The sequence below is a fragment of the Candidatus Sodalis sp. SoCistrobi genome, assembly GCF_900143145.1.
GTDB lineage: Bacteria > Pseudomonadota > Gammaproteobacteria > Enterobacterales > Enterobacteriaceae > SoCistrobi.
On the sequence record NZ_FRDB01000003.1, the window covers coordinates 1 to 46,029 of the forward strand.

34 protein-coding genes and 5 pseudogenes are annotated in these 46,029 nt (G+C 59.2%); 22 read left to right on the plus strand and 17 right to left on the minus strand.

Going from position 1 to position 46,029, the window contains the following annotated elements:
* The 3 genes and pseudogenes from CINSTRO3249_RS00475 to malQ form a co-directional block, all read left to right on the plus strand.
* Positions 1–256, plus strand: a 256-nt coding sequence (locus tag CINSTRO3249_RS00475) for an integrase core domain-containing protein (RefSeq protein ID WP_143146880.1), incomplete at its 5' end; no start/stop codon positions are given.
* A gap of 38 nt (positions 257–294) precedes the next feature.
* Positions 295–1,869: pseudogene (gene glgP / locus CINSTRO3249_RS16140) on the plus strand (glycogen/starch/alpha-glucan family phosphorylase); the annotation flags it as partial.
* Positions 1,870–1,922: 53 nt separating this feature from the next.
* Positions 1,923–4,173 (plus strand): annotated as a pseudogene (gene malQ, locus CINSTRO3249_RS00485) (4-alpha-glucanotransferase).
* 255 nt (positions 4,174–4,428) lie between these two features.
* Here the strand turns inward: malQ and nfuA are convergent.
* The gene (nfuA, locus tag CINSTRO3249_RS00490) at positions 4,429–5,004 is read right to left on the minus strand and encodes a Fe-S biogenesis protein NfuA (RefSeq protein ID WP_074011715.1); all 576 of its coding nucleotides are present in this window, start codon (positions 5,002–5,004) and stop codon (positions 4,429–4,431) included.
* A gap of 59 nt (positions 5,005–5,063) precedes the next feature.
* Entirely contained in the window at positions 5,064–5,747 is a 684-nt protein-coding gene (locus CINSTRO3249_RS00495) for a phosphoribosyltransferase family protein (RefSeq protein ID WP_074011716.1), read from the minus strand.
* A gap of 41 nt (positions 5,748–5,788) precedes the next feature.
* Here CINSTRO3249_RS00495 and bioH point away from each other — a divergent pair, with 41 nt between their 5' ends.
* Entirely contained in the window at positions 5,789–6,562 is a 774-nt protein-coding gene (bioH, locus tag CINSTRO3249_RS00500) for a pimeloyl-ACP methyl ester esterase BioH (RefSeq protein WP_074011717.1), read from the plus strand.
* Between the two features lie 19 nt (positions 6,563–6,581).
* On the opposite strand, the pseudogene CINSTRO3249_RS00505 reads toward bioH, so the two are convergent.
* The 5 genes and pseudogenes from CINSTRO3249_RS00505 to CINSTRO3249_RS00525 form a co-directional block, all read right to left on the minus strand.
* Positions 6,582–8,256 (minus strand): annotated as a pseudogene (locus CINSTRO3249_RS00505) (alpha-amylase family glycosyl hydrolase).
* Between the two features lie 538 nt (positions 8,257–8,794).
* Positions 8,795–9,055: a FeoC-like transcriptional regulator gene (locus CINSTRO3249_RS00510; protein ID WP_074011718.1), complete on the minus strand. Its 261-nt coding sequence runs from the start codon at positions 9,053–9,055 to the stop codon at positions 8,795–8,797.
* Between the two features lie 9 nt (positions 9,056–9,064).
* A pseudogene (gene feoB / locus CINSTRO3249_RS17940) lies at positions 9,065–11,369 on the minus strand (Fe(2+) transporter permease subunit FeoB).
* Positions 11,370–11,445: 76 nt separating this feature from the next.
* Positions 11,446–11,673 (minus strand): ferrous iron transporter A, encoded by a 228-nt coding sequence (gene feoA, locus CINSTRO3249_RS00520; RefSeq protein WP_074011742.1) that lies wholly within the window; start codon positions 11,671–11,673, stop codon positions 11,446–11,448.
* Positions 11,674–12,465: 792 nt separating this feature from the next.
* The gene (locus CINSTRO3249_RS00525) at positions 12,466–14,808 is read right to left on the minus strand and encodes a Tex family protein (RefSeq protein WP_074011719.1); all 2,343 of its coding nucleotides are present in this window, start codon (positions 14,806–14,808) and stop codon (positions 12,466–12,468) included.
* A 151-nt stretch (positions 14,809–14,959) separates the two neighbouring features.
* Here CINSTRO3249_RS00525 and greB point away from each other — a divergent pair, with 151 nt between their 5' ends.
* The 3 genes from greB to envZ all read left to right on the plus strand — a co-directional run bounded on the left by greB (position 14,960) and on the right by envZ (position 17,756).
* A complete protein-coding gene (gene greB / locus CINSTRO3249_RS00530; RefSeq protein WP_074011720.1) occupies positions 14,960–15,433 on the plus strand; it encodes a transcription elongation factor GreB in 474 nt (157 codons plus the stop codon).
* 224 nt (positions 15,434–15,657) lie between these two features.
* Positions 15,658–16,377 carry an osmolarity response regulator transcription factor OmpR gene (gene ompR / locus CINSTRO3249_RS00535; RefSeq protein ID WP_003853014.1) on the plus strand — a complete coding sequence of 240 codons (720 nt, stop codon included), beginning with the start codon at positions 15,658–15,660 and terminating at the stop codon, positions 16,375–16,377.
* The gene (gene envZ / locus CINSTRO3249_RS00540) at positions 16,374–17,756 is read left to right on the plus strand and encodes a two-component system sensor histidine kinase EnvZ (RefSeq protein WP_084790078.1); all 1,383 of its coding nucleotides are present in this window, start codon (positions 16,374–16,376) and stop codon (positions 17,754–17,756) included. The genes ompR and envZ overlap by 4 nt, the downstream gene beginning before the upstream one ends.
* 43 nt (positions 17,757–17,799) lie before the next feature.
* Here envZ and pckA read toward each other — a convergent pair whose 3' ends face one another.
* The 5 genes from pckA to CINSTRO3249_RS00565 all read right to left on the minus strand — a co-directional run bounded on the left by pckA (position 17,800) and on the right by CINSTRO3249_RS00565 (position 23,943).
* Entirely contained in the window at positions 17,800–19,419 is a 1,620-nt protein-coding gene (pckA, locus tag CINSTRO3249_RS00545; protein WP_074011721.1) for a phosphoenolpyruvate carboxykinase (ATP), read from the minus strand.
* Between the two features lie 195 nt (positions 19,420–19,614).
* A complete protein-coding gene (gene hslO / locus CINSTRO3249_RS00550; protein ID WP_074011743.1) occupies positions 19,615–20,493 on the minus strand; it encodes an Hsp33 family molecular chaperone HslO in 879 nt (292 codons plus the stop codon).
* Positions 20,494–20,526: 33 nt separating this feature from the next.
* On the minus strand, positions 20,527–20,949 hold the full coding sequence (hslR, locus tag CINSTRO3249_RS00555) for a ribosome-associated heat shock protein Hsp15 (protein WP_074011722.1): 423 nt from the start codon (positions 20,947–20,949) through the stop codon (positions 20,527–20,529).
* Between the two features lie 15 nt (positions 20,950–20,964).
* Positions 20,965–21,645 carry a GMP/IMP nucleotidase gene (gene yrfG, locus CINSTRO3249_RS00560; protein WP_074011723.1) on the minus strand — a complete coding sequence of 227 codons (681 nt, stop codon included), beginning with the start codon at positions 21,643–21,645 and terminating at the stop codon, positions 20,965–20,967.
* A 168-nt stretch (positions 21,646–21,813) separates the two neighbouring features.
* Positions 21,814–23,943, minus strand: coding sequence for an IgaA/UmoB family intracellular growth attenuator (locus CINSTRO3249_RS00565; RefSeq protein WP_074011724.1), 2,130 nt, complete (start codon positions 23,941–23,943; stop codon positions 21,814–21,816).
* 356 nt (positions 23,944–24,299) lie between these two features.
* Between CINSTRO3249_RS00565 and nudE the strand changes: the two genes are divergently transcribed.
* Positions 24,300–24,860 (plus strand): ADP compounds hydrolase NudE, encoded by a 561-nt coding sequence (gene nudE, locus CINSTRO3249_RS00570; RefSeq protein WP_074011744.1) that lies wholly within the window; start codon positions 24,300–24,302, stop codon positions 24,858–24,860.
* A gap of 42 nt (positions 24,861–24,902) precedes the next feature.
* On the opposite strand, the gene mrcA is transcribed toward nudE, so the two are convergent.
* Positions 24,903–27,461: a peptidoglycan glycosyltransferase/peptidoglycan DD-transpeptidase MrcA gene (gene mrcA, locus CINSTRO3249_RS00575; RefSeq protein ID WP_074011725.1), complete on the minus strand. Its 2,559-nt coding sequence runs from the start codon at positions 27,459–27,461 to the stop codon at positions 24,903–24,905.
* A gap of 118 nt (positions 27,462–27,579) precedes the next feature.
* Between mrcA and CINSTRO3249_RS00580 the strand changes: the two genes are divergently transcribed.
* The 12 genes from CINSTRO3249_RS00580 (at position 27,580) to CINSTRO3249_RS00635 (ending at position 39,157) form a co-directional block, all read left to right on the plus strand.
* On the plus strand, positions 27,580–28,437 hold the full coding sequence (locus tag CINSTRO3249_RS00580) for a hypothetical protein (protein ID WP_074011726.1): 858 nt from the start codon (positions 27,580–27,582) through the stop codon (positions 28,435–28,437).
* Complete coding sequence (locus CINSTRO3249_RS00585) at positions 28,434–28,958, plus strand: PilN domain-containing protein (protein ID WP_125933081.1); 525 nt, start codon at positions 28,434–28,436, stop codon at positions 28,956–28,958. Before CINSTRO3249_RS00580 ends, CINSTRO3249_RS00585 begins: the two co-directional genes overlap by 4 nt.
* Positions 28,955–29,620, plus strand: coding sequence for a hypothetical protein (locus CINSTRO3249_RS00590; protein WP_074011728.1), 666 nt, complete (start codon positions 28,955–28,957; stop codon positions 29,618–29,620). The genes CINSTRO3249_RS00585 and CINSTRO3249_RS00590 overlap by 4 nt, the downstream gene beginning before the upstream one ends.
* A gap of 130 nt (positions 29,621–29,750) precedes the next feature.
* Complete coding sequence (locus CINSTRO3249_RS00595) at positions 29,751–31,247, plus strand: secretin N-terminal domain-containing protein (protein WP_174249709.1); 1,497 nt, start codon at positions 29,751–29,753, stop codon at positions 31,245–31,247.
* A 334-nt stretch (positions 31,248–31,581) separates the two neighbouring features.
* The gene (gene aroK / locus CINSTRO3249_RS00600) at positions 31,582–32,103 is read left to right on the plus strand and encodes a shikimate kinase AroK (protein WP_011412117.1); all 522 of its coding nucleotides are present in this window, start codon (positions 31,582–31,584) and stop codon (positions 32,101–32,103) included.
* A gap of 40 nt (positions 32,104–32,143) precedes the next feature.
* Entirely contained in the window at positions 32,144–33,229 is a 1,086-nt protein-coding gene (aroB, locus tag CINSTRO3249_RS00605; protein WP_074011729.1) for a 3-dehydroquinate synthase, read from the plus strand.
* A gap of 105 nt (positions 33,230–33,334) precedes the next feature.
* Positions 33,335–34,378 carry an SPOR domain-containing protein gene (locus tag CINSTRO3249_RS00610; protein ID WP_074011730.1) on the plus strand — a complete coding sequence of 348 codons (1,044 nt, stop codon included), beginning with the start codon at positions 33,335–33,337 and terminating at the stop codon, positions 34,376–34,378.
* Between the two features lie 87 nt (positions 34,379–34,465).
* Positions 34,466–35,278 carry an adenine-specific DNA-methyltransferase gene (gene dam, locus CINSTRO3249_RS00615; protein ID WP_074011731.1) on the plus strand — a complete coding sequence of 271 codons (813 nt, stop codon included), beginning with the start codon at positions 34,466–34,468 and terminating at the stop codon, positions 35,276–35,278.
* A 46-nt stretch (positions 35,279–35,324) separates the two neighbouring features.
* On the plus strand, positions 35,325–36,005 hold the full coding sequence (gene rpe / locus CINSTRO3249_RS00620; protein ID WP_074011732.1) for a ribulose-phosphate 3-epimerase: 681 nt from the start codon (positions 35,325–35,327) through the stop codon (positions 36,003–36,005).
* On the plus strand, positions 35,998–36,705 hold the full coding sequence (locus tag CINSTRO3249_RS00625) for a phosphoglycolate phosphatase (protein ID WP_074011733.1): 708 nt from the start codon (positions 35,998–36,000) through the stop codon (positions 36,703–36,705). Before rpe ends, CINSTRO3249_RS00625 begins: the two co-directional genes overlap by 8 nt.
* Positions 36,702–37,706, plus strand: a complete 1,005-nt coding sequence (gene trpS / locus CINSTRO3249_RS00630) for a tryptophan--tRNA ligase (protein WP_074011734.1) — start codon at positions 36,702–36,704, stop codon at positions 37,704–37,706. The genes CINSTRO3249_RS00625 and trpS overlap by 4 nt, the downstream gene beginning before the upstream one ends.
* A gap of 170 nt (positions 37,707–37,876) precedes the next feature.
* Complete coding sequence (locus CINSTRO3249_RS00635; protein WP_074011735.1) at positions 37,877–39,157, plus strand: cytosine deaminase; 1,281 nt, start codon at positions 37,877–37,879, stop codon at positions 39,155–39,157.
* Between the two features lie 11 nt (positions 39,158–39,168).
* Here the strand turns inward: CINSTRO3249_RS00635 and CINSTRO3249_RS00640 are convergent, their stop codons facing one another.
* On the minus strand, positions 39,169–40,629 hold the full coding sequence (locus tag CINSTRO3249_RS00640; protein WP_074011736.1) for an aminotransferase-like domain-containing protein: 1,461 nt from the start codon (positions 40,627–40,629) through the stop codon (positions 39,169–39,171).
* 265 nt (positions 40,630–40,894) lie between these two features.
* Here CINSTRO3249_RS00640 and CINSTRO3249_RS00645 point away from each other — a divergent pair, with 265 nt between their 5' ends.
* Entirely contained in the window at positions 40,895–41,062 is a 168-nt protein-coding gene (locus CINSTRO3249_RS00645; RefSeq protein WP_254304266.1) for a YjiS-like domain-containing protein, read from the plus strand.
* A gap of 297 nt (positions 41,063–41,359) precedes the next feature.
* Here CINSTRO3249_RS00645 and CINSTRO3249_RS00650 read toward each other — a convergent pair whose 3' ends face one another.
* Entirely contained in the window at positions 41,360–42,370 is a 1,011-nt protein-coding gene (locus CINSTRO3249_RS00650) for a HoxN/HupN/NixA family nickel/cobalt transporter (protein ID WP_074011738.1), read from the minus strand.
* Between the two features lie 367 nt (positions 42,371–42,737).
* A complete protein-coding gene (tsgA, locus tag CINSTRO3249_RS00655) occupies positions 42,738–43,937 on the minus strand; it encodes an MFS transporter TsgA (protein WP_074011739.1) in 1,200 nt (399 codons plus the stop codon).
* Positions 43,938–44,011: 74 nt separating this feature from the next.
* Here tsgA and CINSTRO3249_RS00660 point away from each other — a divergent pair, with 74 nt between their 5' ends.
* Positions 44,012–45,349 (plus strand): flagellar biosynthesis protein FlhF, encoded by a 1,338-nt coding sequence (locus tag CINSTRO3249_RS00660; protein ID WP_254304267.1) that lies wholly within the window; start codon positions 44,012–44,014, stop codon positions 45,347–45,349.
* A 9-nt stretch (positions 45,350–45,358) separates the two neighbouring features.
* Here CINSTRO3249_RS00660 and CINSTRO3249_RS16145 read toward each other — a convergent pair.
* A pseudogene (locus tag CINSTRO3249_RS16145) lies at positions 45,359–45,969 on the minus strand (IS1 family transposase); the annotation flags it as partial.
* Positions 45,970–46,029: the final 60 nt, after the last annotated feature.

Consider the following 46,029-nt stretch of genomic DNA (forward strand, 5'->3'; position numbering starts at 1 on the left):
CGGCGACTCCTACGATAATGCGATGGCAGAGAGTATCAACGGGTTGTACAAAACGGAGGTTATCCACCGCGGGAGCTGGAAAAACCGGACGGAAGTGGAGTTGGCCACGCTGGACTGGGTGGACTGGGTGGACTGGGTGGACTGGGTGGACTGGTACAACAACAGAAGGCTGCTCGGGCGGCTGGGTTACATCCCTCCTACTGAAGCCGAAATGAACTATTACGCTTTGCAATTAGCATCAGAGGAAGCGGCGTAGTATTGCCAAAATTACTCTCTAATAAACTCGGGGTTATTCAGTATTTCCAATGCGCCTGCGCGGTGGCGGATATTCTGCGCCGTCACCATGTGGCCGGCCGCAGTCTGGAAAGTTTGCCGGATTATGAGGTTATCCAGCTCAACGATACCCATCCCGCCATCGCTATCCCCGAAATGTTGCGCGTGTTGCTCGACGAACACCAGCTGACGTGGGATGAAGCCTGGCTGATTACCTCACGCACTTTTGCCTATACCAATCACACGCTGATGCCTGAGGCGCTGGAGCGTTGGGATGAGAAGCTGGTGCAGACGTTACTGCCGCGCCATTTCGCCATTATCAAACACATCAACGATCGGTTACGGGTGCTGGTGGACCAGCGTTGGCCGGGCGATAGCGCAGTTTGGCACCGTCTGGCGGTGCTGCATGATAAACAGGTACGCATGGCAAATTTATGCGTGGTATGCGGTTTCGCGGTAAACGGCGTCGCCGCGTTGCATTCCGATCTGGTGAAAAGCGACCTGTTTCCCGAATACTATCAACTGTGGCCGCAAAAGTTCCACAACGTGACCAACGGTATTACCCCGCGCCGCTGGCTGCAGCAGTGTAATCCGCAGTTGGCGGCGCTGATTGACCAGACGATTGGCAAGAGCTGGATAACGCGGCTGGAAAGGCTGAAAGCGCTGGAGCCGTTTGCGGATGAGGCGGCGTTTCGCGCTCGCTTCCAGCAGATTAAACGCGATAACAAGCGGCGGTTGGCCGACAACATACACCAAGTGACGGGTATCAGCGTTGACCCGGAAGCCTTATTCGATGTGCAAATCAAACGGTTGCACGAATATAAGCGCCAGCATTTGAATCTGCTGCATATTCTGTCGCTCTATCGCCAATTGCGGGATAACCCCGGGCTGGATACCGTGCCGCGGGTCTTTTTGTTCGGCGCCAAGGCAGCGCTGGGCTATGCGCTGGCGAAAAACATTCTGTATGCCATCAATCAGGTGGCGTACAAGATCAATAACGACCGCACGATTAATGATCGGCTGAAGGTGATTTTCATGCCCGATTACCGCGTGACGCTCGCTGAATGGATGATCCCCGCGGCGGATTTGTCCGAGCAGATCTCCACCGCCGGCAAAGAGGCATCGGGCACCGGCAATATGAAACTGGCGCTGAATGGCGCGCTAACCATCGGTACGCTCGACGGCGCGAATGTCGAAATCGCCGAGCAGGTGGGCGAGGAAAATATTTTCATATTCGGCCATACGAAGAGTTAGGTGAAGACGCTGGTCGCCGGCGGCTACAAACCGGCGCAGATCCTCAAGCAGGATAAGGCGTTGAAAGGGTTGTTGGCAGAATTGTCCAGCGGCGTCTACAGCAATAAAGACAAGCATGCTTTCGACTTGTTGTTGCAAAGCTTGCAAAAAGGCGGCGATCCTTATCTGGTGCTGGCGGATTTCGCCGCCTATTGCCGCGCCCAACAGCAGGTGGACGCGCTTTATCGCCGTCCCGATGATTGGACACGTTGGGCGGTGCTTAATACCGCGCGGGTGGGATTCTTCAGCTCGGACCGGGCGATACGCGATTATCAACAGCGTATCTGGCAAGCAAAACGTTAAGGCGGCGCGATGACCAGACACGGGGACAGCATGGACAACCGAGGGGCGCGACGATGACAGACCCGGAGGCGCTTTATCAGCGGGCGCAGCAGGCCGGCATTATTACCGAGTACGTCGACGCCTGGCAACGGCCGCGGCGCATTAGCCCGGAGACACTGCGGCTACTGCTGGCCGCCATGCCGGGGGCTGATGCCTGTAACCCCTCGGCGCCGCTGCCGCCTGTGTGGGTGACCGGCGGTAAACGTAAGCGCTCGCTGACGTTGCCGGACGGGATATCCGGGGCCTGGACGCTTACCGAGGAGTCGGGCAGGCAGCATCACGGGCAGACTTTGGTAAATCCCTTGGCCGGCGGCGAGGGATCTGCGCCTGACTCAGAACGCGGTGCGCATCAATTGACGCTGCCGGCGGGGGTGTCCGACGGTTACCACCGGTTGACGCTAAGTGCCGCAGACCGCCGTTGGGAGTGCAAAGTGATTGTCGCCCCCGAGCGCTGTTATGAACCGCCGGCGCTCCGTGCGGGCCAGCGGCTGTGGGGTAGCACTGTCCAGCTCTATACGCTGCGTTCGTCACGCAATTGGGGCATCGGCGATTTCGGCGATCTGGCGCAAATGATCGCAGGCGTTGCTAAGCTCGGTGGCGCTTTTGTCGGCATCAACCCGCTGCATGCGCTATATCCGGCCCTGCCCGACTGGGCCAGTCCCTACAGCCCCTCCTCGCGCCGCTGGCTGAATATTATCTATATCGACGTCGGCGGCTTGGACGATTTTTTACAAAGTGAACCCGCGCAGCAATGGTGGCGGCAGCCGGAAACCGGGCAGCGCCTGCAGGCGCTGCGCGCGGATGACTATGTTAACTATGCGCAGGTGATGCAGCTCAAGCTGACGGCGCTGCGTTACGCCTGGACGCAATTCCAGCGGCGAGGGGAAGGCTGTCCTGAACGTCGCTCGCTGGCCGAATTTGTCGCTGGCCGGCGGCGACAGTCTGTATCAGCAGGCCACCTTTGATGCACTGCAGCTGCAACAGGTGGCTGATAGCGGCAGCGGTCCGGGCTGGCGCGCCTGGCCGGCGGAGTATCAACAGGTCGGCAGCGCGGCGTTAGCGCGTTTCAGGCAACAACACCCGGACGAGATCGCATTTTTCAGTTATCTGCAGTGGCTGGCGGCCAGGCAGTTGGAGGGCTGTTATCGGCTCAGTCAGCGGCTGGGGATGCCGGTGGGGATGCCGGTGGGGATGCCGGTGGGGATGCCGGTGGGGATGCCGGTGGGGATGCCGGTGGGGATTTATCGCGATTTGGCGGTGGGCGTCGGCGAGGGCGGCGTGGAAACCTGGGCCGATCCTCTGCTTTATTGTTTGTCCGCGTCGGTGGGTGCGCCGCCGGACAGGCTGGGCCCGCAGGGCCAGAATTGGCAATTGCCGCCGCAGGATCCGAACGTGCTGTACGCGCGCGGCTATCAGCCTTTTATCGACATGCTGCGCGCCAATATGCGCTATTGCGGCGCGCTGCGCCTGGATCATGTGATGGCTTTGATGCGCCTGTGGTGGGTACCGCAGGGCTACGGTTCGGCGCACGGCGCTTACGTGCGCTATCCGGTGGAGGATCTGCTGGCGGTACTGGCCCTCGAGAGCCAGCGCCAACGCTGTATGGTCATCGGCGAGGATCTCGGCACCGTGCCGGAGGACATCGTCGAGAAGCTGCGTACCGCAGGCGTGTATTCGTATAAAGTGCTGTTTTTTGAACGGGATCAGGATCGGCAATTCCGTGCGCAGGCGGACTATCCCGCGCAGGCGATGGCCACGCTAACCACCCATGATCTCGCGACGTTAAGCGGCTTTTGGCAAGGGGCGGACATCGACCTGGCCCACCGACTGGGCCTGTATGACGACGAGCAAACTTGGCAACGGCTTCTGGAGGAGCGTCGTCAGGAACGGCAGGCGCTGCTGGACGCACTGCGGCGCGCGGACTGCTTACCGGCCAACACGCCTGTGCGGGCGGAAGATGTCGCTATGTCATCCGCCATGAACGCCGCCATACACCGTTTTATGGCGCAAAGCCGCAGCGCGCTGCTGGGATTACAGCCCGAAGACTGGCTGCAAATGGCGACGCCGGTCAATGTCCCCGGTACCACCGATGCCTATCCTAATTGGCGGCGTAAACTGACGCGGGATCTGGAAACGATGTTTAGCGACCCTGACATAATCCGACTGCTTACGGCGGTTGGAGACGGGCGACGCCTTGCTTTGGCGCCTGCGCTGAGCCGTTCGGCCAGGAGAGCGCAGGACGATAACGACGATCGTGCGGGGTAATGGCGTTAATAAGAACGTCGTCACCGGGCGCGGGGGGGCCTGCAGTCAGCAGCGCAGCCCAAGCCGTTTGCCCTGGCACAGCGGTCCGGGAGCGCGGCTGGGCTGAACGACCCCCATCTGCTTGAGGGCCGTCAGGCGGTCATTAGACGCCAGTTCTTATTTGCGGGGCCGTCAGGTTTAATCAGCCGCCTCTCTTACTTGGGAGGCCGTCAGACATGGGTAAGACGCCCTCTTTTACTCGGGGGCCGTCAGGCGTTAATAGTAGGAGTGCTCGCCGCGCTGATGCTCGGTGAGATCGCGCACACCCTTAAGTTCAGGGAATTTTTCCAGCAGCTCTTTCTCAATCCCTTCTTTGAGCGTGTAGTCCACCATTGAACAGCCATTACAGCCGCCGCCGAATTGCAGGATAGCCAGCATATCGTCGGTAATTTCCATCAGCGTCACCTGACCGCCGTGGCTCGCCAGCTGCGGGTTGATCTGCGACTGCAGCAGATATTCCACGCGCTCGATTAGCGGCGCGTCGTCGCTCACTTTGCGCATCTTGGCATTGGGGGCTTTCAGGGTCAGCTGACAGCCGAGCTTATCCGTGACGAAGTCGATTTCCGCATCCAACAGATAAGGCGCGGAAAGCTCGTCCACATAAGCGGAGATTTTATCAAACTTCAGTTCGGTATCGGTGGCTTCCACCGCGTCCGGCGGGCAGTAGGAGACGCCGCATTCCGCATTGGGCGTGCCAGGATTGATAACGAACACGCGGATCTGGGTGCCCGGTTCCTGATTGGACAGTAATTTGGCAAAATGTTCCTGGGCAGCATCGGTAATACGGATCATAACTTTCACTCAATAGTTGACTAAACTAGTCGGATATTATACGCCCTTTCCCCTACAGACTACAAGGTGCGGCAAATGCTCCACAGCCGCACTTCACGGGCATCATGGCGCAACAGTAGACGGCTGATTTCGCCGGCTGTGCTGCCCGTGGTAACCACATCATCCACCAGCGCCACCCGTTTGCCGGCGACATCAGCGAGGCAGACAAAGGCGCCGCACAGGTTGTGTCGGCGTTGGCGGGCGCCTAAACGCTGCTGAGGCGGCCCGCCGCGGGCGCGAAACAACCCTTTAGCCTGCCAGGGGACCCGCAGCCAGCGTGCCAGCGCGCGGGCGAGCAGTTCAGTTTGATTATAGCCCCTTCGCCAGTGACGGTAAGCATGCAAAGGCACATTAAGCAACAAATCCGGCTTCTCTTCGCCTGCGGCGGCGCGCTCACGCCAGCGCAGCCACAGCAACCGGGCAAGTACGCTGGCAAGCCCGGTTTCGCGGTGATATTTGAGTTTTTTCACCAGCCGGCTGAGCGGCGGGCGGTAATCCCCCACCGCGAGCAGGCTGTGCCAGGGCGGTGCCCGCAGCTGGCAACGCCCGCACGGCTGCCGTTCGCTGCCCGCCGGCAGCCCGCAGCGTGGGCAGGCGGTTGCCCGTTCCGCCAGCAGCACGCAAACGCAGCCGCGGCAAATGCCGTGATGACTGAACCAAAGTGGCTGCCGGCATAGCCAACAGAGGGCGCTGATTGTTAGCATAGTGTCATACCTCCTTGTTTCCGACTTTTGGACAATAGCAAATGGCGTCACTGTTTTGGCAAACAACCGGTACCGGCGATCGCGATCTTGTGCTGCTGCACGGCTGGGGATTGAATGCCGAGGTCTGGTCTTACATTATTCCGCGGCTGGCGCCGCACTTTCGCCTGCACTTGGTGGATCTGCCGGGGTATGGCCGTAGCCGCGGTTATGGCGCGTTGACCCTTGAAGACATGGCGGAGGAAGTGGCGTCACGGGCCCCCCACGGCGCGTTATGGCTGGGCTGGTCGCTTGGCGGACTGGTAGCGACGATGGTAGCGCGCCGGCGACCGCAGGCGGTCGCGGGTCTGGTAACCGTTGCTTCTTCCCCCCGCTTTTGCGCCGACGGTGACTGGCCGGGGATACGACCCGAGGTGCTGGAAGGGTTTGCGCAGGAGCTGCGCCAGGATTTCACCCGCACCGTCAGCCGTTTTCTCGGCCTGCAAACGCTGGGAACGGCGTCCGCGCGTCAGGATGCGCGCTGGTTAAAAAGCGTGGTGCTGGCGCAGCCGGCGCCCGCGACCGAGGTTCTGACCGGCGGGTTGGCGCTGCTGCGTACCAGCGATTTACGCAAGGCACTGGACTCGCTTGACCTGCCGCTGCTGCGCCTGTACGGCTATCTGGACGGTCTGGTGCCGCGTAAAGTGGTCCCGCTGGTGGATGAATTGAGCCCCGCCAGTCAGAGCATTATCTTTGCCGGCGCGGCGCATGCGCCGTTCATTTCCCACCCGGCGCCGTTCTGCCAGGCGCTGTGCGACTTCAGCCAGCGCGTATTCTAAAGGCATTGGCGCTCGCGCACTAACGATCGTTAAGCGGTTCCAGCCAATAAAAGGCGTAAGGCGCGAGGGTCAGCGGGCCGCCGCTGACAGAACCTTCGGTGCTCAACAGGCGATATTCGCCCGCCGGCAAGGTGCAACTTACCGCTTTATTCGCCAAATTAAACAGACACAGCAGCCGTTGACCGGCGGCGCGACGGTAAAAGGCCAGCAGGGCATTATCCCACTCCAGGACTTCCATGGCCGCATCAGGATGAAACGCCCGTTGTCGACGGCGCAGGCGAATAAGCGCGCTCAAGGCCTGGAATACCCGCGAGCGCAGGCTGGTTTCTTCGTCCAGCATCGCTTCTATATTTTTCAGCGGGTACTTCTCTCGATTGACCGCGCGGTTATGGCCGGCGGCCTTTACCCCTTCATAGTCATTACGCGACCCGAGGATACTTTGCACATAGACCGCCGGCACGCCGGGGAATGCCAGCAAAATGGCATGGGCGAGAATAAAGCGGCTAAGCCGCGTCTCGTCGCTATCCTCGCGCCGATTGAGCGCATCCAGGTAGGTGACATTGATTTCATACGGGCTGGTGGTGCCGTCGGTATTTTGTTTTTACGAGACCAGGGCGCCTTCCGACTCCAGATCGCGCACCAGCCGGATAATCTCCGCCTCCGGCAGAATGCCGCGCAGCGGGTTCAGACCGATCCCGTCATGAGAGGCGAGAAAATTGAAAAAGGTGGTGTCGCCGCTGCCAGTCTCAAGCCCTGCGGCCCAGTGACGCAGGGCGCGACTGCTGCCGTTGTGCAGGGCGTGCAGCACCAGCGGCGGAAGCGGGAACTGATAGACCATCTGGGCTTCATCGCGGCCGTTGCCGAAGTAGCTGATATTATCCTTATGGGGCACATTGGTTTCGGTAATAATCACCGTTCCGGGTGCGACCTCATCGCAGATAGCGCGAAACAGCTTCACCAGCAAATGGGTACGGGGGAGATGAATACAGCGGGTGCCTACCTCTTTCCACAAATAGCCCACCGCGTCGAGGCGGATATAGTCGGCGCCTTGTATCAGGTAATGTAACAGTACACCGATAACGGCGATCAAGACATGAGGGTTGTTGAAATTAAGATCCACCTGATCGGCGCTGAAAGTGGTCCACAAATACCGGGTGCTGCCGTCTTGGGCGGTGAAAGGCGTCAACAGCGGCGACGTGCGCGGGCGCGTCACGCTGGCAAGATCGGTCGCGGGGGGAAGCGCAATAAAAAACGCGTCATAGGCCTGTTGGCCCGCCAGATAGCCTTTCACCCACCGGCTTTCGGCAGACATATGGTTGCAGACGAAATCGAACATCAGCCGGGTGGTGAGATTAAGTTCGCCTATCTGCTGCCAACTGCCGACGATAGGGTTGACCTGCTGGTAATCGATAACGGAAAAGCCATCGTCGGAAGAGTAGGGGTAAAACGGCAGCAGATGCACCAGGGAAAACGTGGTGCGCAGGCGGTGGTTAAAAAAGGTGGTGAAGGTGTCGAGCGTGGGTTTTTCGGCCTCCATGAACTGGTCGGCGTAGGTGATAAGCACGACATCATCCTCATCCCAATGCGCTTTGCGCGCCTGATGCGGCGTGGATTTGGCTCTTGATGGTATCCAGTTGCCCCTGGCTTAAGGCGGCGGGATAAATCTCTCTCAGCAAGCGGGTAATGGCTTCCATCATGGCACCTTGTTGATGTGACGAACGTTCTGACACAGCATAAATGTGGCAATGACGCCTAGTTGTCACTGTAGCTATTGGTGGTGAAATCGCCAAGGGGATTGCGTCGGCGTGCGGTGGCAAAAAAGAAGGGGGCGGGAAAAAGGCCTTTAAATTTAGCTGATTAGATTCGATATTAAGAATGCGCCGGAAACCGTCTTTTTAACGTGACACCTCACGTTGGCGCAACGCAACCAGCGGCACCGGCGACTGGATAGCCGGCAGCGGCCGCTGTGCCCGCATGAACGGCAGGCGTCGGCGGCCGTAGCAAGGTGCTTATTTATTCGTCACGGGTGCCGTCGCCGACGGGCGCAACCGGTAACAGGGTAGCCGGCAGCGGCTGCTGTGCTTGTATGAACGGCAGGCGTCGGCGGCCGTAGCAAGGTGCTTATTTATTCGTCACGGGTGCCGTCGCCGACGGGCGCAACCGGTAACAGGGTAGCCGGCAGCGGCTGCTGTGCTCGCATGAACGGCAGGCGCCGCGGCCGTAGCCAGGTGCTTACTTATTCGTCGCGGGTGCTGCCGCCGACGGGCGCAACCGGTAACAGGGTAGCCGGCAGCGGCTGCTGCGTTCGCATGAACGGCAGGCGCCGGCGGCAGTATCGTCGCCGGCAACTCGCTCCACCTGTCCCATCATCTCCAGCCGTTCCAGCATCGCCGCAGCCATCGCCTGGGGCAGCCGCAGCCGCAGGCCCAGGGTGCGAGCATCTCCCTGGCCCATCAATTCCAGCGCGTCGCGCAACTGCATCAGACCGGACACCGCGCCTCCTTAATGACAGCTTTCGCTGCCGGCGGGCTGGCAACAGGGTGTCGATTCCGGCGCGCTTAGCCCCGGCTGGAAACGATCCCGGCAGCGGTAAAGACAAGCGATCAGCAGGCCGTTGACGACGATAACGGTGGCTATCGCCATCGCGCTGTACAGCGGATGGTGCATGAAGGTGGCCGTCTGATAAAACAGCGTTGCCAGCGAATAGGCCACATTGACGCCCCACAGGGCGGACAGCAGCATCCAGCCGCGACTGCTTTCGCGGGTGATGGCGCCCAGGACCGAAATACAGGGCACATACAACAGGACAAAGATCAGATAGCTATAAGCGGCAATGGCGCTGCCGAACTTACTGCTCATCATGCCCATGGCGCCACCGCTCATCTCGCCGTCGCCTTTGCTGGCTTCAATAGGGTTGGCGAGGACGCTGAAACTGAAGACATCCCGCAGACCCTGCCAGGTTTCCGTCATCGCGCCGGACAATTCATCCAGCAGATTGAACGACGTCGGCTCGAACGGGGTACAGGTGATCTGTTCGGCGGTATATAACGTATTCAGCGTCCCCACCACCACCTCTTTTGCCATTGCGCCGCTGATAAGACCGACCGTGGCTTGCCAGTTATCCTCATGGACGCCCATCGGTTTCAGCAGGGGGGTCAGCGTCTTGCTCACCGCCGCCAGCGCCGAATGATTAACGCTGTCCGCCGCTTCGCCGTGCAGGGTGAAGCTGTTCAGGGCGCCAATCACCATGCTGGCGAGGACAATCACTTTGCCGGCCCGCAGTACAAAGCTTTTCAGCCGCTGCCAGGTTTGCAACAGCAGGCTTTTGATGTGCGGCACGTGATACACCGGTAGCTCCATGATGAAGGGAATCGCTTCCCCGCGCATCAGCGTATATTTCAGCATCAGACCGGTCAGGATCGCGACCACGATCCCTAGCACGTATAGCGAGAACACCAGCGTCGCGCCGTGCTGGCCGAAGAAGGTGGCGGCGAAGACGGCGAAAATCGCCAACCGTGCGCCGCAGGACATGAAGGGCGCCATCATGATGGTCATCAGCCGCTCGCGCGGCGCGTTAAGTGTGCGTGCGCCCATCACCGACGGCACATTGCAGCCGAAACCGACGATCAGTGGCACAAACGATTTGCCCGGCAGACCGAGGGATTGCATCAACCGGTCGATGACGAACGCGGCGCGCGCCATATAGCCGGAATCTTCCAGAAACGACAGACACAAATACATAATGCCGATTTGCGGGACCAGCGGCAGTACGGTGTTGATCCCGCCGCCCACGCCCTGGGCCAGCAGCAGCGTCAACCATTGCGGCGCATGCAACTGATAGCCGAGCCACCGGGTGCCGTCGATAAACAGCGCGGCGGCCCCCCCCCTCGAACAGCGGCTGCAGGGCGCCGCCGAGGTTGATGGCGAGGATGAACATCAGATACATCACCATAAAGAACAGCGGCACGCCAAGCCAGCGGTTGAGCAGCAGGGCGTCGAGCCGTGTGGTGAGGCGGTTGGCCGGCGTCAAATGGCCGTTACTCACGGCCTGACAGAGGGCGATGATAGTGGCATAGCGGGCATCGGCAATTAACAACGCCGCATCCTGCTGCAGGCCCGCGCGCAGGCTTTCCAGCCGCTGGGGCGAGGTCAATAGATCGCGGCTGTGAATGTCCCCTTCCAGCATGTGCAACGCCAGCCAGCGCCGCTGCCGCGGCGCATAGTGGTCGGGGGTAAACGGCTGCAGCCGCTCTACCGCCTGGCGAACGGCGGGCGGGTAGTCAACCGTCAGGGACGACGCAACCGGTAACGGGCCGTCGAGCTCCGCTTTCAACGCTTCGATGCCTTCGGCGCGGGTGGATACCAGGGGGATCACCGGGCAGCCAAGTCGCCGTTCCAGCGCCGGGATATCGATGGTAATGCCCTGACTGCGGGCGATATCCAGCATATTCAGCGCCACAATGCAGGGAATCCCCAGTTCCAACAGCTGTAACGTTAGGTAGAGATTCCGCTCCAGGTTGGCGGCATCGACCACGTTGATAAGGACATCGGCCTGCCGTTCGAGGATATAACGACTGGCGATTTGCTCGTCCAGCGAGCTTTGCTGCGACAGTGCCGTCAGGGAGTAGGCGCCTGGCAGATCGACGAGCGTAATGCGCTGCGCGGGGGTGGTGAAGAAGCCTTCTTTGCGTTCCACCGTGACGCCGGCCCAGTTACCGACCCGCTGGCGGGCGCCGGTCAACTGGTTAAAGAGGGTCGTTTTGCCGGCGTTGGGATTACCGATCAAGGCCACAGTGCGTGTAGTGATCATGAATGAAACCTGTAAGCAGTGACAAATATAAACGGATTGCTCCGATCGCGCGGTGCGAAGGGAGCAGGTCGGATCAATGGCCGGTGCGGCTCAACAGCAGCAGTGACAGATCTTTTTTTCGCAGTACCAGCTGTACCCGCCGAACCTCTATTTGCACGGGATCCCCCAGCGGCGCGACGCGCACCACTTGGAACGAGCTTCCGGGCAACATGCCGAGCGACAGCATTTTCTGCCGAAAGGCGGGAGGGATCTCTTTGGCATAGCCGGTAATTTTATAATGGTGCTGCAATTGCAGTTGCATAGTGACCTTCTTGATGGTGACCGTAAGCGCGGTGGAAACGGCAATACCCGCGATACCCGGCAAGTACCGCTTGTCGGGTCGGGCTGGCGCGATTTAATTAATGCAAATGGTAAAAGTAATAGTTATTAATAACAATAATTTCAACATCTTATCACCCGAGCTAAATAAAACAAATCATCAACCAAATTCTTTTTTTTAATGGCGCATGAAAAAAAATAGTGTTCTATTTTCGGTATAACTCATTGTATTTAAAGTATTGTTAGTTTGACGGTGGCGTGGTGATTTCGTTTTTCAGCGTGGGGGTCGGTTATTTTATTTTGCATTGCCTAACGTGGGGAAAATGAAACCAGCCCTGTGCCTATTGGCTATAAATATTAAATAAGCGTCGAAAATGGTTTAATGGAAATATTATGGTAATTGTCAAAATTGGATGTAATTAACTAATGCATGGGATATAAATTAATATGGAATAATTTCAATAGTTATTTATTTACTTGTCTACCACTCCCCGGCAGATTCCACCGTGACCGCCGTGGGGCCCCCCCCCCCCGACACGCGCCGCGCGACCGTACCCTGATCGGTAAGAGTCAGGGTACGCCCGGCGGCGCCGTTAAAGGCAACGAGAGCGCCTGCGTGCGCCGTGCTTACCGCGCCAGCCTGCGTGCGCCGCGCTCACCGCGCAGGTCTGCGTGCAGCGCGCTCACCGCGCAGGTTTGCGTGCGCCGCGCTCACCGCGTCGGCCTGTTTTCGCTGCCCGCGTATTCCACCGGCCCGTTCCCGTTATCCGGCGTGTTAGCGCCGTTTGCCCAGGGCGGCCGCCAGTGCGTCGCCCATCGCGCTATTGCCCCCTGCGGCGGGGCCACCCGATTGACGACCGCCGCTGCGCGCGGGTGGGCGGGACGCCGTTGCACCGCCATCCCGTCGGCGCTCAGCCGTATCCCGGCGCGCCGGCGCCTCGCCGGGCCGCTCATCAAGCCGCATAGAGAGCGCGATGCGCTTGCGCGCGATATCGACGTCCATGACCTTCACTTTGACAATATCGCCGGCTTTCACCACCTTGTGCGGATCGTCGATAAACCGATCGGACAACGAGGAGATGTGTACCAACCCGTCCTGATGCACGCCGATATCCACAAAAGCGCCGAAATTGGTCACATTGGTCACCGTGCCTTCCAGCACCATGCCCTGCGTCAAGTCCTGCAGCGTTTCCACGCCGTCGGCAAAGGTGGCGGTTTTGAACTCCGGCCGCGGGTCACGGCCCGGCTTTTCCAGCTCTTTAATAATGTCGGTAACGGTGGGTAATCCGACGCGCTCATCGGTGAAGCGGGACGGGCTCAGGCCGCGCAGCGTCGCGGGGTCGCCCATCAGATCGCTGAGTGATTTCTCCGTGGCCTGTAAAATCCGCTCCACGACCGGATAACTTTCGGGATGTACGGTAGAGGCGTCGAGCGGATTGTTGCCGTGATTGATGCGCAGGAAGCCGGCGCATTGTTCAAACGCCTTCGGGCCCAGGCGGGGCACTTTCAGCAACTGTTGACGATCGCGGAAACGGCCGTTTTCATCACGCCAACTGACAATGTTTTGCGCCATCATGCGCGTCAGGCCGGCGACGCGGATCAGCAGCGGCACCGAGGCGGTATTGAGATCAACGCCGACGGCGTTGACGCAGTCCTCGACCACCGTGTCCAGCTTTTTCGCCAGCAGGCTTTGGCTGACATCGTGCTGATATTGACCCACGCCGATGGATTTCGGATCGATCTTGACCAGCTCCGCCAGCGGATCCTGCAGTCGGCGGGCGATGGAAACCGCCCCGCGCAGCGAGACATCCAAATCGGGAAACTCCAGCGCCGCTAGCTCCGAGGCGGAATACACCGACGCGCCGGCCTCGCTGACGATGACTTTTTGCCCTTTCACATCGGGATAACGCTTCTGGACCTCGGCATAAAACCGTTCGGTTTCTCGCGACGCGGTGCCGTTGCCGATGGCGACCAGTTCCACGTTATGTTTCAGACACAGCGCTGCGACCGCCGCCGCGGCTCTGTCGGTCTGGCCGGTGTGGGGGTAGAGGGTATCCGTCGCCACCAGCTTGCCGGTGGCATCCACCACCGCGACCTTAACGCCGGTGCGCAGCCCCGGATCCAGGCCCATGGTAGCGCGCAGCCCCGCCGGCGCCGCCATCAGTAAATCATGCATGTTGCGGGCGAAGACCTGAATGGCTTCTTCCTCGGCCTTTTCACGCATACTGCCCATCAGTTCGGTTTCCAAGTGCATCAGAATTTTGATGCGCCAGGTCCAACTGATCACCGTTTTGCGCCAGCTATCGGCCGGCGCCTGATTGAAGCGTACCTGCAAATGATCGGCGATCATCTGTTCGCAGTAGCTGGCACGCGGCGGCTCGTCTGCGTGCGGATCGGCGTTCAGCGCCAGCTGCAACACCCCCTCGTTGCGTCCGCGCAACATGGCCAGCGCACGGTGCGAGGGGACCTGAGACAGCGGTTCATGATGATCGAAGTAGTCGCGGAATTTGGCGCCTTCTTCTTCTTTACCGGGCACCACCCGCGCCACCAGATGAGCATTTTTCCACAGATAAGCGCGGATTTTCGCCAGCAGCGCGGCATCCTCGGCAAAGCGCTCCATCAGGATATAACGCGCGCCGTCAAGGGCCGCCTTGGCGTCGGCCACGCCGGCATCAGGGTTAACGAAACCGGCCGCCGCAGTATCGGGGTCGGTAGACGTGTCCTGCCAAAGCCGGTCGGCCAGCGGCGCCAGCCCCGCCTCGATGGCTATTTGGCCGCGGGTGCGGCGTTTGGGTTTATAGGGCAGGTAGAGATCTTCCAGCTCGGTTTTGCTCAAGGTCGCCTGAATAGCCGACGCCAGCGCCTCGGTAAGCTTGCCCTGTTCGTCGATGGATTTCAGAATACTTTGGCGCCGTTCATCCAGCTCGCGCAAATAACCCAGCCGCGTTTCCAGCGTGCGCAGCTGCGTATCGTCCAGCCCGCCGGTGACTTCTTTGCGATAGCGGGCGATAAAAGGCACGGTGTTACCTTCGTCCAGGAGCCGCACCGCGGCGTCTACCTGGTCCGCCCGGGCTTTCAGCTCGCTGGCGATAAGATGGTTCAATGACTCTCTATTCATGCGTTAACGTTCATCTTGTCATAAGGATTGCTTGGGCCTGCACAGTTATACGGTTTGCGGCGGCAAAATGCCAGCCGCCCGCGCCCATTCACCCCCGCCGCTGCTATGGTATATTGCCGCAATGGGCGAAAGTGTGTGATGACAGGTGACGATGAAAACCAACCTTATTACCCGTCAGGGCTATCAGGAATTGCAAGATGAGCTGGACCATCTATGGAAACGCTACCGACCGGAGATTACCGAGAAGGTGGCCTGGGCCGCCAGCCTGGGCGATCGCAGTGAAAATGCGGATTATCATTACAATAAGAAAATTCTGCGCGAAATTGACCGGCGGGTGCGTTATCTGCGCCGCGTGCTGAAAGAGGCGCGGGTGGTGGATTATTCGCCGCAGCAGGCGGGGCGAATATTTTTTGGCGCCTGGGTGGAGGTGGAAAACCCGGAAGGGGAAACCAAACGCTTTCGTATCGCCGGTCCCGATGAAATTTATAAACATAAGGACTATATCTCCATCGATTCGCCCATGGCGCGCGCCCTGATCAAAAAGGCGGTGGACGACGAGGCGGAGGTGGTGACCCCCGGCGGGCGTCGCACGTGGTATATCACTGACATCTCTTATCAAGAATGACGTGTGCGGGTCGAGGGAGGACCTTGGTGGCCGTTAATTATTATTCGCGGCGGCGCGACAGATGTTATTATCAGGTCGATCGCGCGCGGAAAGTGTTGATAACTACGCATCTTCATATGCTTTGTAACAATTTCGCTTAGAATGGTCACCTGAATTCGCTGTCAGTGATCCACCGGTTTTTGAACAATATCCTTTACGGGCGTTTCGCCTTTGGGAGAGAGATAATGCAAGAGAATTACAAAATCCTGGTTGTGGATGACGATATGCGCCTGCGGGCGCTCCTTGAGCGTTATTTGACCGAGCAGGGCTTTCAGGTACGCAGCGTCGCCAACGCCGAGCAGATGGACCGCTTGCTGACGCGCGAATCCTTCCATCTGATGGTGCTGGATCTGATGCTGCCGGGGGAGGATGGGCTGTCCATTTGTCGCCGGCTGCGCAGCCAAAGCAACCCGATGCCGATCATTATGGTCACCGCCAAGGGGGAGGAAGTGGACCGCATCGTTGGCCTGGAAATCGGGGCCGATGACTATATTCCCAAGCCCTTCAACCCCCGTGAACTGCTGGCGCGTATCCGCGCGGTGCTGCGCCGGCAGGCTAACGAGCTGCCGGGGGCGCCGTCGCAGGAAGAGGCCATCATCGCCTTTGGCAAGTTCAAGCTTAATCTCGGTACCCGTGAGATGTTCCGTGAAGATGAACCGATGCCGCTGACCAGCGGTGAGTTCGCGGTGCTTAAAGCGTTGGTCAGCCACCCGCGCGAGCCGTTGTCCCGTGATAAACTGATGAATCTGGCGCGCGGCCGGGAGTATAGCGCCATGGAGCGCTCAATCGATGTGCAGATCTCGCGTCTGCGGCGCATGGTGGAAGAAGATCCCGCCCATCCGCGCTATATTCAGACCGTGTGGGGTCTGGGCTATGTCTTTGTACCGGACGGCAGTAAAGCATGATGCGATGGCGCATCTCTCCGCGCAGTTCTTTCGCCCGCAGCCTGTTGTTAATCGTTACCTTGCTGTTCGTCAGCCTGGTAACGACCTATCTGGTGGTGTTGAATTTCGCCATCTTACCGAGTTTGCAACAGTTCAATAAAGTGCTGGCTTATGAAGTCAGGATGCTGATGACCGATCGGCTGCAGTTGGAAGATGGTACGTTATTGGAAGTGCCGCCGGCATTCCGGCGCGAAATTTACCGTGAATTGGGTATTTCGCTGTACACCAATCCGGCGGCGGAAGAGAGCGGTTTGCGCTGGGCGCAACATTATGAATTCCTGAGCCAGCAAATGGCTCAGCAGCTGGGCGGCCCGACCGATGTACGCGTCGAAGTCACCAAAAATTCCCCTGTGGTCTGGCTGAAAACCTGGTTATCGCCGGATATTTGGGTACGCATCCCGCTGACCGAAATCCATCAGGGTGACTTCTCGCCGTTGTTCCGTTACACCCTGGCGATTATGTTATTGGCCATCGGCGGCGCCTGGCTGTTTATCCGTATTCAGAACCGGCCGCTGGTGGATTTGGAGCATGCCGCGCTGCAGGTGGGTAAGGGCATTATACCGCCGCCGCTGCGGGAATATGGCGCCTCGGAGGTGCGCTCGGTCACGCGGGCGTTCAACCAGATGACCGCCGGCGTCAAGCTATTGGCGGATGACCGGACCTTGTTGATGGCCGGCGTCAGCCATGATTTGCGCACGCCGCTGACCCGCATCCGCCTGGCAACCGAAATGATGAGCGCGGAAGACGGTTACCTCGCCGAGTCGATCAATAAAGATATCGAAGAGTGCAACGCTATTATCGAGCAGTTCATTGATTATCTGCGCACCGGCCAGGAAATGCAGACCGAAATGGCGGATCTCAATAGTATCCTGACCGAGGTGGTGGCGGCGGAGAGCGGCTATGAGCGCGTGATCGAAACCTATATTTGCGGCGAGGAGCTTATTGTTAACGTTAATCCGCTGTCCATTAAACGCGCGGCGCTGAATATGGTGGTGAATGCCGCGCGCTACGGCAACGGCTGGATAAAGGTCAATAGCGGGCGCGAAACCAATCGGGTCTGGTTTGAGGTCGAGGATGATGGTCCGGGCATCCAGCCGGACCAATTACAGTACCTATTTCAACCGTTCGTGCGCGGCGACAGCGCGCGCAGCACCAGCGGTACCGGCCTCGGTCTGGCCATTGTTCAGCGCATCATCGATGCGCATGCCGGTAAGTTGGAAATCAGCCGCAGCGCGCGACAGGGCTTGCGTATCCGCGCCTATTTGCCGCTGCCGGTCGCGTCGGTGGATCACGGCGCCAGCGTCAGTAAGGCCAAAGCCGCCGGCAAAAGCGCCGACTAAGCGGCGGCTCAGGCAGAGCCGCGCCTGACGCGGCCCAGCCGGTTCAGCGCTGCGGACCCGCGCTCACCAGCGCCACCCCCGCCGGCGTGTCGGTGAACTTACTAAAATTCTCGATAAAACGCTGGGCCAGGTCGTCCGCCTTGGCCCGCCATTCGTCGACGCTGGCGTAAGTGGTACGCGGATCAAGTATCGCGCCGTCCACGCCCGGCAGCGCGGTCGGGATCGATAGATTGAAAACCGGCAGGGTAGCGGTTGGCGCATCGTCGATATCGCCGCGCAGTATGGCGTTGATAATCGCCCGGGTGTCCTTAAGGGAAATCCGTTTACCGCTGCCGTTCCAGCCGGTATTGACCAAATAGGCGCGGGCGCCGGCGGCGTGCATGCGTTTAGCCAGGACATCCGCATAGGCGGTGGGGTGCAGCGACAAAAACGCTGCGCCAAAGCAGGCGGAGAAGGTGGGCACCGGCGCCACCACACCCCGCTCGGTTCCCGCCAGTTTGGCGGTAAAGCCGGACAGAAAATGATATTGGGCCTGTTCCATCGACAGACTGGCGACCGGCGGTAGCACGCCGAAGGCATCCGCCGTCAGGAAGATGACCCGCGTCGCGTGTCCGGCGCGCGACACCGGTTTGACGATATTATCGATATGGTCGATGGGATACGACACGCGGGCGTTTTCGGTTTTGCTACCATCGTCGTAATCCACGCTACCGTCCGCCCGCACCACCACGTTTTCCAACAGCGCGTTACGGCGGATCGCCTGATAGATTTCCGGCTCCGCCTCGGCGGAAAGGCGGATGGTTTTGGCGTAACAGCCCCCTTCAAAATTGAAGACGCCGTCGTCGTCCCAGCCGTGTTCATCATTCCCTATCAGGCGGCGGCGCGGGTCTGTCGATAGCGTGGTTTTGCCGGTGCCGGACAGACCGAAGAACAGCGCCACGTCGTCATCGATGCCGACGTTGGCCGAGCAATGCATGGAAGCGATGCCTTTAAGCGGCAGCAGGTAATTCATTACCGAGAACAGCCCCTTTTTCATCTCGCCGCCGTACCAGGTTCCGCCGATAAGCTGAATGCCTTCGGTCAGGTTGAAAGCGACAAAGTTTTCCGAATGCAGGCCTTGTTCACGCCAATCGGGATTAGTACATTTGGCGCCGTTAAGCACCACAAAATCCGGTTCAAAGTCGCGCAGTTCTTCAGCGCTTGGCCGAATGAACATGTTTTTAACGAAATGCGCCTGCCAGGCGACTTCGGTCACAAAACGCACCCGCAGCCGGCTGTCCTCATTGGCGCCGCAGAAAGCATCAATGACAAACAGGCGCTTGCCGCTGAGCTGCTGGCCGACCCGCCTTTTGAGGTGATCCCAGGTCTGCTGGTCAAGGGGATGATTGTCATTGGCGCCTTTGCCCTGATCGGACCACCACAGGGTGTCACGGGTTTTATCGTCGCGCACCACATACTTATCGAACGGTGACCGGCCGGTGAAAATCCCGGTGTCGACCGCCACGGCGCCCGATTGGGTCAGCGTACCGCGTTCAAAGCCGCTGAGGGCGGGGTCGGTTTCTTCTGCAAACAGCTGATCGTAACCCGGGTTGTACACCAGTTCGCGGCAGCCCGTTATTCCATAACTGAGCCATTGCTGCGGGGTAATACTCTCACTTACCATGTCACTGCTCCTTAGTTTAACAAGTACCGTTAGCGATTGTAGGGGTTAGCGGTGGGCGCGCCGAGAGATAAATCAAGGATTAACCTGAGCGGGCAGGCTTTTCATTATTTTGCGGACTGGCGCACGGAAAATAAGTTATTACCTTAACATATGCCGCCGGAGAGGCAATCGTCCGGCGGAGCAATAGGGTAAATCCTAAGCCTGAGGGGAACGCCCTTGCGCCGCCTGCTGTTGCAGGTCAGCAATGGCGTCGGCATCGAAACGATAATGGCTACCGCAAAAATCGCAATGCATATCGACTTCGCCGTCTTGCTCAAGCATATCGTTCAATTCCTGCTCGCCCAAAGTCATCAGGGCATCGGCGCAGCGCTGGCGTGAGCAGGTGCAGCGGAATTGCACCGACTGCGCCGGGTAAACGGTGACGTTATCTTGATGATAAAGGCGATACAAAACGTCGTTGGCCGGCAATGCAAACAGTTCGTCGCCCTTCACCGTTGCGGTGAGCTGCGCCAGATGATCGAAATCGTCGGCGCGGGTATCCTGGCCGGGTAATACCTGCAGCAGCAGACCGGCGGCGGCCACCTCTCCCTGATACTCTCCGGTGCGGATAAACAGCCGCGTCGGCAACTGCTCCGATTGCAGGAAGTAGTTCTCCAGGCAGTCCGCCAGCCGGGGCCCTTCCAGACCCACCACACCCTGATACCGCTCCCCTTCGGCGGGGGTCAGGGTTATCACCAGATAGCCGTTGCCCACCATTTGCGCCAGGGTGGCGTCATCGGCGATATCGCCGTCGATGCGCGCCAGACCGCGCATATTCTGCCGATCGTCGCCGTTAATGACCGCCAGCCGCAGCGGGCCATCTCCCTGCAACTGGACGGTAATTTCGCCGGTGAATTTCAGCGTGGCGGTAAGCAGGCTGGTGGCGACCAGGAGTTCCCCCAGCAACGTTTTCACCGCCGGCGGATAATTGTGCTGGCCCAGCACCTGGCGGTAGGTTTCCTGTAATGACACCAGCTCACCTCTGACGGCATAGTCTTCAAAGAGGTAACGGTGCAGTTGGTCTTGATGGGTCATCATGGTCTCTCATGCCTGCGGCGCCGGGAGGGGTTATTCCGCCTCGCCCGAGTCGCCATATTTAAATTTAATCAGATTGCGGCGTTCTTTTTTGTCCGGGCGCCGGTCCGGGTGGGGCATGGTCAGGGCGTTGTGTTTCCGCGCCTCGGCCATTTTCTCCCGCTTGGCGATACTGACGTCGGTTTCCTGATACAATTGCTGTGCATCGCTGGCCGGACGGCGCTGATCGCTGATAGCGAGCACCCGCACCTGACGCTCGTCGTTGCCTTGACGCAGGGTTATCTCCGCGTCCAGCTCCATGGTTTTGCCGGGTTTGCTGCGCTGCCCATTGTAATGGACCTTGCCGCCCTCAATCATCTCGCGGGCCAGGGCGCGGGTTTTATAAAAACGCGCCGCCCACAGCCACTTATCCAGCCGCACGGCCGTAATATCGCCGTTAACGTCTTTGGGTTTCATGTTGCCTCCTGAGTGTCAGGACATCATTTCAGCCAGCGCGGGCAGCAGCGCGCGATAATCGTTCAGCGCCGGATGCCGCTTGAATGTTTGCGGCGCCAGCCCGGAATCAGGGTTGCTGACGCCGAGACAATAGCGGATACCGAAGCGGCTGGCCGCGTCAAGGATCGGCTCGCTATCGTCGATAAACAGCGTCCGCGCCGGATCAAACCCGGTATGCGCATGTACGCGCTGCCACAACGGTTGATCTTCCTTGGGATAACCAAATGTATGGGTGGAAAGTAATAAATCAAGGTGCTGATCGAGACCGGTAAAGCGCATTTTCACCGCCAGACCGTCGGGGTGGGCGTTGGTCAGCAAGAGGGTGCGCCGGCCGTGCTGGCGCAATGCGCTCAGTAGCGGCAGCGTGTCGTCGCGCAACCGCAGGGTATGACCCAGTTCAGCGGTCATGGCGGCGATATCCAGCGCCAGCCGCCGGCTCCAGTAATCGAAACAGTACCAGTTCAAGGTATGGCGCACGCTGTGATATTCGCGGTCTATCAGAGCGCCGGCCTCAGCCGGGGTGATACCGCGCCGTTGGCTAAGGGCCGCCGGTACGCGATGCAGCCAGAAGTCACGATCGAAGGCCAAATCCAACAGCGTGCCGTCCATATCAAGAATGACGGTATCAATATGGAGCCAGTCGATGACTGCGGACATGCGGACTCCAGGACGTGAGCAGGGCAAGGCGGAGGGGCTGCGGCAAGACGCCAAACGGCCCGGTCAACCATCAGAATAGCATATTTGCCGCTCGACCGGGGGGCTATTGACGGCTATCAACCGCAGCAAACGCGGGGGCCGCTCAACCGGGTTTGCCATTGACGGCTATCAACCACGCCAAAGGCGGTTGCCGCTCAAGCCCATCGCGTCGTGGCTGAAGCAGTTGTCATAATAGCGCTGGATATCTCGCGCCCGCCGTCGGCCATTATGCAGGCGGCGCACCAGCAACACGGCGTTGAGTGCGGCAAGCGTCAGCAGCAGTATCAGCAACAACGTGGCACCCACGTTGCGCCACAGGGACACCCTTTCGGGCTCGTTATGCAGCGCAATATGGCGGGTACCGTTGGCATCGACGGTAATATTGGTGATGATGCCCTCGGCGTTAAACGGTGTATGCAACAGTTGTGTAGACAACCGTTGCAGCTCGTGCCATTGCGCCAGGCCAGTATAATCGTTGAAATTTACGGCGGGGGGTGGAGTCTGGACCAGCTGTTTTTCTTCATCGCTGCGGATCAAAAATCCGCCCGGCGGCGGGCTGTTGAGCGCGTTGGTGGCGTTGCGTGTCTCGCTGGCAAAGTAGTACGAGGTTGCGGCGTTGACCAAGGCTTCCAACGTATCGGCACTAACCGGCCGCAGCAGCACATTTATTCCTTTCAACGATCCGGCGCGGGCGCGTTTGACGATAGTCGGCCAGTCGCGCCCATTGGCCAGATTCACCAGCGCCGCCTGCAGTCGTTGGCAGGGCGCGGCGTCATCCTGACACAACTCCTGAGTTTTCAGTACAATGTCGCTGAAATCATCAAGCAAGATCATGCCGGATTTCTGAATGGCGGAGGCCAACCCCGGGGTGATTTTATTTTCATTGTCCAAAGCCGGGTGCAATTGATTATTCACCGCCGTCAGCAGCGATTCGGCACGATCGACCGTATCGGATTCCGGCATTGGCAGCGGGACGGCGTTGTTCCAGTAAATAGCCGAACAATCGAACGGCAAGAACGGCGTTCGGCCGTTGTCGCTTTGCACATAACACATCCCGGTACCGCGGGCCGATAGGGTATCACCGATGCGCAACGTGGCCTGGTTCAAGGCGGCGACGCTATCGACACGCACCGTTTGCGCCCCCTGCAGCCAGGCTACGCTCAATTTCAGCGGCAGCGAGAGCGGTACGTAGGCCAGCAGCAACGACAGGATCAGCAGCGAACTGCACAGCATCAGCAAATTTCCGCCCCAGCGTTGCAAAGGGAAATGAGTCACTTCGTCATGTAGCGAAAGGTAACGGCCCTGGCGCACGACTTGGCTGGAGAGGTAAATATCGATATCGGTTTTCTGGTCCAGATCGCGGGCGATATATGGCTGCCAATGCGCCGGGTATCTCAGATCGAGGCTGCCGAGAGAAATATTGCTGATGCTGCCCTGGTCGGACTCGCCGAACAGTCCCCAGCGCCGGGGGATCCCGCGCAGGCAGTGAATATCTTGCCGATTGCGCAGCGGCGTCGGGCGAAATCGCAGCCAGGCGGCCAGCCCGGCCGGCAACCCGGCCAGTGTCGCCAGCCAAGGCTGCGCCACGATGGGCGCCAGCAGGCTCAGAAGTATCAACAGCAGCGCCGCGCTGCACAGGGCCGCTTCGCGTCGCCCGGACGGACGGCTGATGGCGCGCTCTTGCGGCGTTTCCTTACGCACCTTAAGCAACTCAACCTGTTCATTGCCCTGCTCGCGCATTGATGAATTCGGCACCACCGCCGGCGCCGGCACCACCACGGACGGCGTGTCGTTCAACAGCGAATGGCCGTTTAGCGAAATCACCAGCGGCATGCTGTCGGTCCGTATCAGCTCGACATGGTTTTCCTCGGCAATGTATTGCTCCCATTGCGACGGCAAATGAATTTCAATGTTGTCGAGATAATAGCGCCATTTATGCGGCGCATCGGTCGCCAGGCCATAGCGGGTGATGGCGTGGGTACCGGCATAGACGTTATCGCTGCGCGGTGTCAGAGAAGCGCCCGCCGCCGCAGGCTCCGGCGCGCTGAGCGGCGTCGCGCGCGCCAGCGGCTGGCTATGATGGAAATAGTGTTCGATGGCCGCGCGCTCTTCCGCGGTCAGCTTACGTGGAAAAGGTTTGATGAACGACAGACGTTTAACGGAGACAGGGCGGGTGCGCCGGCGATAATAGCGCCAGCCGATAACGGAAACCACCGCACAGGCAAGCGCGCCAGCCAATACAGTGACGATTGCGCTCATGCTAACCCCACCCACAACTTCATAAGTAACACACCAAAATTAACCGTCGCTACAAGGATTCTCGTCGCTGCTGCTGCTGCTAGACATGGGCCTGCGGCGGGCACAGGAGGTCATCGGCGAATAACAGGCATAATAACCGATACTGGGGCGAGAGTAACAAGCCCGCTGTTGCGGATATATCAGCATTTTCCTATTTTATGGGTCGAGAGTCGTAATTGCGCATTGTCGCCTTGACGCGGTGAAAAGTGATGCTGCGCAGACAAGTTGCAGCCTGGTCCATTCTTAACGCACAATGTTGAGCAACCCGATGGACGGGCGTCTCTCCTGGCCATCCTGTGCGCAATCTCGGGAACGATATGGATAAGAATCTGCAAAAACCCAAAATACATCGCGTGGCGACCGTTGCCCAGTCCCGCCTGTTCACGGTGGAGTCGGTCGATCTTGAGTTCAGCAACGGCGCGCGGCGGGTCTATGAGCGCATGAAGCCTTCCCATCGCGAAGCGGTGATGATCGTACCGGTGCTGGACGACCATCTGCTGCTGATCCGCGAATACGGCGCAGGCATTGAGGATTATGAATTGGGGTTTCCGAAAGGACTTATTGACCCCGGCGAAGGGGTGATGGAAGCGAACAACCGCGAGCTGATGGAGGAGGCGGGCTTTGGCGGGCGCCACTTTACGTTTTTGCGCCGCCTGAGTATGGCGCCGTCTTACTTCTCCAGCAAAATGCACATTGTCGTGGCGCAGGAGTTATATCCACAGCGGCTGCAGGGAGATGAACCAGAGCCGTTGCCGCTGGTGCGCTGGCCGATAAGCCGAATGCTGGCGCTGCTGGACGAGCCTGATTTTTGCGAGGCGCGCAATGTGAGCGCGCTGTTTCTCGCCCATGCCTGGCTCAATCGGGCACCGTCAGAATAATGAGCCCGGGCCGGGTCCAAAGACATCCGGCCCGGCGGGCGGTCAGAACAGTTCTTGCTGCTGGCCGTTGTCCATCAGCGTCGTGCCGACTTCATGGACTACCCGGTCTTTCGGCTGGGTGCCGTCGATAAAGTATTCCGGCCGGCTGTTGCCGCCGCCGTCGGACAACTTACCGCTGCTCTTATCGATAGTCACGGTAACGATGCCCGGCGGTGGGTCCTGTTTCTCTTCTGGGATACCGTCCAGCGCTATCTTCATATACTCATCCCAGATAGGCTGGGCGCTTTTAGCGCCGCCCTCGGCACCGGAAATCTGATCGCTGATGGCGCCGGAAGCCGAGCTTCGGCCCAAATTGCGGCGGTGATCGTCGAACCCTATCCATACCGTGGTGACCGTGCCGGGGCCGTAGCCGGAGAACCAGGCGTCTTTGGAGTCGTTGGTGGTACCGGTTTTACCGCCGATATCATGACGCTTCAAATCGCGGGCGGCACGCCAGCCGGTACCCATCCAGCCGGGTTCGCCGAAGATGTTGCTGTTAAGAGCGTCGCGCATCAAAAACGACAGCGGCGTGCTAATCACGTGGGGGGCATACAGCTGTTCGCCGTCCGCCGCCGCCTGCGCCGGTGAAACCCGTTCCAGCCGCGGCATCGGCACCGTGCCGTTTTCGTCGGCCTGACGGGAGACGGCCACGTTTTCCATACTGTCGTCCGACAGCACCGCCGATTTCGGCGTATCACCATAGATAACCGGCAAATCACAGCTGCCGCACACCACTTTGGGTCTGGCGGTAAACAGCACCTGATCGTTTTCATCGGTGATTTTGGTGATGAGGTAAGGGTCGACCAGATAACCGCCGTTGGCCAGTACCGCATAGCCCCGCACCAGCTGCAGCGGCGTGAAGGACGCGGAACCCAGCGCCAGGGATTCGGTGTGGACAATATTCTGCGCCGGGAAGCCGAAACGTTGCAGATATTCCGCGGCGTAATCCACTCCCATGGCGCGCATAGCGCGCACCATCACCACGTTTTTCGACTGCCCCAGGCCCTGGCGCAGGCGAATCGGGCCGGAATAGGTCGGCGGCGAGTTGCGCGGCCGCCAGTCGGAGCCGGCGCCGGCATCCCAGCGGGAAATCGGCGCATCATTAAGAATGGTCGCCAGCGTCAACCCTTTATCCAGCGCCGCGGTATACAGGAACGGCTTGATGTTGGAACCCACCTGGCGCAGCGCCTGGGTGATACGGTTGAATTTGCTCTGATTGAAGTCGAAACCGCCGACCAGGGCTTTCACCGCGCCGTCCTGCGGACTCAACGATACCAGCGCAGAATTGACGTCCGGGACCTGGGAAAGCGACCAGCCGTCCTCCGTTTGCTGCACCCAGACTTGCTGCCCCGCCTGCACCACATCGGTGACTTTTTTCGGCGTCGGGCCCTGCTGCGTGTCGCTTCTGAACGGCCGCGCCCAGCGCATGCCCGCCAGCGATAGCGCTACGTTGCTGCCGTCGACCATCATCGCTACCGCGCCGTCGACGCCGGTTTCGGTAATGACCGCCGCGTGCAATGGACCGTACACCGGCAGGGTTTTCAGCCGGTCGCGAATATGCTGCGCGTCCCAAGGCGACTCGCCCACTTTCCACAGGACGCTGCTCGGACCACGGTAACCGTGGCGCATATCGTAAGCCAGCACGTTGTTGCGCACCACGTTCTGCGCCGCCTGCTGCAGCGGTTTAGTGATAGTGGTATACACCTTGAAGCCGTCGGTATAGGCATTTTCTCCGTAGCGCTTGAGCATATCCTGGCGCACCATTTCCGACACGTAGGGTGCGGAAAAGTCGATTTCCGGCGCGTGATAACGGGCCACCAGCGCCGCGTCGCGCGCCTGTTCATATTCCGCCTGGGTGATGTAATTTTCATCGCGCATACGCGTTAGCACGGTGTTGCGCCGCGCCAGCGCCCGTTCGGGAGAATAGAGCGGGTTGAAGGTGGAAGGGGCCTTCGGCAAACCGGCTATCATCGCCATTTCGCTCAGCGTGAGCTGGCTGACGTCCTTACCGAAGTAGACCTGCGCCGCCGCGCCCACGCCATAGGCGCGGTAACCCAGGTAGATTTTATTCAGATACAGTTCCAGGATTTCATCTTTGGTCAGCAATTGCTCAATCCGTACCGCCAGAAACGCTTCTTTGATTTTACGAATAAGCGTCCGTTCCGGGCTCAGAAAGAAATTGCGGGCCAGCTGCTGGGTGATGGTGCTGGCGCCTTGTGAGGCGTGGCCGGACAGCAGGGCGATGGAGGCCGCGCGCAAAATCCCCACCGGGTCCACGCCGTGATGCTCGTAAAAGCGGCTGTCTTCGGTGGCGACAAACGCATGCACCAGTTCAGGCGGCATCTGATCGAGCCGGAGCGGGATGCGGCGTTTCTCACCGTACTGCGCGATAAGCTTGCCGTCCGCCGAGAAGATCTGCATCGGCGTCTGCAGGCGGATGTCTTTCAGCGTCGCCACATCGGGCAATTGGGGCGCAATATAGCGGTACATGCCATATATCGATGCGGCTCCCAAAAAAATGCAACACACTGCAAAGATAAATAAATATTTTACGAACTTCACCTGAGAATTCCCATTTTTTGTCATTTGGGCAGTTTATAAACAACCGCGCGCTAGTATAAAGGTTAGCCTTGCTATTGGATACGTAATTTAAGTCCCGGGCCTCAGGGAAGGAGGAACCATGGCGTTTGACCGCTGGCGGATCGGTATGGATATGGCGCCTGACGTGCTGCGCGCGCTGGCGTTGTCGCGCGATGGCGCCCAATGGCGCTGTCGCGGCTGGTGGCAATTTCCTTTGCCCATGGCCCGGGATGCACAGGGCGATCCCTGCCCTATGGCGGGCACCGTCGAGGCGCTGCGCCGCTGGCGTCGACAGCTTCCCCGGCGCTTGTCTGTGCGGCTTTGCCTGACCGGGCTACCGGTCACCCTGACGCGCCTGCCCGCACCCGATCGCCGCCTTGGTGAAACCGCCCGCGGCTGGTACCTCGAGAGCCAGCTGCGCCGGCGTCTGCCGAGTCTGCCGGCGGCGCTGGCCTGGGACTGGTGCCATGACGCCGCGCACCCTGAGCGCGTGCTGATCGTCAGCGCCCGGCTGTCGGCGCTGCTCCCGTGGCGCCGCTGTCTGCGCGCCGCCGGTCTGCCTGTACACCGCCTTGATATCGCCGCCGCCGCGCTACGCCGCATGGCGCGGGCGTGCGGCCGTCATCCCGCTTTGCCGCTGGTGCATCAGTGCTTCAGCGGCGCTTATCACGTCGCACCGCTGGCGCAGCCGCTGGACTTTGTCTTTAGCACCGCGTCGGCGCCGGCCTGCAATTTTACCCGTACTGAACCCGGCACGGTTCCCGAGGGGGGTGAACTCTGGTCGCCGTTTGACGCCTTGCGCGCCGTATCAGAGCGCCCATCGGCGCCGCACGTGCGTTGGTGGCCGGGCGGCGGGCCGGCAGACGGCGGGCCGGTGCCGCTTCCCGACTGGCCGGCGGCCTGGGTGATTGCCGTCGGGCTGGCGCTGGCGCCAGAAGAGCGGCTGTGGAGCAGGTGAACCTGTGGCCCTGGCGGCAAACACGCCGGCGGCGTCGTCTCCGCTGCCTGCTGCTGCTGGCGCTGGCGCAGTGGCTGCTGATGTTGGCGCTTATTGGCGCGCCTGCCGTCTATTGGCGCCAGCAGCGTCTGGCGCTGGAAACGAGTCTGGCTGACATGCCCTTGCCCCGTGAGGCGTCCCTGGCGGGGGCGGCCGCCCCCGGCGTCGCGCCAACGGTAAGCACGGCGCGAGAGCGCTTCCAGCTGTGGTTGGATAGCGGCAATCAACGCTATTTGCGTCTGTTTCGCCAATTGCCGGCGCTGCTGCCGCCGCAGCTGTGGCTGACGCATATCGAGCAGCGCAACGGCCGGCTCTATATCAGCGGCTGCAGCGAGGGGTATTCGCCCGTGGTGGTTCTGCGGCGTCGGCTGGCGGGCCACGCGCTGCTGCCCGATGTGCGCTGGCGGGAGGTCAGGCAGCGGGACGCGGTACGCTGGCAATTTTTTTTGGAAGCGGACTGGCCGGTGGAGGATGCAGCATGACGTTGCCGGCGGCGGAAACAGGGCGCGATCGACGGATCATAAAATGGCTGTTGGGCTATGCGCTGTTGACGGTCGCCGTTATGGTTGCCGGCGGCGCAGGGGTCTTGCTGCCGGAAAAGCGGCGCCTGGAGCAGGTGCAACGTGCGTTCAATGCCCAGCTGCCAACGCACGGCGGTCACAGCGACATCGTCCTGCCGTTGCACGCGGAGAAGGCCGGGGCCGCGCCGCGGTCATCTCGCGGGGGAGCGGGAACGTGGCCGCCGCCGTCCGCCGCAAAAGCCGGTGCCGCGCCGACGTCCGTCGGCAGCAAAACGCAAACTGCGCCAACCGCCGGCGACAACGCGGGAGCGTGGCGCTGCCAGCGGTTGGCACAAGATCCTGTATCGCTATTCATGCCGCCGGGGCACGGCCCTCCCGCCGGGCTGCGCTGGCGGGTCACGCCCGCGGGAGACGAGGGGGGACGGCGCGGCTGGACGGTCGCGCTCACTACGGATTACGCCGGGCTTGAGCGTTTACTGAGCGCTATTGCGGCGCTGCAGGGCTGTCTCGGCCTGCAGGCACTATCGCTGAAAGCGACACCCGAAGGATTGATGCTGGATTTCAGATTAACGCCCGCAAACGAAAAGGAGGACGATAATGGGGAGAGGCCGGCTGGGGCATGACGGATCATGTCGCGCGAAACCGGGGACCGGACGGCTCGACGCCAGGTCATGTCCAGCGCTGGGACTGTGGCCGCTGCTGGCTGTCGTTTTTGCTGCCGCAGGGGTTGCGCGAGTCGCCTGTGCGGATGACGTGCCGGCGGCGGCAATCGTTGCGCCGGCAAGTGCGGCGGATGGACTGCCTGCGGTGGCGGCAATCGTTGCGCCGGTAAGTGCAGCGGATGGAATGCCCGCGGTGGTGACCTACGATCCGTCGGCGGCTACAGTGGAGGACTTGCCCGCGGCGGCCTACGATCCGCCCACGGCGGCTGTGGGCAATGACGGTGCGCCACCGCGGGATCCGTTCCGGCCGCCGTCCGCCGGCTCGTTCCCACGGGACAGCGCCATGGCGAAAGTGCGTTTGTCGGCCGACATGCCGCCGTCTTCCCTGTTTTCTCTGCGGCGCGGCGCCGTACCGGGCACGCTATCGCTGCGTGCTGATGATGCGCCGGTGCGGCAGGTACTGCAGGCGCTGGCCGCTTTGCGCGGGCTGAACCTGGTGGTGACGCCGGGCGTTGAGGGCGAGATTACGCTCAGGCTGCACGAGATGCCCTGGCGCCAGGTGCTTGAACTGATTCTGACGGCAGGCGGCCTGCAGCAGACGCATCAGGGACGCACGCTGGTGGTATCGCTGCAGGAAGCACCGGATAACCCGGGGCCGGGAAAGGCTGCGGCACCGGTGGCGCGGGAGGAGGGCGCGCCGCTGGTTAACCGGTTGATTACCCTGCAATACGCCGACGCGGCGGAGGTGGCAAGCAGCATCGACGCCAAGCGGAGTTCACTGCTGTCATCCCGGGGCAGCGTCCGGCTCGATAAGCGCACCAATTCGCTGGTGCTGCGCGATACCGCCTCCGCGCTAGCCGCCGTGGGCGATTGGATCGCCGTTTGGGATGTCCCGCTGGAGCAGGTGCTGATTACCGCCCATATTGTCACCATCAGCCGGGAAAACCTGCGCGAAGTCGGGGTCAATTGGCGTTATCCGGCGGAAAGTACGCAAGATGATGCGCGCGCGATCGCTAAAATGCCTGTCGGCGGACATTTGGCGCGTATGGGGCTACCGTTGGCACGCCTGAACGGCCGGATGCTGGAGCTGGAACTGACCGCGCTGGAGCAAGAAAATAAAGTGGATATTCTGGCGAGTCCGCGCCTTTATACCGCCCATCAGCAGACCGCCAGCATCAAGCAGGGGGCGCAAATCCCCTATCCGATGACCAGCGGGCACGGCAAGCACCCTTCTATCCAGTTTAAGGAGGCGGTTTTGTGTATGGAGGTGACGCCGCGCATTTTGCGCAACGGGCGCATCACGCTGGATTTACGGCTGAGCCAGAATGTGCCGGGCAGTGTCATCAAGCAAGGAGACAGTCAAAGCGTTACCATCGATACGGAAGAGATCAAAACCCAGGTAACGATTGCCGACGGCGAAACCATCGTGCTCGGCGGCATATTCCAGCATCAGAAGCAGCGAAGTCACGATCGGGTACCGCTGTTGGCCGATATCCCGCTGGTAGGGGCGTTATTTAAGCGCCAACGAGCTAATTATAAACAACATGAATTAGTTATTTTTATTACGCCCACTCGCATATCAGGATAGACTACCGGCCCTTGCATTGGACAAAAGCGGGGACGCGGCAACAATTTATGCGTTTTTTTCGTTATCAATTTGACGCTGTCGGCGATTTCGCTTACAAGGGTAACCCATTGAGCAACGCTGATTTTGCGTCAAATGTCCTACCGGTGGTGATACCGGGGATCCTGCTTGCGGTGTGGGCATCGATTTAATCGGTTGCCAAACTACCCGGAGTGTTGAGATAATTTTCGCCTGATTCTCGCACTAACGCTCATGAGGTTTCAGTTTAGGTCCCGCCGCTAATTTGATTGGCGGGGCGGGTTGTCATTAACGAATAATCTTAGTAATACCGAAAAACATGGCAGAGAAACGCAATATCTTTCTGGTTGGGCCTATGGGTGCCGGCAAAAGCACTATTGGTCGTCAGTTGGCTCAACAACTTAATATGGAGTTTTTCGATTCTGATCAAGAGATTGAGCGACGCACCGGGGCTGATGTAGGCTGGGTATTTGACGTGGAAGGCGAAGACGGCTTCCGCGATCGAGAAGAAAAAGTCATCAACGAACTGACCGAAAAGCAGGGGATTGTGCTGGCTACCGGCGGTGGCTCCGTGAAATCGCGCGAAACACGCAACCGCCTCTCCGCCCGCGGTGTGGTTGTTTATCTCGAAACCACCATTGAAAAACAGCTCGCCCGCACGCAGCGTGATAAGAAACGCCCGCTGTTGCAAGTCGAAGCTCCGCCGCGCGAGGTTCTTGAAGCGCTGGCTCGCGAGCGTAACCCGCTGTATGAAGAAATAGCGGACGTCACTATCCGTACCGACGAACAAAGCGCCAAGGTTGTTGCTAACCAAATTATCAATATGCTGGAAAGCAGCTAATCTGAATTAACGAGATGCCGAAAAGGTCATTGAGCGTCCCATGGAGAGGATTACCGTTACATTAGGGGAGCGCAGCTACCCGATTACCATTGCCGCCGGATTATTCAATGATCCGGCGTCTTTCTGGCCGTTGACGCGAGGCGATAGCGCCATGCTGGTCACCAACGACCGCCTCGCGCCTTTGTATCTGGAACCTCTGTGCCAGCGGCTGACCCAGGCCGGCGTCAAGGTCGATAGGGTCGTGTTGCCCGACGGTGAACAGAACAAATCGTTGACGGTGCTGGATCAGGTTTTCACCGCGCTGCTGGCCAAACCCCACGGCCGCGATACTACCATTATCGCGCTCGGTGGCGGCGTCATCGGCGATCTGGCCGGCTTCGCCGCCGCCAGTTATCAGCGCGGCGTGCGTTTTATCCAGGTACCCACCACGTTACTCTCGCAGGTCGACTCGTCTGTGGGCGGTAAGACCGCAGTCAATCATCCTCTCGGCAAGAACATGATCGGCGCCTTCTATCAGCCGGCGTCGGTAGTTATAGATTTGGACTGCCTCAATACGCTGCCGCAGCGGGAACTCTCCTCGGGCCTGGCGGAAGTCATCAAGTACGGTATTATTCTTGATGCGGCGTTTTTTGCCTGGCTTGAGGTCAATCTTGAAGCACTGCTGGCATTGGAGCCGCAGGCGCTGGCCTATTGTATCCGCCGCTGCTGCGAGCTGAAAGCGGACGTCGTGGCCGCCGATGAACGCGAGCAGGGCCAGCGTGCGCTGCTGAATCTCGGCCACACCTACGGCCACGCTATCGAAACCCATATGGGCTATGGCAACTGGCTGCATGGCGAAGCCGTGGCCGCCGGCATGATGATGGCGGTGCGCACCGCGCGTCGGCTTGGTCAATTTAGTGATGCCGATGCCCAACGGGTCAGTGCGCTGCTGCAGCGGGCCGGCCTGCCGGTGAGCGGCCCGGCGGAAATGGCGCCGGAAGATTACCTGCCGCATATGATGCGCGATAAAAAAGTCATCGCCGGCCGGCTGCGTTTGGTGCTGCCGGTGACGCTGGGCAATGCACAAGTGCGCACCGGCGTGGCTGATGATATGGTGGTGGCATCTATTAAGGATTGCCAGGCCTGAGCCGGCCGGCCGCGCGCTTGGGCGCGTCGGCGAGGCCGGTTTATTGTGATAAACCCTTCCCGTGCTCTGGCGCGGGAAAAACCCCTCTCAGTCGGAGAGTTTTATATGGATGAGTTCAAGTCGGAAGACGAACTGAGACCCGATAGCAGCGATCGCCGTCCCCCCCGCCAGCGGAAAGGTCCTACCGTGCCGAAGGTGCCGGTATCCAGACAGCATTTAATGATAGGTATCGGCATTTTAGTGCTGTTGTTGCTGGTAATAAGCATCGGTTCAGCGCTGAAATCACCGTCCCGCACCGATTCAGATCGCCAGGGAGCGAACAATAACGGTCAGCGTAATATCGATCTCTCCGGTTCGACTTCCGGCGCTGACGCCGGTGCGTCTTCGCCTGGCGCTGCCGCGCCGGCGGCAAACAATGCACAGAACGGCGCGCCGGCGGCGGTCAACGGCAGTAACGGCGCGTCGGCCCCGCAAGAGCTGAGCGCGCCGCAGATTGCCTCTACGCCGACGCAAGCCGCGCCGGTGATCACGCCGAGCGGGCAGCAACGCGTGGAATTACCGGGCAACATGGCCGATGCCTTGTCGCAACAGGGGAGCCAGGTTAACGGCGTGGCCGCACAAATGAACGGTCAGGGGCCGGTTTCGACTCTGCCCACTGCGGCCGCCACCCTGACGCCGGGCAGCCGCGGCGGCGCGCAACACAAAGCGCCGTCGACCGCGCCGGTGAAGGCGCCCGCCGCCGTCCGCCGCGAGCCGAAACAAACGCCAATGGTGCCCAGCGCCGGCCGCCAGACCGCCAGCGCGCCGAAAGCGGCCGCCAGCTCTCGCGCCGCCGCGCCATCCGCGTCTTCCGCGTCCAGTGGCGCCGCCGCGGGTTCGATTCAATCTGCGCCCGCCGGTTATTACACGCTGCAGTTAAGCAGCGCTTCGCAGCCGGCGACGCTTAACGCCTATGCGCGCCAACAGCAACTGAGCCACTACTGGGTTTATCAGACCCGCCGTGACGGCAAGCCCTGGTATGTGCTGGTGAATGGGGTTTATCCTTCGCTGTCGCAGGCGAAAAACGCGGTGGCGCAACTGCCTGCCGATGTGCAGGCCAAAAAACCCTGGGCGCGACAAATCGGTCAGGTTAAAAAGGACCAAAATTAATTAAGCGTTCCTGAAGATAGCGCTGTAGCGCTATGGTAAACAGGGTACAATCCGCGGCTCTGAAGAGTGTGAGTAAGTAGCGAAGGCATGAAGAAGAACCGCGCGTTTTTAAAATGGGCCGGCGGCAAGTATCCGCTAATTGAGGTTATTCGCCGTCACCTGCCGGCGGGTGATTGTTTGATAGAGCCTTTTGTCGGCGCCGGTTCGGTGTTTCTCAATACCGATTACGATCGATACATCCTCGCCGATATCAACAGTGATCTCATCAATCTGTTCAATATCGTTAAAGAGCGCCCGAACGACTTTATCCGCGACGCCCGGGCATTATTTGCCGCTGACGCCAACATCTCTGAGGTGTATTACCTGCTGCGCAGCGAGTTTAATCTCTGCACGGACGCCCATCGGCGCGCGGTACTGTTTCTTTATCTCAACCGGCATTGCTACAACGGCCTGTGCCGATATAACCTGAGCGGTGAGTTCAACGTTCCTTTCGGCCGCTATAAAAAGCCGTATTTTCCAGAGTTAGAACTTTACCGGTTTGCCGAGAAGGCCAGCCGGGCGGTGTTTGTCTGTGAGCACTACCAACAAACGCTATCCCGCGCCGTACCGGGTTCGGTGGTATATTGTGATCCGCCCTATGTGCCGCTTTCGACCACCGCAAACTTTACGGCATACCATACCAACAGCTTTAGTTTGACCGAACAGCAGAACCTGGCGCGCCTCGCCAGCCAGCTGGCTCGCGAAAGCCGGGTACCGGTGCTGATTTCCAATCACGATACCGCGCTGACACGGCAATGGTATGGCGATGCGGTGCTGCATCATGTCACGGCGCGCCGCACCATCAGCAGCAATATCTTCGGGCGCAGCAGCGTAAGTGAACTGCTGGCGTTATATCTCTGAGCGGGGCCGTCCCGCCGCAGACTGACCGTAACTGACGGGAGACCGGATGAAAAACTTTTTAATCGCCCCTTCCATCCTTTCCGCGGATTTTGCCCGCCTGGGTGAAGATACCGCCCGGGTGTTAGCCGCCGGGGCGGACGTGGTGCATTTTGATGTGATGGATAATCATTATGTTCCGAATCTCACCATGGGGCCGATGGTGCTTAAAGCGCTGCGTAACTATGGCATTACCGCCCCCATTGATGTGCATTTGATGGTCAAGCCGGTCGATCGCCTGATGCCGGATTTCGCCGCCGCCGGCGCCAGTTACATTACCTTCCACCCGCAGGCGTCGGAGCATGTTGACCGCTCACTGCAGCTCATCAAGAAGCACGGCTGCAAAGCCGGGCTGGTCTTTAATCCCGCCACGCCGCTGAGCTGCCTTGAGTATGTGCTGGATAAGCTTGATGTCATTTTGCTGATGTCGGTCAATCCCGGCTTTGGCGGCCAGTCTTTCCTGCCCTCGACCCTGGATAAATTGCGCCAGGCGCGTCAGATTATCGATCGCAGCGGCAGGGATATCAGGCTTGAGGTGGACGGCGGCGTTAAAGTGGATAACATCGGCGCTATCGCCGCTGCGGGCGCCGATATGTTCGTCGCCGGCTCCGCCATATTCAGCCAGCCGGACTACCGAACCGTTATCGACGCCATGCGTCAGGCATTAGCGGGAGCGGCGGGGAATGCGTGAAGAACAGCCTATCCGCGGTATCGCATTCGATCTTGACGGCACGTTGACCGACAGCGCCCCCGGCTTAACGGCCGCGCTTGATCGGACGCTGTCAGAGCAGGGACTGCCCCAGGCCGGTCTGGCGCGCATTGCCACCTGGATCGGCAACGGCGCCGATGTGCTGGTGGCGCGCGCGCTGCGCTGGGCTACCGATGCCGAGCCGGATGCCGCGTTACAACGCGCCACCCGTCTGCGCTTCGATGAACATTATGCCGCGACGGTGGCAGCGGGCAGTTCGCTGTTTCCCGAGGTCGCACAGACGTTGGCGCAGTTGGCGCTTCGGGGGCTGCCGATGGCGGTGGTGACCAATAAGCCCACCCCCTTTGTCGCACCGTTGCTGGCCTCGCTCGGCATCGAGCGCCATTTTGCGCTGATTATCGGCGGCGATGATGTGACGGCCAAAAAGCCGCATCCCGCGCCGCTGTATTTGGTGCTCGGACATTTGGGGCTTTATGCCCGTGAGCTGCTGTTCGTCGGCGATTCGCGCAATGATATCCTCGCGGCCAAAGCCGCCGGTTGCCCAAGCGCCGGCATGACCTATGGCTATAACTATGGTGAAGCGATCACGCTGAGCCACCCGGATTACGTTCTGGACCGTTTTGCCGATCTTTTGCCCGTGCTCGGGCTGCCACCTTTCGTTAATCAGGACCGTTTAAAATGAGTAAGCCCATCGTATTCAGCGGCGCGCAGCCGTCAGGGGAACTGACCATTGGCAACTATATGGGTGCGCTGCGTCAGTGGGTCAGCATGCAGGATGAGTATGACTGTATTTATTGCATCGTCGACCTGCATGCCATCACCGCCCGTCAGGATGCCCAGCAGCTGCGTAAGGCAACGCTGGACGTTCTGGCGCTGTATCTGGCCAGCGGTATCGATCCGGCTAAAAGTACGGTTTTCATTCAGTCCCATGTGCCGGAGCATAGCCAACTGGGCTGGTTGCTGAACTGCTATACCTATTTCGGTGAGCTGAGCCGGATGACCCAGTTCAAGGATAAATCGGCCCGTTACGCCGAAAATATCAATGCCGGGCTGTTTGATTATCCGGTGCTGATGGCGGCAGATATTCTGCTTTATCAGACCAACCAGGTGCCGGTCGGGGAAGATCAGAAACAGCATTTGGAGCTGAGCCGCGATATCGCCAAACGGTTTAACGCGCTGTATGGCGAGATCTTCACCATTCCTGAACCGTTTATTCCCAAATCCGGCGCGCGCGTGATGTCGCTGCTGGATCCGACAAAAAAGATGTCGAAATCCGATGATAACCGTAATAACGTCATCACCCTGCTCGAAGATCCCAAATCCGTGGTTAAGAAGCTCAAACGCGGGGTAACCGACTCCGACGAACCGCCGGTGGTGCGCTATGATCCGATGGCGAAACCCGGCGTCTCCAACCTGCTGGATATTTTGTCCTGCGTGACCGGTACGCCGGTGGCGGAGCTGGAACAGGCGTTTGCCGGCAAAATGTACGGCCATCTGAAATCCGCCGTGGCCGATGCGGTGTCGGAAATGCTGACCGCGTTGCAGGCTCGTTACTACGCCCTGCGCGCCGACGAAGCTTATTTGAATCAAGTGTTACGGGACGGGGCGGAAAAAGCCCGCGCTCAAGCCAGCGTAACCTTGGCCAAGGTCTATGAAGCCGTCGGCTTTGTCGCCAAACCCTGAGTCATTTATACCCTACGCGTGCCGGGCCTGATCTTGATAGGCCGGGCCGCGCTTCGCGTCACCACGCTTTTTCCGCGACTCCCGGCAAAGGTAATGAATTATATGCGGTTGTTATTCTGCCGCGGTTACGCTATCTATCATGCAGGCCCCTGATAAAAGCGAGGTAACCTGTGCCGAATCCCCTGCTGCATACCATCAGTCACGTCCGGCTGCCCTGGCGTGAAGGTTTATGGCAAATCACCCTCGAGCAGGGAGTCATCCGCCGTCTGGCGCCGCAAAATCACGGTCAGCAGGACGGCGAAGGCGTCCTTAATGCCGAGGGCGGATTGGCGATACTGCCGTTTGTCGAACCCCACATCCATCTGGATACCACGCAGACCGCCGGTGACCCGCGCTGGAACGAGTCCGGTACGCTGTTTGAGGGCATTGCCCGTTGGGCCGAGCGCAAAACGACCCTGACCCATGAAGACGTCAAAACCCGCGCCTGGCAGACGCTGAAATGGCAGATCGCCAACGGTATTCAGCACGTACGCAGCCACGTGGATGTCTCCGACCCCTCACTGACGGCGCTGAAAGCGCTGCTGGAAGTCAAGCAGGAAGCGGCGCCGTGGGTGGATTTGCAGTTGGTGGCGTTTCCCCAGGAAGGGATCCTGTCTTTTCCAGACGGCGAAGCCTTGTTAGAGGAAGCGTTGCGGCTGGGTGCCGATGTGGTCGGCGCCATTCCTCATTATGAATTTACCCGCGAGTATGGCATCGCGTCGTTGCATAAAGCCTTTGCGCTGGCGCAAAAGTACGACAAGCTGGTGGACGTCCACTGCGACGAGATCGATGACGAACAATCGCGCTTTGTGGAAACCGTGGCGACGCTGGCGCTGGAGGCCCGGCTGGGCGGCAGGGTCACCGCCAGTCATACCACCGCCATGCATTCCTATAACGGCGCCTATACCGCGCGGCTGTTCCGCCTGCTGAAACTCTCAGGCATCAATTTCGTCGCCAATCCGCTGGTGAATATTCATTTGCAGGGCCGTTTTGATGATTATCCCAAGCGCCGCGGCGTCACCCGGGTGAAAGAAATGCTGGCGCAAGGGATAAATGTTTGCTTCGGCCATGATGATGTGTTTGACCCCTGGTACCCTCTCGGCACCGGCAATATGTTGCAGGTGCTGCATATGGGCCTGCACGTATGCCAGCTGATGGGATATGAGCAGATCAATAAAGGGTTGAACCTGATTACCACTAATAGCGCGCGAACGCTCAACCTGAGCGATTACGGCATCAAATGCGGCTATCGGGCCAATTTACTGATCCTGCCGGCGGAAAACGGTTTCGACGCCATAAGGCGCCAGACGCCGCCGCGCTACGTTATCCGTCACGGGCAGGTGATCGCGGAAACCCCGTCATCGCCATCGCGACTGTATTTAACGCAGCCGGAGAGTGTGGATTTCCGCTGAGCGGTGGGGTGTTACTGCTCGTCCTGCGCCGTTTCCGCCGCCGGGTTCAGCTTGGCGCAGGCCTCCAGCTGCTGTGCCACCGTTTCGCCGATGCATTTTACCGCGGCCTCGATAGCCGGTGTCATGCGGTTGGCATAATTGAGGCGCAGGCAGTGGCGGTATTTCCCGGAGGCGGAGAAAATCGGTCCCACCGCCACCTGTACGCCCTTGTTTTCCAATTGACGGTTCAGCCGCACGGTATCAAACGCCGGCGGCAACTCTATCCACAGCAGAAATCCCCCCTGCGGTCGGCTTATCCGGGTTCCTGCCGGAAAATACCGCTGCACCCACTCCGTCATAATGTCGCGATTAAGCTGATAGCGGGCGCGCATCCGGCTCACGTGCTTGAGGTAGTGCCCCTGACGCAGAAATTCGGCGATGGCCAGCTGCGGCTGCGTGGCGGTGGCGCCGGTGCCGATATATTTCATGTGCAGTACCTGCTCCATATAGCGCCCTGGCTCGATCCAGCCGATACGCAATCCCGGCGCCAGCGTTTTGGAAAATGAACTGCACAGCAGCACCCGGCCATCTTCGTCAAAGGATTTTATCGTCCGCGGCCGGGGGTAGTGATAGGCCAGATCGGCATAAACATCGTCTTCAATGATCGGCGTATCGTAACGTTGCGCCAGCGTCAATAACGCCACCTTGTGGGCGTCCGGCATGATATAGCCCAGCGGATTATTGCAGTTGGGCGTCAGTTGGATAGCTTTGATTGGCCACTGTTCGAGGGCCAGTTCCAGCGCCTCCAGACTGATACCGGTCAGGGGATCGGTAGGGATTTCCAGCGCTTTCATGCCGAAACCCTTCAGGATTTGCGTGACGCCGTGAAAGCTGGGTGAGTCTACCGCCACAATATCCCCCGGCCGGCATAGCGCATGAATGGCGATAGACAACGCTTCGTGACAGCCGGTGGTGATGATGATCCCTTCCGGCGCTACGTGGCTGCCGCTGTCTATAATCAGCCGCGCGATCTGCTCGCGCAGCGGCGCGGAGCCGCTCAGTTCATCATAATGCATGCTGCGCAGGTCCGGGTGCAGCGCCACGCGACTCATCAGGGTTCGCAGCGGTTTCAGGGTGGTGGCGGTAACGTCAGGTACGCCGGGCCCTAAATGAATGACGTCGCGGGCGCTGCGGGTGCGGGTCAGTTGCAGCACCAGGTCCCATTGCGAAATCTCCACCGGTCGCTGCGCGGGCCGGCACATTTCCGGCAGTGCCGGCAGTCCGTGCTGCTGACAGACGAAATAGCCGGATTTGGGGCGGGCGGTAATCAACTGGCGGTGTTCGAGCACGCGATAGGCCTGCTGTACGGTGCTGATGCTTACGCCATGTTCCACGCTCAGCGCGCGCACCGAGGGCAGGCGCTGGCCGCGGTTGTACAGCCCTTGTTCAATGCGTTCGCCGATGATGTCGGCCAGATGATGGTAGCGGGTCATAGTTGCCTCATACAGATGGCCGTGTCAGCGGAAAAACCGGTACAGATCGTACTTAAGAATACCATTATAGATGAAATAATCTCAATCTGTATGCTTAAAATAGTGCCTTTCTGAATCTGTACCGTATTGAGGCAATCTTCCATCATAGCCCTGTCCCTCAGCCACAGGAGCTATGATGAAAACGCCACCGGAATACTCTACCGCCTTACTTATGGCGCAATCTGACCCCGCCGTTTGCCCGGCCGCTGTGGGTCGGTCAGGCTTTGTGCGCCGTCTCTGGGCGCGGCTTCGCCGCTGGCGGCTTTACCGGCGCGACAAACGTATCTTACTCGGCCTCAGTAACGATCAACTGCGGGACATCGGTTTGACGCGCGACGACATTCATCGCTACAACGAGACGCTACACCCGCGCTGGCGCGCCGGTCGGCGCTAAAGACGACCACAGCGGATGCGGCAGGGCGTCTGGCCTGCAAGGTCTCCGCGTTGGGTAAGAATACCGGCCATACTGGGCGCCCGGGGTTGACGGCGCCATCGTCGGGCAAGAATACCGGCCATGCTGGGCGCCCGGGGCTGAAGGCGCCATCGCCGGGCAAGATTATCGCCCGCGCCGGGCACCCGGGGTTGACGGCGCCATCGCCGGGCTTCGCGCGCCTTCAGGCGCGACGGTGCCAATCGTGGTCTCTCTGTGCTGATGCGAAATTCAACGCGCCAATCCGGGTGTGCGGTTTTGTCAGATAGGCAACTGATCGTAGCGCCGCCAGCGGTAATTAAGCACCGATATTCCCCAGCACACGGCAAACAGTCCAATCACCACAAAACCGGCGTTGCCCAACTGATCATTAAGTGAGGCGACCAGCCGCCAGGGGGCGCCCTGCAGATCAAACTTTTCCGCCAGCAGCCCTGCCGCCTCGAGTCCGCCGATGAACAGCGCCACCAGCACCGAGGTAGCAGTGACGGTCATATTGTAATAAAGCCTGCGTTGCGGCTTATTCAGCGCCCAACCATAGGCGTTAATCATCATCAGATTATCCAGGGTGTCCACCAGCGCCATGCCGCTGGCAAACAGCGCCGGGAAGATCATTATCGACCAGATAGCGATACCCGCCGATGCACCGGCGGCGGACAAGCCCAATAGACCCACCTCGGTCGCGGTATCAAACCCCAGCCCGAATAAAAAACCCACCAAGTACATATGCCAGCTTTTGCGCGTTAACCGGATCAATGCGCCAAACAGGCGGTACATCAGCCCGCCCCCCAGCGGCTCCTCGGGCGCCGCGCCGTTTCCCTGCTTGAGCCGGCGGAACCGGCGCCATATGCCTTTAAGAATAAGGAGATTGCTCAGCGCCATCAGCAGCAAAAAACCGCTGGAAACGGCGGATCCTATCAGACCGCCGTAGGTATGCAGCCAGCCCATATGGGCCCGAAAGGCGGAGGCCGTTAGCGCGATAGCGAAGGTGGCCAGAATGACGATTGTAGAATGCCCCAGGGAAAAAAATGCGCCTACTCCCGTCGGGCGCTGGCCCTGCTGCATCAATTGGCGGGTCACGGTGTCGATAGCGGCGATATGGTCGGCATCGACCGCATGGCGCAGGCCGTAGCTCCAGGCGAGCAGGCTGGCGGCGATGAGGGCGCTATTCTGTCCGAAAGCCAACAGCGCCCAGGTCCAGCTGAACAGATTGGCTCCAATCAGCGCCGCCAATAACAACGGGGCGCGAGAAACGGCAGGGGAAGCTCCGGTCATGGTCACAAAATCCTTATAGACAGGGAAAGGGTAAACGTGTGTGCGCGCGGGGACATCGTGGACCCCGCGACGGCTGACGGCGCACGCGGCATCTGGACGAGCTTCCCGGCGGCGGCCGGAAGCAGAGCTAACTGCGCAAACGATTGCGAGTCAGACTATCCACCCTCTAAGGCGCGCGAAACCACTATGACATGATGAAGGTGAGTGAACAAATAGTTGATGTTGAGTTGTATTAACGCCGCGCCGCCCGGCGATGGCTCACGGGCACGGTCGGCGTGACAGGAGAACCCGCACCCTGGCCGGCAGTTTGTCGTTAGCGGGGAGAAGGGGGAAGAGGCCGGCTTGGGGAACAAGCCGGCCTAGACGATCAGCCGATCGCCTGGCTATGGCTATGGATACGGTGACGACTGACAAAACCCAGCAGCAAGCACAGGACAAACACCGCCGCATACAACAGGTTGGCGGTTTGCAGCGCCGCGCTAACGCCGAAGCGGGCCACAATAGGACCGGTAACGACAAACGTCAACATGGTGCCGATGGTGCCACAGGTCAGGATAAAATTGATAAGCTTGGGCGACGTTACCTGGGTCTGCTGCGAGCCCAGCGTAATGATCGTGGTATAAATCGCGCTGGAAACAAAGCCCAGCGCCAGTAAACACCAGGGCAACAGAGCGGGATCGCCGGCGTGGATAAACCCATACATGAAAGCCGCCGACAGCGCCGCAAGCACCGTCACGATACGCTGCAAATCGAAGAAGCGCAGTAGGGCGCTAAAAACCCACATCCCTACCATATAAGCGGTCCAAAAGTTGCCTACCAGGCCGCCGGCCTGTTGAATATCCATATTGAAACGCGACGTCGCATATTCCGGCACCCAGGAGATAAAACCGAGCTGGCCCAAAATATAACAGAGCGCAGCCAGCGCCAGCAGCGCCACGCCCGGACCCCAGGACTCGCGTGTTTGCGGCGTCTGCTGACCCGTGGCGTCGGCGTCGCGCGCTTTCAGCACCGGAAAATCGGACAGCAGAGTAAGAACAAAAATCACCACATACACCCCGCCAATACAGGCATACACCCAGTACCAGGTAATATGGCGCGCTAGCAGCACGCCGGCCAGCATGGGGAATAGCATACCGGCCATACTGAAGAACGAGTCGGTAAACAACAGGCGCGAGCCGCGCTGCCGCCCCGCATACAGATGGGTGATCAGATAGGTGCCGATGGACATCGTGATGCCGCTAACCACCCCTAGGACAAACATCGACAGGGAGAATATCGTCAGATTATGGCCGCTCATTAACCCCAACACCGCCAGCACCATCAGCAGAAAACCGAACATTAACTGCCGTTTCAGCGGGATAATTTCCATCAGCCAGGCATTGAGGAAAATCGCCGCTAAAATGCCGGAGTTAAGGAACGTGAAGGTATTACTCATACGTGAAACGGGTAACTGGAAGTAGTCGGCGATGTTACCCAGCACCACGCCGGTGACGATAACCAACGCGCCCGTGAGACCATAGGAGAAGAAACTAATCCATGTTAGTCTTAATTTATTGTTTTTATTCATTTTAAACCTAGTTTTAATCTGCTAACGACCAATGAAAGCCTGGCCCCTGAAGCATAGGTATCTACACATTTATCGTGATACCTGTTATTACTTTGCAGAATGATTTCAACCTATCTGTTGGCGGGATTGACTCTCGCCTTACCCGCCGATATCAGACGCTGGTTAAACAGCATATGACGCCCGCGGCTCTTCTTGCTTCTGCGGTTAAAGACCTCGCAAGTGCTCAAAAATCAACTTTCGCAACTACCCAAGCTGTCTGGCGTTTTCTGAATAATAAGCGAATTAGCTTCAGTCAACTCAATGAGCCAATTATTTCGCTAGCACTTGAGCAAATTTCGCTTAGCCCGCATCCATACGCTCTCGTTGTTCATGATTGGTCACGTTTACAATTTCTTTACCATCATGCCAAATACGGACGCTTAAAAATGACGCACGGTGGCGATGTTGGATATGAACTTCAAAGCAGCTTGCTGGTTGATGCTGGCACGGGTTTGCCAATAGCGCCTCTATCTCAGACACTTACCGATGCAACCGGTTGTCATTCAACGTTGGCGGAAGGACTGTCCGAACGGCAGACACATATGGACGCCTTGACGACCGATATTGCCCGTGTGGAATCGCTTAATATAGGTAAAAAGCTGATTCATATAATTGATAGAGAGGGTGACTCTATTGGACATATGCGGACGTTGAGTACTCAAGGAATATGCTGGCTTATCCGAGGAAAAGAAGGACATGGTGCAGAGTGGCAAGGTAATTCATTGAAAATTGGTGAGATTGCTGCTCTTCTGCCATACAACGGATGCGGACAGGTAGACTGGAAAGGGAAAAAAGCTGATATGGAAATCAGTGAAACCTCGATAGTCATAACCCGAGCTGCGCAGCAGAAGCGTAAAGATAAAGAAACCGGCCGCCGCATAAAAATCCAACCTGGAGAGCCTCTGACGGTCAGATTGGTTGTTGTTCGGCTTACGGATGATCTCGGTAATGTGGTGGGACGCTGGACGCTGCTTACAAACGTTTGCAGCGAGATCACCTGCGAGGAAGTAGCTCGTTGGTATTACTGGCGCTGGAATATTGAATCATTTTTTAAGTTGCTGAAAGGTGCCGGACATGACGTAGAAACATGGCTTCAGCGCAGCGCGCCAGCCGTACTACGCAGGTTGTTAATAGCCAGTATGGCTGCTGTTCTGGTATGGCGGCTGCAACGCGCTGAAGGAGAAGAAAATGCGGCAGCCCGCCAGCTGATATGTCGCTTGTCAGGACGACAGCAAAAGCGAGGCCGCAGAGAGAGCGCTCCTGCTCTGCTCGCTGGCCTATCCATCTTGTTGAATACACTAAAATTATTATCGGAATATAGTCTGGAAGAACTTACTCATTTAGCGAGAGTTGCTCTTAAGCCTCCTCCCTGATGTGTAGATACCTATGCGTTTAATGCGGGTACGGAGCGTCAGGTTATTGCGCTCTATACGTTGCGTGAAGATCTTGCCAGTCAGATGTTTCTGCTTCGGCACCTCTCTTGCATAGCTGCCCCAGTTGTCACTGGTAATCATGCCGATGTTGAACGGCGTCAACAGAGCCAGCAATTCACGGCAGGTCTCATCGGTTCGGGGGCCAAAAGTGTAGGCTATAACGCCGCCCGTTTTGGTATTGTAAGCGTACCAGAGCCAGTGCTGTAGCGCCTTACTGCCAACGAAGCTCCATTGCTCATCAAGTTCACAGATAAGGGCGACATCGGCGTGAGCAACGGGAGAAGACGTTATCCGGCGGGGCGAGAGCTTTTTAAAGCCCGGATGACCGTGTTGATGCCGATTTTCAACGTTCTAGCGGTATCGCGAACACCGGCACCGTTGAAGGCCATATCAACGATCTGCTCTTTAACTCCCGGCTTTCGCGCTTCATAGCGGTAGGTAAGCTGGAATACACGGTGACAGCACTGACACCGGAAGCGTTCGCGCTTAGTTGGACTAAGGCCATGTCGATAAATTTCATCTGAATGGCAGCGAGGACAATGAACAGAAACTGTAACCACGTGGAAACCTCAAATAGAGGCAGAATATCACAAAAGTCAACTATTTGAAGGCATTACCGA

Bases quoted from the DNA above. Each gene is read 5' to 3' on its own strand.
- CINSTRO3249_RS00580 (WP_074011726.1), top strand. From the start codon at position 27,580: ATGGCGTTTGACCGCTGGCGGATCGGTATGGATATGGCGCCTGACGTG.
- nudE (WP_074011744.1), top strand. From the start codon at position 24,300: ATGGATAAGAATCTGCAAAAACCCAAAATACATCGCGTGGCGACCGTT.
- aroB (WP_074011729.1), top strand. From the start codon at position 32,144: ATGGAGAGGATTACCGTTACATTAGGGGAGCGCAGCTACCCGATTACC.
- yrfG (WP_074011723.1), bottom strand. From the start codon at position 21,645: ATGTCCGCAGTCATCGACTGGCTCCATATTGATACCGTCATTCTTGAT.
- CINSTRO3249_RS00525 (WP_074011719.1), bottom strand. From the start codon at position 14,808: ATGAATAGAGAGTCATTGAACCATCTTATCGCCAGCGAGCTGAAAGCC.
- envZ (WP_084790078.1), top strand. From the start codon at position 16,374: ATGATGCGATGGCGCATCTCTCCGCGCAGTTCTTTCGCCCGCAGCCTG.
- CINSTRO3249_RS00590 (WP_074011728.1), top strand. From the start codon at position 28,955: ATGACGTTGCCGGCGGCGGAAACAGGGCGCGATCGACGGATCATAAAA.
- pckA (WP_074011721.1), bottom strand. From the start codon at position 19,419: ATGGTAAGTGAGAGTATTACCCCGCAGCAATGGCTCAGTTATGGAATA.
- ompR (WP_003853014.1), top strand. From the start codon at position 15,658: ATGCAAGAGAATTACAAAATCCTGGTTGTGGATGACGATATGCGCCTG.
- hslO (WP_074011743.1), bottom strand. From the start codon at position 20,493: ATGACCCATCAAGACCAACTGCACCGTTACCTCTTTGAAGACTATGCC.
- CINSTRO3249_RS00625 (WP_074011733.1), top strand. From the start codon at position 35,998: ATGCGTGAAGAACAGCCTATCCGCGGTATCGCATTCGATCTTGACGGC.
- bioH (WP_074011717.1), top strand. From the start codon at position 5,789: ATGGCGTCACTGTTTTGGCAAACAACCGGTACCGGCGATCGCGATCTT.
- tsgA (WP_074011739.1), bottom strand. From the start codon at position 43,937: ATGAATAAAAACAATAAATTAAGACTAACATGGATTAGTTTCTTCTCC.
- CINSTRO3249_RS00640 (WP_074011736.1), bottom strand. From the start codon at position 40,629: ATGACCCGCTACCATCATCTGGCCGACATCATCGGCGAACGCATTGAA.
- nfuA (WP_074011715.1), bottom strand. From the start codon at position 5,004: ATGATCCGTATTACCGATGCTGCCCAGGAACATTTTGCCAAATTACTG.
- greB (WP_074011720.1), top strand. From the start codon at position 14,960: ATGAAAACCAACCTTATTACCCGTCAGGGCTATCAGGAATTGCAAGAT.
- CINSTRO3249_RS00495 (WP_074011716.1), bottom strand. From the start codon at position 5,747: ATGCTAACAATCAGCGCCCTCTGTTGGCTATGCCGGCAGCCACTTTGG.
- dam (WP_074011731.1), top strand. From the start codon at position 34,466: ATGAAGAAGAACCGCGCGTTTTTAAAATGGGCCGGCGGCAAGTATCCG.
- CINSTRO3249_RS00610 (WP_074011730.1), top strand. From the start codon at position 33,335: ATGGATGAGTTCAAGTCGGAAGACGAACTGAGACCCGATAGCAGCGAT.
- CINSTRO3249_RS00565 (WP_074011724.1), bottom strand. From the start codon at position 23,943: ATGAGCGCAATCGTCACTGTATTGGCTGGCGCGCTTGCCTGTGCGGTG.
- CINSTRO3249_RS00650 (WP_074011738.1), bottom strand. From the start codon at position 42,370: ATGACCGGAGCTTCCCCTGCCGTTTCTCGCGCCCCGTTGTTATTGGCG.
- rpe (WP_074011732.1), top strand. From the start codon at position 35,325: ATGAAAAACTTTTTAATCGCCCCTTCCATCCTTTCCGCGGATTTTGCC.
- feoA (WP_074011742.1), bottom strand. From the start codon at position 11,673: ATGCAACTGCAATTGCAGCACCATTATAAAATTACCGGCTATGCCAAA.
- trpS (WP_074011734.1), top strand. From the start codon at position 36,702: ATGAGTAAGCCCATCGTATTCAGCGGCGCGCAGCCGTCAGGGGAACTG.
- hslR (WP_074011722.1), bottom strand. From the start codon at position 20,949: ATGAAACCCAAAGACGTTAACGGCGATATTACGGCCGTGCGGCTGGAT.
- aroK (WP_011412117.1), top strand. From the start codon at position 31,582: ATGGCAGAGAAACGCAATATCTTTCTGGTTGGGCCTATGGGTGCCGGC.